The sequence below is a fragment of the Parvimonas sp. M20 genome (genome assembly GCF_035282425.1).
Classification (GTDB): domain Bacteria; phylum Bacillota; class Clostridia; order Tissierellales; family Peptoniphilaceae; genus Parvimonas.
In genome coordinates, this window is sequence record NZ_JAYKBQ010000005.1 from 1 (window position 1) to 57,671 (window position 57,671).

A 57,671-nucleotide genomic window follows, 5' to 3' on the forward strand; every position below is an offset into this window, starting at 1 on the left:
CTACGATGCTTCACATCGGGCGGGTACCCGGGAACCTTGTTGTTTCACAATAAGAACCCCACCCTTCTACGATGCTTTGCATCGGCTGGGTACCTGGGAACCTTGTTGTTTCACAATAAGGCTAATATTTTATTTAAAAAATTAGGTTCAGTAACTAAGGATGGGGAGTAAATTTTTAAAAATACTCCCTTTTTATTTTATTTTTAGAAATATTTTTTAAATTTTATCACGTCTTCGGAAATATTACTTTAAATGGTATATACAAAACTAGATAAATATGTTATACTAATAAAGTAATATTATTTATATTACATTTATTTATTTTTACGTTGAAGGAGGATTTTTCTATGAGGAAAAGATTTTTGACTCTGATATTAACGTTTTCATTGCTACTAAGTAGTACAAGTGGAATTTTTGCTAATGAAAAAGTTAATACAGCTCCAAAAATTACACAAGCTCAAAATAAGTTTAAAGGTGACGAAAACGAAGAAAAAACTTATATTGTAGTTTTGAAAGAGAATTCGAAAGTAAATTTTGAGAGCTTAAAGACGGAAGAAGGAAAGAAAGCGAGAGAAGCACAAACTAAGGCATTAGTTAATTCTTTTAAAGCTGAACTTTCTAAAGCAGGTATAAGCTATGAAACATATTATGAATATGACTTTTTATTTGCTGGAATTGCTTTAAAAACTAAGGTTAAAAATATTGAAAAAATTTCAAAAATGGCTTCTGTTGAGTCAGTTGAAGTTTCAAATGAATTTTTAAAACCTAAAGTTGATGAATCTCAAAAGGAATTCAATGCGAAGAGAAGGGAAAGAAGCTTAGATTCAAATAATCTAATGAAGGTTACAGACGAACTTAGAAAGAAATATAATGGACAAGGTAGAGTTGTAGCCGTATTAGATACAGGTGTTGATGTAAATCATGAAATTTTAAGAGTTTCTGATGTTTCAAAAGGAAAGTTTCCAACTAAGGATTCTATGAATCAAAAGATGAAAGAAGCCGGAATTAATTATGGTAGCTGGAGAACTGACAAAGTTGTTTATGCTCATAATTACAGTACAAATGGAAAGAATGTAAAGGAAGAAATGAGAGAAGAATCTCATGGAATGCATGTTTCCGGTATTTCAGTTGGAAATCCAGAAAAAGAATATGAATTTACTCAACCAGATGGAACAACTAAGAAAGAAAGAATAATAGGAACTGCTCCTGAAGCTCAACTTATTTTTATGGGAGTTTTCCAAGGACAATCAACATTTACTCACATTTATTCAAAAGCTGTTGAAGACTCTGTAAAACTTGGTGCTGATAGTATCAACTTGAGTTTAGGTGCTCCTAACGGTTCTATCGCATCTGTTGGTAAAGCTATGGAAAAAGCTATAGCTTTCGCTAGAAAAATGGGCGTTATCGTAGCAATTGCAGCTGGTAATGACGGTCATTTCGGTGCATTTAGTGATAAACCTCCTGTTACAAATCCTGACTATGGGACAGTTGGACAACCGGGGGTTGCAAAAGATGCTTTAACTGTTGCAGCTATGTATACAGATGTTGAAAGAGTAAGAACAATAAGTATTGAAGGCATTAAAGGTGTAATAAAAACAGGAGATTTCTTCCCAGGTTATGATAGTGAAGGAGATCCTAATCCTGAACAAAACTTTGTACCTTCTGGTCAAGATTCACAAAGCTATGATATAGTTGATGCAGGTCTTGGAAATGAAGATGCTGACTATAAAGGTCAAGATGTAAAGGGTAAAGTTGTAGCAGTTAGAAGAGGTGCTAAAACTTTTGCAGACAAAATTATTTTAGCTCAAAGTAAAGGTGCAAAAGGTGTTATAATTTACAACCACGAACAAGGTGGAGAAGAAATTATAAATATGGCATTTGGAGATCAAACTAAAGATGTTAGAATTCCATCTGTATTTATAGGAAATGCCGGCGGAAAACAAATTCTTGCAAATTTAGATAAAAAAGTTAAATTCGCTAGACAATTAACAGCTCTTCCTTACGCAAAAGGTGGACAATTAACAGACTTCTCATCTTATGGATGGGCATCTGACGGAACTTTCAAACCGGATATAACTGCTCCAGGTGGACTTATTTATTCTTCAATAAATAATAATAAATATGCAACTATGAGTGGGACTTCAATGGCAACTCCTCATATTGCAGGTGCTGTAGCTCTTGTAAGAGAAAGCTTAAGCCAAAGACATCCTGAAATTAAGGGAGAACAAGAATATGACATTCTAAAAGCAATAATGATGAGTACAGCCGATCCTGTTAAGGAAGCTGGAAGTGATGATTATGTTTCTCCTAGAAAACAAGGTGCTGGTGCTATCAATGTTGAAAAGGCTACAAGTACTGATCTTTACGTAATTGACAGCAATAATAATCCAAAAGTTTGGTTAAATGATGTTGATAGTAAATTTGAAATTAATTTAAAAGTTGTAAATATTGGAAATGAAGCAAAAACTTTAAAATATAAAACTGTTTTAGGTACTGATGCTACTGAAAAAGGAAAATTTGCTTTAAAGACAAGAACTCTTGATACAATTGAAGGAAAAGAAATCACTGTTCCTGCTAAGAGTTCAGTAAATGTAAAAATAACAGTTGACGCTAGCAAATTCGATAAAGAATTAAGCCAACAAATGCCTAATGGTTACTTCTTAGAAGGTTTTGTATTCTTTGAAGATGCTAAAGACGGTGGAAAAGAAGTTAGTATAGCATTTAGTGGATTTAAAGGAAAATGGGCTAATTTACCACTTTGGGAAAAACCTATTTATGACTATGATTTTAAGAAAGAATTACCAATGTATATGAGACAAGGAAATACTTTTACAGGAAACTTTACATCTCTTGTAACTGTTGAAAATAACCCATATGCATTATCAAAACAATGGACTAACAACAAAGGAGTACAATTCAATTTTGTTGGTAGTAAAGGCGAAATTCCTCTAGGTTTTGACTCGGGTAAATTATCATTCTCAAAGGATAATTTGGCAATTTCTCCAAATGGAGATAATAACAAAGACTTTGTTGCATTTAAAGGTGTATTCTTTAGAAATGCACAATATTTAAAAGCTAAAGTTTATGATGAAAGTGGAAATCTTGTTTATGAAAATGGATCAGGTTATGCTCAGAAAAATAGCAATAACTACAATCCAAATGCTGGAAGATCTAATCTTATAACTCAAACTTATTGGGATGGAACATCTAATGGCAAGACTCTTCCTGAAGGTAAGTACAAGTATGTAGTAACTGGAAATTCTGAAGTTGGTGGTTCTGGTTTTGCTGAACAAAAATTAGAATTTGAAGTAAAAATTGACATTACTGCTCCAAAGATTGCTAAACCTAAGGTTGAAGGTAATATTTACAAACCAGAAATTACAGATAACTTAAGTGGTATTGATAAAACATTCTTAAGATATCTTGACAAAGATGGAAAAGTTAAATGGATAAATCCTAAAGATGATGGTACTTTTGAAATTCCTCAAGGAATAGATCATAAAAATATCTATATTCATACTTTTGACCATGCTGGAAATATTTCATCACTTAATTTAGATGGCTCTGAATATTCTGCACCTCAAATAAAACCACAAGATTTAGGAGCAAATATTAAACCAGTATTTAGAGTAACAAATTATAAAGACTTTGAAGGAAATCATATTGAAGGTTCAGAAAAACTTAATATGTTCCCAATTGAAATTAATTGGAGAGAAAAAGTTTCATTAAACTCTAATAATCAAGGTTGGGTTCCAATGAGCACATTCAGATATGTTAATGGATTACTTAATGTTGCTCCAGGAAGTCATAAATTCAATATAGCTGAAATTCCTGATGTATATGAACCATTAAAAGAAAAAGAAAAAGTTGTTAAGGTTGAAAAAGGTAAAGAATCAGAAGTTGTTTTTGAAACTAAACAAAAAGAAGAAAAGATTCCAAAGGGACATGGAGAAGTTAATTTCAGATTACAAATAGGTAATTATCCTGAAAACTATATGGGAGTTGGTGGAACTTATGTAATCAAAGATAAAGATGGAAATGTAGTTAATAGAGATAATCTAAAAACTTACACTAAGTTATACGAATCTCCAATCAAAGACAAAAATGGAAAACTTACAGGAGTTAATTTCCACAGAGATTTAATGACTATTTTACCTGTTGGAGAATATACTGCTGAAATTGTAACAAAAGATGATTCTTTAAAATTTGAAACAACTTCAATTAAATTTAAAGTTGAAGAAAACAAACCAAAGAGAGTAGTCTTCAAAACACAAGAAACAATAAAAGATATAGTTAATATTGCTTTTGAAGGTTTGGATAAACTTCCTGAAGGAGTAAAAGTAACTCTTGAAAATCTTAATACTAAAGAAAAAACAGAACTTCAAGAAAGTAAGTTTAACAAGAAAGTATTCTATGGTGAAGTTGATCGTGGAAAATACAGAGTTAATATAGAAGTTCCTAAAGGATATAAAGTTGATAGACCTTCTTTCGATATTACAGTTGCAAATGATAAAGTTAAAGAAATTGTAAATATCAAGAAGATGGTAACATTGACAGATAAAAATAAGAAAGTTACAGTTTCAAGCTTTGATTTAAAAGACGATTGGACTTTAGTAGCTGATGTTAAAGATAAAAACTCAGTTGAAAAATTAAAAGGTTCTGAAGCTGATTTATACGACATCTATTTCCTTGATAAAAACAATACAAAAATCAAACTACCTAAGGGAGAATATAATGTTTCTATAGTAAAAGCTGAAGGAAAGACAGCAAAAGATGTTTATTATGTAAATGAAAAAGGCGAGCTTGACAAAGAAAAATTTGAAATTAAACAAGACGATAAAAATGTAACATTTACAACAACTCACTTCTCAGGTTATGCGGTGGATTATGGCAAGGCTGAAAATAATCCAGATAATCCGGATCCACAAAAACCAGATCCACAAGTTCCGGACCCACAAAAACCAGGAGAACCGGGCAAACCAGAACAACCGGGCAAACCAGGAAAGAACAAACCAGGACAAAAAGGTTCTAAAAATAGAAAAGGGCTTTCAAGGACAAATCTTAATTCAAATATTTTAGGACTTATTGGAGTAGCGGTTATTTCTTTAGGAATAGCAGTGGTCGTAAATAAAAAGAGAAGAAGTAAATAAGAAAAGATAATTTAAAAAGTGGTTACGATGTAGCCACTTTTTTGTAATAAGTTTTTTGGAAACTTTATTATTCATCAAAGCATCGAAATAGTAGTTTTTATTATGAAGACATTTTATTTTATATTGAAAATTTTATTGCAGAGCTTAAAAAGAAATGTTATAATTATAAAAACGAGATAGAATATCAATAAAGAGAGGTAGTATATGAAAATAAAAAAAGTTTTAAAAGAAGATTTAGAAAAACTTATTCCAAGTTTTAAAAAAGCATTTAATGAAAGTGAATGGAATCAAAAATGGACAGATGAAAGTGTTAGAATTTCTTTATCCAATATTTTTGATTTTCCACATTTTTATGGGCTTATTGCCATAAAAGAAGGTATTCCGGTTGGGGCTATATTAGGACATATACAAACTTTTAATGATGGAAAAACATATTATATTGATGAACTGTTTGTTGATCCGATTTTTCAAAAACAGGGAATAGCAAAAGCGTTATATAGTGATGTTTTGAAAGAATTGAAAAAAATGGGAGTTTCCGGAGCGTTTTTTACAACTTTAACAAATTCTTCAGCATACAATTTTTATAAATCTCAAGGAGCTATACATTTGGAGGATAGTGCTGTATTTTATCATCCTTTTTAATAAATAGTATTTAAGCGATTACAAAAAGTAGTCGCTTTTTATATGGTCTTTTATAAAAAAAGTGACCTTTCGGCCACTTATTAAATTATTTACTTCTGATTAATTATCCCAATTTTTTCTTGAAAAATAAGGAAGGATTAAACCTATCAGTATAAAAATTGCTCCCATTAGAGAAAATTCATTCATATTTTTGATATATACAACGAAAAATATAATCCCTAAAATTAAGAGTTCTCCGAATATAACATAGTTTTCATAGTATTTTTCAAAATATTTATTTCTAAATATTTTAAATTTTCCTATTTTGGTAAAAAACACTAAATAGGAACTTATACAAATACAAGTTACAGCTATAATAGTAATATAAAGTTTATCCACATTTAGTAAATGTAAAAATGCAATTATAAAACCGGAAAACAATACAACTAAAAATGATTTGTATAAATCTCCTGTACTCATTCTTTTCATTTTTTATTCCCCTAATTTTTAATTAATAAAATTATTATATAAATCTCTTAAAGCACTGTTTAGTAATAAGATTGCTTATTTTATGTATCTACGATACATTTACTTTTGATTGTTTACAATCAAAAGTATGAGATTTTCGCAGTCAATTGTACTCAAATCAAAGATTTGAACAATCTTTGCGTCAGACCTACTTTTGTTTACAAGTAAACAAAGTTAGGGCTAGATTCACTACACTCTACTTCGCTATGCTTCGTTCCGTTACGGTCGAAATGACGTATAAGAGAATAATCTTCATTTGATAGATTGACGTAAAAAGTAAATAAACTTCAAATAAATATAAATTAATAAAATTATTCGTCTTTATTTTCCTTCAAATATTTATCTAATGCTTTTGAGAGTTTAAGTAAAACTATTAAGCTCATAATGCCTAATACGACTTTGAATAAAACTCCCAATATAGAAATAAATTGTATCAATTCAATATAATTGTCTTCCATAATGTCCTCCTTAAAATAATTCTCATACATTTAAACTTTAATCTGCTATATATTATTTTATATCTATATAATAACATAAAGTTTAAAATCGTGCAATAGTTTAATTTATTAAATTTAAATAACTTTTATTTAATATTGTAATTTTTTTGTTGCTTATTTCTTGATTTTATATTAAAATATTGTTAATGAAAAGAGTTTTTAAGGAGTTGTTATGATTTATTTAGATAATGCCGCGACTACAAGAGTTCGCGATGAAGTTATAGATATTATGGTAAAATATTTAAGGGAAAATTATGGAAATCCGTCATCGCTTTATGATTTTGGATATTCCGTTTCTAAAGATATAAATTCTTGTAGAGAAGTTATTGCAAAATACATAAATTGCAAGGCTGAAGAGGTATTTTTCAACTCCTGTGCAACGGAGGGAAATAATACTGCAATTTTTGGAGGGGTTTCAACTGCAAAGGGAAAAAATATAGTTTCAACAGAGATAGAACACTCTTCCGTTTTTAATGTCTATAAATTTTTAAAAGAGAAAAAAGAGATTAGATTTTTAAAATTGGATGAATTAGGCTATATTGATATTGAGAGCGTAAAAAATCTCATTGATGAAAATACTGAAATAGTTTCAATAGCCTATGTTCATAGTGAGCTTGGCATTATTCAAGATGTTGAAAGCATTGGAAAAGCTATTAAAGAAAAGAATAAGAAATGTATTTTTCATGTTGACTCCGCACAGGCTTTCGGGAAAGTCAATATTGATGTAAAAAAATCCAAGATTGATATTTTAACTTTGAGTGGGCATAAAATTCATGCTCAAAAGGGAATAGGAGCAATCTATGTAAATAAAAATATAAATTTAAGGCCTTTTGTTTTGGGTGGAGGTCAGGAAAAAGACTTTAGATCAGGAACGGAAAATGTGGCGGGAATAATGGGTTTAAAGGTCGCTACCGAATTTATGTATGAAAATTTGGAAAATAGAAAAAAATATTTGGAAAATTTAAGAGATTTACTGATTTCAGGTATTTCAAAAATTGAAAATCATAAATTTTTAACTAATAAAGACGGAGTTCCGAATATTGTAACAGTCGCTTTTGAAAATATCAGAAGTGAGGTACTTTTACATTTCTTGGAGAGTGAAAAGATTTATATTTCAACAGGCTCTGCTTGTAGTAAGGGTAAAAAGAGCAGAACTTTTGACGGAATAGGTCTTGATAACAAATACAATGACGGAGTTGTAAGGATTTCTCTTTCCGAGTTTAATACAGAAGACGAAATTACAATTTTTATTGAAAAATTAGAAAAGTATGTAAATGAAATTAGAATGATTATGAAAAGAGGAAGATAATGGATTATTTAATTAGCGTCAGCTTTGGAGAGCTGACTTTAAAGGGCGATAATAGAAAAGATTTTGAAAATAGAATTATAAGAAAGATAAAAAAGGCGATAGCAGATTTTGAAGTAGAAGAATTTTACAAGGAACAGGGAAAAGTCTATATAAAGGCTGATAGAGATCTTTTTGATGAAATGATTGAACAAATCAAAAAAGTTTTTGGGATTTTCTATATCTGCGAAGTTTTAAGAACTGAAAAAAAACTTGAAAATATAAGAGAGGCGACAAGAGTTTTAGTAAATGATTTAGGAATAAATGAAGAAAAGACTTTTAAGGTCTTTGTAAATAGAGTTGACAAGAAATTTACTCCAAAATCTCCTGAGCTTTCAAGAGAGCTTGGAGGAGTTGTACTTAAAAATTTCGGAAATCTTTTAAAGGTTGACGTTCATAATCCACAAATGCCAATTTTCGTAGATGTTAAAGAATATGTTTATGTTTATGTAAAGAGATATAAGGGCTTTGGTGGGCTTCCAATAGGCTCAAGTGGAAGAGGACTTTTGCTTCTTTCAGGTGGAATCGACAGTCCCGTTGCTGGTTTTGTCATGGGTAAAAGAGGTATGGAAATTGGAGCAATACATTTTCATTCCTATCCTTTTACAAGTGAAAGAGGAGAGGAAAAAGTTAAAGACCTTGCAAAAATACTTTCAAATTATGTTGGAAAATTTACAATGACAAGCATAAACCTTTTACCTATTCAAAAGGAAATTGCAAGTAAATGCCCTGAAAAAGAAATTACTATTCTAGGCAGAATTTTTATGATGAAAATTGCAGAAAAACTTGCGATTAAACAAAATTATCACGCTTTAATTACAGGAGAAAGTCTTGGACAGGTTGCAAGTCAAACTATTCAAGGAATTACAGTTGTGGATAAATCTACTGAAATTTCAATTTTAAGACCTTTAATTGCAATGGATAAAACTGAAATCATTGACATTGCAAGAATGATTGACACTTATGAAACTAGTATCTTACCTTTTGAGGACTGTTGTACTGTGTTTTTACCAAAACATCCGGTAACAAAGCCGAAGATTGAAGATATAAATAATAGTTTATCTCTTTTAGAAGTCGATAAACTTATTGACGAAGCATTGGCTAATAAGAAAGTGTATGAAATAAATGAACAATAATACAAAAGGATTTTTATATACAATTTTAGGTGCAATTTGTTGGGGATTTTCGGGGTTTTGTAGTGATTATTTATTTTCTGTAAAGAAAATATCTCCCCTTTGGGTTTCTCCCATAAGACTTTTGACTGCATCTATAGTTCTATTTTTTATTTCACTTTTTGTGGTTGGTAAAAAAACTTTTGAGCCACTAAAAGATAAAAAAGATATTTTAAGGCTTGTTAATTTTGGAATATTTGGACTTGTAGGAGCTCAATTTACATATCTTATGGCAATTTCCTATTCAAATGCAGCAACAGCAACAGTTTTACAATATTTAGGAGTATCATATCTAGTTATATATGTATGTATAAGAAATTTAAGATTTCCAACAAAAGTTGAATTTGTATCTTTGTTATTTGCATTAGTCGGGACATTTTTAATTACAACACATGGAAATCTAAATTCTCTTTCAATAAATTCAAAGGCGTTATTTTGGGGATTGCTTGGGGGAATTGGACTTGCAGCCTATAGTTTAACCCCCGTTGAATTACTTAAAAAATTTAATTGCTTTTCAGTTTTAAGTTATTCAATGTTTATTGGGGGAGTTTTTTTGACTTTACTTTTAAAACCTTGGACAATATCTGTTGAATTGGAATTTTTAACAACTCTTGCATTTTTAGGACTTGTTGTAATTGGAACTGTAATCTCATTTTTCCTTTTTATGAGTGGAGTTAATTTGATAGGACCAGTAAATGCTAGTCTTTTAAATACATTTGAGCCGTTATCAGCAATATTTTTTAGCGTAGTTTTGCTTAATTTAAAATTACAATTTATTGATTTTATTGGATTTTTCTTTATAATTTCAACAGTATTTATACTAAAAATAGGAGTTAAGAAGAATATTGGAAAACAGATGAGGTAACACGGCTTTGCTTTTTATTGAAAAGCATTAAAATATAGTTATACATTTATTATGGAGGTATACTATGAAAAAATTACAAAAAATATTGATGCCCTTGCTATTTCTTCAATTTCTATTGGAGCAGTTGCTTGTTCATCTCATAAGGTTACTAATGAAGAGCTTGTTAAAAAGGTTAATGAAGCCACAAAATCAGCAAAAAGTTTAAAATCTAAAAATGTAAGTACAGTAAGTATAGATGTTAATGGTAGGAAAGTAACTACAAATTTTGATTTAGAAACTGAAATGACTAAAGAACCATCAGTTGTAAAAATTAGTAGAAAGTCTGAAACATCAGGACAAACTATTAATGGTAATATGTATATTACTGGAGAGGCTGTTTATTTCCAAAATAGTTATAGTAAAGAGTGGTTGAATATTCAAAATGAAAGTTATAAAAAATCATTTGAGGCTCAAAAACCATCAGCTGATTTTGGAAATATGGTTGAACTTTTGACAGCTTTGGAAAAGAATTTTAAAATAGAACAAAAAGATTCAAACTATGAAGTTACTTACTCAGGAACCGATGATGTAGTTAAAGAACCTTTAAAAAAGATTATAGTTGCTAGTCAACCTAATTCACAAAAAGTGATTCAAAACAATATCGAATTGGAACAATTTGATGCAAAATTCATAATTGATAAGAAGACATTTAACCTAACAGAAGTTAATATAAAAACTAAAATTAAAGCTTCTATTTCAAACCAACCATTAATCATAGAAATAGATTTTAATGTTAAATATTATGATATAAATGAATTAAAAGAAATAACAATTCCAGATGAAGTTAAAAATGCTAGGGAATGGAAGAAAAATTAAAGAAGAACCTCAACCTAGCACGACATATCAGGAGGTTGCCGGAGAGCCTTGTTGTTTCACAACAAAAACTTTAACGCAGATAAATTAGACATTTATCTGCATTTTTCTTTATAAATTTTGGAGGGCTTTACTTTTATTTAAAAATATATTACTATATAATTGTACTTTTATTTAGGAGGTTTAATATGAAAAAGTTACAAAAATTTTTGATGGCTTTAGCAATTTGTTCAATTTCTATAGTAGCAGTAGGTTGTTCATCTAAAGATAACAAGGATAATAAAGATAATACGACTACTACAAGTGAGAATAATACTACAGGCGAAGATTCAAAAAATAAAAATACTGGTAAATTAACAAATGAAGAGCTTGCTAAGAAGTTTGATGAAGCCACAAAGTCAATGAAAAGTTCAAAGGCAAAAGTAAAAAATAATACGTCTATGGATTTGGCAGGTAAAAAGACAAGTACAAATATGGATATGGATGTAACAATGACTTTAGATCCGTTCGTTTTTAAAGTTGGTGGAAAGATGACAACATTGGGACGATCCGTTGATATGGATATGTATATTACAAAAGAAGCTACTTACGTTAAGAATACATTGACTAAAACTTGGCTGAAGATTGCTGATCCAACAATGAAAAGTTCATTTGAATCACAAAAAAATGTTGGAAATCTTGAAGGAATGGTAGAACTTTTTAAGTCTATTGGGGATAAAGCAAAAGTAGAAGAAAAAGATTCAGGTTATGAAATTACTTATTCAGGAACAGATGATGCTGTTAAGGAAGCATTGAAAAAAATCATGAGTTCAAGTCAACCAAAAGCGAAGGGATTGCTTGATGGGATGGAAGTAAGTAAACTTAATATCAGATATGTAATTGATAAAAAGACATTTTTCCCAAAAGAATATGAAATGACAACAACTGTTAAACTAAAGCAAAATGATAAAGAATTATCTTTTGATATGGATTTAAAAGCAAGTTATTCAGAAATTAATGAAGTTAAAGAAATAACAATTCCAGATGAAGTTAAAAATGCTAAGGAATGGAACAAGAATTAAAGAAGAACCTTATTGTTTCACAATAAAATTTTTAATGCAGATAAATTCGACATTTATCTGCATTTTTTTATAAATTTTTTGATACTTTACTTTTGTTTGAAAATATATTACTATATAGTTGTACAACAAATTAGGAGGTTTTTTATATGAAAAAAGTACAAAGAATATTAATGGCTCTTGCTGTTTGTTCGCTTTCTATAGTGGCAGTAGGATGCTCTTCTGATGAAAAGAAAAATACAACAACAGATAATACAAAAGAAAATAGTAAATTATCAAATGAAGAATTATTAAAGAAGGTTAATGAAGCTTCTAAATCAATTAAGAATTCAAAGGCAAAAGTTACAAATAAAACTAGTTTAGATGTACTTGGAAAAAAGACTGAAACTATTTTTAATATGGACATAATAGTAGGTTCTGATCCCACTATTGTTAAAGTTACAGGTAATATGATAGCATTAGGAAGAACTATTAATATAAATACTTATATTACAGAAGACGCTGTCTATGCTTTAGATCCGGAAACTAATGAATGGTTTAATATTAAAGATGAAACAACTAAAAAAGCAATGCAATCACAAAAAAACGCTTCAAATCTAGATGGAATGTTAGAAATGATGAATGCTTTGGATAAGAATTTGACAGTAGAAGAAAAAGATTCAGAATATGAAATTACTTACTCAGGAAATGATGATGCTGTTAAGGAAGCTCTAAAAAAAGCTTTAAGTAATAATCAACAAGATTTAGGTCAAGTATTGGATAATATTAAATTGGATAAACTTGAATTGAAATATAAAGTTGATAAAAAGACATTTATGCCAAAAGAGTATGAAGTGAAAACAACCATAAAATATCCTAATAAAGATAAAGAGACTGTATTTCAAATGGAGCTAAAAGTAGAGTTTTCTGAAATCAATGAAGTTAAAGGATTAACAATACCTGATGAAGTTAAAAATGCAAAAGAATGGAAAAGAAGCAACTAATCATAAAAGCAAAAGCAGATGAATTTTAATTTATCTGCTTTTTTTCTTTAAAAATATTTTTAAGTCTTTACATTTTTAAAAAAATATATTAATATATACTTGAATATTTATTTAAGGGGGATATTATGAAAAAACTCAAAAAAATTCTAATGATGTTGGCAATTTGCTCTCTTTCTGTTGTGGCAGTTAGCTGTTCTTCTGAAGAGAAGAAAAATACTACAAATGAAACAACAGAAAAGAAAGAGGCAACAGAAAAGAAAGAGGTTAAATTATCAAATGAAGAAATTTTTAAGAAAGCTACTGAAGCTACAAAATCTATAAAAAGTTCAAGACAGTTAACTGATTATAAGGAATCTATTTCTTCTGATAGGGATATGATTCTTCAAAGTATAATTATGCAAGTAACAACAAGTGAGAATCCTACTGTTACTAAACTTTTAAGTAATTTGAAGGATGATATAAAAAGTAGAGATTTTAATATGTATTTTACTGAAGATGCTTCATATGCTCAAGATTCAGAAACAAAAAAATGGTATAATGTTAAGGATGCAGGTAGAAAAAAAACATTTGAGACACAAAAAAATTCTGTAAATATTGAGGCAATTATAAAAGTTCTGCAATCAATCGAAAAGAATTTGAAAATAGAAGAAAAAGGTTCAGAATATGAAATTTCTTATTCAGGAGCAGAAGTTAATCTTAAAGATTATTTAAAACAACTTTGTTTTGTCAATGCACCTCTTACTGATAAGCTTTTTGAACTTACAGATTTAGAAAAATGTGATATAGTTTACAGAGCTGATAAGAGTTCATTTATGCCAATAGAATATACAGTTAAGATTAAAATGAAATTTAAAAAAAGTAAAAAAGAGAGTTATTATGTATTTGATTTTAAATCACAATATTATGATATAAACAATGTTGATCCAATTACATTACCTGATGAAGTAAAAAATGCAGAGGAATGGAAAGGGAAATAATTTTATTACTACATATTTAATATTTATTTATGGGGGATATTATGAAAAAATCAAAAAAATATTTAATGGCATTAGCAATTTGCTCACTTTCTGTTGTTGCCATAGGCTGTTCTTCTAATGAAAAGAAAAATACTGCTAATGATACAAGTGAAACAACTGACAAGAAAGAAAACAAATCAAGTAAATCATCAAATGAAGAAATAGTAAAAAAAATTACTGAAGCTACAAAATCAATAAAGAGTTTAAAACAAAAAACTGAATTTAAAACTTCTTTTGATGTAAATGGTAGTAAAAGAGAAACTGCTATGATTGTGGATATAACAACAAGTGATAACCCTACTATTACTAAACTTGCAAGTACACCTATTAACTTCAAGGGGAAAAATAGTATGATGATGTATTTTACTGAAGATAATTTTTATGGCCATGATGCTATAACAAATGAATGGGCTAATATTAAAGATGAATACGGCAAAAAACTTATGCTATCACATAAAGAGGCTTCAAATATTGAATGGTTAATCGAACTTATAAATTCTGTAGAAAAGAATTTGAAAGTCGAAGAAAAAAATTCTGAATATGAAATTTCTTTTTCAGGAGCTGATGATTCTATTATAAATTATTTAAAAAAAGTAATGGTTATATTTATGAATGAAAATTCTATAAATCAATTTCTTAACGATGCGAATGTAGAAAAATTTGAGATTCTTTATAAAGTTGATAAAAAGACATTTATGCCAAAAGAATATACTGTTGAAATTTATACAAAATCTAGTAAAGTCAAAAAAGAAAGGTATTTTGTAGTTTCTGTAAACGGAGAATTTTCTGATATTAATAAAGTTAGCCCGATAAAAATACCTGATGAGGTTAAAAATGCAGAAGAATATACAGGAAATTAAATTTTTAAGCAGATAAACCAATGTTTGTCTGCTTTTTATGTAATATTTAAGTCTTTACTTTTTTAAAAAAATATATTACTATATAGTTAAATATTTATTTATGGGGGATATTATGAAAAAATCAAAAAAAATTTTAATGGCATTAGCAATTTGCTCACTTTCTGTTGTTGCCATAGGCTGTTCTTCTAATGAAAAGAAAAACACTTCAAATGAAACAACAGAAACAACTGAAAAGAAAGAAAATAAAGAAACAAAAGAAGATAAAACTGAAAAATTATCAAATGAAGAAATAGTTAAAAAACTAACTGAAGCTTTTAGTTCAATTAATAGTTCGAAGCAAAAAACTGAATTTAAAAATACTTTTAATTCATTTGGTCGTAAAGCGGAAACAACTTTAATTATGGATGTAATAACAAGTTCTAATCCTACTATTTCTAAAGTTTCAAGTACAATGATTGATTATGAAAGTAAAGATAGTACAACTATGTATTATACAGAAGATAAATTTTATGCTTATGAATCTAGAACAAAAGACTGGTATAATATTAAAGATGAAAAAAGTAAAAAACGAATGTTATTACATAAAGAAGCTTCAAATATTAAAGGAATTATAGATTTTATAAACTCTATAGAAAAGAATTTGAAAATAGAAGAAAAAGATTCGGAATATGAAATTTCTTATTCAGGAGCAGATGATTCTATTAAGGATTATCTAAAAAAAATAATGATTTTATTTTTGAAAGAAAAAACTCAAAATAAGGTTAATAATCTTCTAAATGTAGAAAAAATTGAATTATTTTATAAAATTGACAAAAATACATTTATGCCGAAAGAATATACTGTTGAAATTAATTTAAAAATTGTTAGAAACGGAGAAGAGAATGTTTTTAAAATAAATGTAAAGGGAGAAATTTCTGATATAAATAAAGTTGAACCGATAAAAATACCTGATGAAGTTAAAAATGCTAAAGACTATACGGGTAAATAAAATTTTAAGCAGATAAACTGATGTTTATCTGTTTTTTATTGTGAAATAACAAGGTTTCTAAGCACTACCCGATGTGGTATATTATGGGGTTCTTATCTAAAAAAGTATTAAAGTATTTACTTTTTTTAAAAAATATATTACTATATAATAGTACATTTATTAAGGAGGTTTAATATGAAGAAGGCACAAAAAATTTTAATGGCTCTTGCCTTTTGTTCTCTTTCTGTAGTGGTGGTAGCCTGTTCATCTAAAGATGATAAAAATAAAACTACTACGACAGATAATAAAGATAACTTAAAAAAAGAAGAAGAAAAAGGAACTAAAGTAGATAGTTCAGAGTTTCTTCAAAAATATACAGAAGCTATCAAAACAGTAAAAAGTTCAAAGGCAGTAGTTGAAAAAAAACAGACAGTAAATGGTGAAAATGGAACATCTGTTTCCACTGTAACTATGGATATGGCAATGTCTGATAATCCAACTATTATAAAAATTTATCGTACTAGTTTAAGTTCTGGAAATAAAAAGACAGAGAATGAACAATATATTACAGATAGTACAATTTATAGTCAACATTATAAAACTAAAGAATGGTCAAAAGCTACTTTTGAAGCTCTTAGAAAGCTAAATGATGGAAGAAGAGACCTTGTAAATTATAAAAATGCTTTAGAATTTTTGACAACTGTAAAAGATAATTTGACAGTAATACAAAAAGGTTCGACTTATGAAGTTACTTATTCAGGAAATGATTCTTCTCTTGGAGATTTAATTTCGAAAGTACTAATTTACATTGATAAGAGTGCAGAAAAGTTACTTAAACAAGTAAAACCTACTAATTTTGAATATAAATTTATAGTAGATGCAAAGACATTTTTACCAACAGAATTTTATATTAAGGCTAAATATGATTACTACGAAAAGGGACAAAAAGTTGATGGACTTGGTATGATTGAAGAAATATCAGCAAAGTATTCAGATGTAAATAAGGTTGAAGCTATAACAATTCCTGAAAATGTTCTAAATGCAAAAAATGCAGATCCAAATTTGCCTAGTTTACCTTAGGCAAATTCAAATCCAGAATAATAAATGACAAAAAAGCAGATTATATCTGCTTTTTTTATTGTGAAACAACAAGGTTCCCGGGAACCCACCCGATGCGAAGCATCGTGGAAGGGTGGGGTTCTTATTGTAAAGTATTCTTGCTGAGATTGATATTAAAACTTTACATTTTATTAAATATATATTACAATATAGTTATACATTTATTAAGGAGGTATGTTATGAAAAAAATACAAAAAATATTGATGGCTTTAGCTATCTGTTCAATTTCCATTATATCCGTAGGATGTTCATCTAATGATAAAAATAATGAAAATGGTACTACTAATAATACTAACGAAAATTCAAATGGTAAATTATCAAATAAAGAGCTTATTAAAAAGATAACTGAAGCTTTAAAAACTGTAAAGAGTTCAAAAGCAACCGTTCAAAGTACAGTAAATTTAAATATGGCAGGTCAAAAAGCAGAAGTATCTTCACAAATTGAAATGACATCAACTTATGAACCTTTTGTACTTAAAATCGTAGGAAAGGCTAAATCTTTTGGACTAGAACAAGAAAATAACATGTATATTACAAAAGAGGGTACTTATGTTCAAAATGCAATAACTAAAGAGTGGGTGAAAGCTAATAATGAAGTAGCAAAAAAGCAAACTGAATCACAAAAAGATCCTACAAGTTTTGATACAATGTTAGAAATAATGAATTCTGTTGAAAAAAATCTAACAGTAGAAGAAAAAGATTCATCTTATGAAATTTCTTACTCAGGAAATGACCAAGCTATTAAGGAAATTTTGGAAAAAATTTTATCTAAATCTGGGGTTAATAGACAACAAAGCTTAGCAAAATTCTTTACTAATATTAACCTAGAAAAATTTGAAGCAAAATTTGAAATCGATAAAAAAACACTTTTCCCAAAAAGCTATTCTATGAAAGTAAGTATGAAAGCTGGCGAAAATGAAAAGCAAATGAGTTTGGATATGGATTCAAAAACAGAATTTTCAGAAATCAATCAAATTAAAGAGATAGTTTTACCTGATGAAGTTAAAAACGCAAAAGAATGGAAAGGTAATAACTAAAAAGTAAAAACTAAAATGCAGACATTAAAGCTTGTCTGCATTTTTTATTGCGAAGCAACAAGGTTCCCGGGCACCCAGCCGATGCGAAGCATCGAGGAAGGGTGGGGTTCTTATTATAAAATAACAAGGCTATCGTATATCAAATAAAAATACTGCCCCCAAATTTAGAAAAATGATTTAGGAGATTTTGTATAAATCAATTATATTTTAAAAGTATTGATAAAAGAAAAAATATATGTTACTATGAAAATGATAATATATATCTTTATAGTTATCAAATGTTTTTGTGAGAGGTAAGAATTATGAATTATAAAAATTATCATAGATACAAAAATGGAGACAGCATTATAAAGTAATGGATATTCTTATTATTTAAATAGATAATTAAAGGAGAAAAAATGATAAAAACAAGAAAAAACATAGTTATTTTAGCTTTTAGTTTAGTGATTATTTCTGGATTGTTTCTATTTTGGAAATTACAAAAAAAAGATAAAATATCAAATCAAAATGCAAATGGGGCAAAAATAACACAAGAGCAAAGAAATAAACTTGTCTTTGGAGTTGTAAAGACTACTAATTTCACAAAAAAAACTACTATATTGGGTTATGATAAAGATTTGAATTTGATTGCAGATGTAGATTTTCCCTTTAAAAATGTAGGACATTTTGCTAATCATACTACCTTTAATAAAGAATCATATTTTGGACAGGTAATTGGGCATGAATATAATCATGAGGGAAAAGAAATTTTAGAAGTTAATTTAAAAGACTTTTCGTATAAAACTTATGAAGTTGAACGAGCCGGTCTTTATACTATTGCAGAAAATAAGAAAAATGTTTTTGGAACTACAAACTCAAATGGAGTTTCATATATTACGGCAACAAGTAAGGATGAAGGAAAGAAAAAAACGATAGAGCTAAAAGCTGAGTATATTTCTGCGAGTTTTGCAAATGAAAAACATTTATTTGTAATTTCCTCTAAAGATGATCTTACTAAAGAAAGTAAAATAGGAGAAACTTTTTTGTATATCTACAATAATGAATTAGAACTTGTAAAAAAAATTGAACTTGAACAATATGAATATTTTAGGATAAGTAAGATAGAAAATAAATATTATTTTGCTAATTCTGAGAATTCTGAAAATAAAAATTTTATGTATGTTTTTGATGAAAATACATTTGATTTGAAAAAAATTGATTTGCAAACTAAAAATGTTGTAGATGTTACAATTTCAGGAGATTATTATATTTTAGGAAGTGCTAATTCTGAATCTCCACATAAAGGAGGAATTACTTTTAAAAATATAAAGACGGGAGAGGAGATATTTCATAAATTAGAGCCTGGAGCAGATAGAATGTTTAAAGTTGATAATTATCTTTATGTTCTTCATGAATATGAGAATAAAAATCCTACTATAGCAAAGTATGAAATAAATGGAACAGAAATAAAAAAAATCAAAGAGGTGCCGTTAAAGATTGATGATGTACCTAATGATAATCAATTTGTAACAGGAATGTTTCTGTTTGACAAGTAAATTTTATAATTAATCTTTAATAAAAAATGCAGACATAAGTTTGCATTTTTTATTGTGAAATAATTTTTTTAATATTGTGATTTCCACAGTCAATTGTATTCAAATCTTTGATTTGAATAATTTTTCCGTCAGAAATACTTTATATTTACATTTTATACTAAATGTATTACAATTTAACTATATATATTTTGGAGGTTTATATGAAAATAATAAAAAAAATTCTACTAATTTTTTCAATTTGCTTATTTTTTACAGTAGCCGTTGGCTGTTCATCTAAGGTTGACAATACTAAAAATGAAGAATTAGTTAAGAAAGTAATAAAAGCCACAAAATCAGTAAAAAGTGCAAATGCAAAAATTGAAACTAAACAAAATTTTATAAATTCAGATCAAAATATGAACTCAACAATAACTCTTGAAACTTCGATGACCACTGATCCATCCATTGTAAAAGTAAGTCGTAATACACAAAGAAATGGGCAGAAGTTTGAGAGTATGTTGTACATTACAGATGACACTGTTTATATAGAAGATGTTAAGAATACAAGTTGGAAGAGGGCTACAAATGAAAAGCTTAGAGAAGGATACAATCTTAAACGAAAACTTACAAACTTTGAAATGGTAACTGAATTTTTAACTGTTATTCAAAATAAGATAAAAATAGAAGAAAAAAATTCAAATTATGAAGTAACTTATTCAGGAAGTGAAACTTCTGTTAATAAAATCTTTACAAAAATTCTGAATTCTGTCCAAACAGGTACAGAGGAATTAAGAAAGCAGTTGCTTATAGAAAATCTTGAAGTAAAATATATAATTGATAAAAAGACCTTTTTACCAATAGAATGTGAAATAAAAGCTAAATTTGCATATTTTAAAGATGGGCAAAGAGTTATTTCCGTTTCTTTAGATGAAGAATTTACAGCAAAATATTTTGACATAAACGAAGTTAAAGAAATAACAATACCTGAAGAAGCAAAAAATGGAAAACTAATTGAATCTGAAGTATCGTATAATAAGAACCCCACCTTTCCACGATGCTTTGCATCGGGAGGGTACCCGGGAACCTTGTTGCTTCGCAATAAATAAAAAATTATCGAAAAGGAGTTAAAATCTGATGTATATTCTGGAAGGTATTGCAAAAGCAATAGGATTAGTCGTTTTAATATCAATTTTAATGTTCTTTGCAAAGAAACCAACAAAAGAAAATAAATTTGAAGCAAAAAAATACATAAAATGGATTATTTTAATAGAAATTATCTTGATTTTTTATGTAATACTAATACGATTATATTTTGGATACAGCTTTCTTTCTTACACTTTTGTTATTGGAATAATCATATCAGCAACTACAGCTTATAGACTTATGGTTTATATTAGAGAAAAGGCTTGGATATGGTTTTTTAAAAAATATGGAGATTATAGTAAAGGAAAAGCTCCATTATACTACTTTAAATATCATCTTTACAGTCTCTTTTTTGGAGAAAAAAGAGGTCATTACCTTCTTTTTGGATTTGTTGAGATAATACTTATACTATTTCCAATGGTAATACTTTCTAACTTACTAGCTTTTCTAATTTCAAATTTGATTTTAGGAAATGGCTGGAGTATTGTTATATAAACAAGCAAAGTTGTGGCTAGATTAACTTCACTCAACTTCGCTTAATTTCGAAAGAAATGACATATAGACATAAAACTTTAATTAAATGTTTGACGTAAATATTAAAAAACTCTAAAAATTATTATAAATTGTATAAGAAGCAAAAAGCTCATTTAATATAACTTCGCAAATCTAAAATAGTATTATGTTGATAAATTTAACATCTTAGTTAATTCAAAAGATGTAAAATAAAAAATGAAACCGTAGTAAAAATTAGTGCTACAATACTCATCATTACACAACCTTTTAAAAATCCAATAAAGTGAAATTTGTAATTTTTATTTCCATTATAGTTCTCAGTTTTTGGTAGCACAAAATATTTGAATGATAAAAGACAAATAAATAGCCAATCAATAATTACTAAATCAACTATATTCCAAGTCATACAGATAATCCATAAGTGAATAAATATTTTTCTAAAAGATAATTCTTGTCCTCTATATTCCAATATTGCAAATACAATTAGTAATCCAAAAATTATGACAAAGCTAGTAGCTGCAAATATGATTCCTAGTTTTTTGTGTTTTTTTGATGGTTTTTGTATATTTGCAATTTCTCTTACATCTTTTGGGTAATCATGTTCAATAGTAAAAGGGAATACTCTAACAGATATAGATACCATAATTACCCAAATAATTGACCAAATAATTGACTCTACAAATATTATTTTTATATCCAATAATACTTACCTCCTATTATCTTGATTATACCATTTTTTTTTATTATTTTATAGATTTAACTGACGCATTATATATTGTTTTTGTAGTAATATTTCTATGAAAATACTAATTATTTGACTTCCTTATTTCATTTTATACAAACTAAAAAGCGACTAAGAGGGAAATCTTAATCGCTTATAATAATATAATTGTTTGGTAGCAACATTTTATATTATATTTTCTATTTTATATTTTAATAAAAAAAGACAAAAAGTCTTATTTTATTTCTTGTTTTTGGAAAATTAAAATACTTAAAGCTGAACAAACTATAATCCAAACAAACATTGCAATTATAAATGTTGTGGTATTTGCTGCAGATGCAGCACCGTCAGTGATTGATACTATATAACCAGGAAATACTTTTGATATATTTAGTTTGTCTTTAAAAATTAAAATTTGAAGTAACTTAACAATTATTGCTAAAAGTATATTTACACCTATTGAAACCGCAATAGCAATTCCTGAACCTCTCACTATAAAAGTAATTAGTGTATAGAGTGAAGCAAGGGCAAATAGAGAAAGACATGCGATAGCTGATAATTTAAATAATTCACTAAACTCTTTAGATGAGATTGAAGTTTTTGTTAATAAGGTAATTGCAATTAAACCCGAAAGCACTAAAACAGCTGTAAAAGTTATAGCTAAAACAAAATTCCAAATTAACTTTGAAAGTACTATTTCATATCTCTTAATTCCTTTAGATGCAATGTTTTTGATGGTTCCTGTTTTAAAATCATTTCCAACAAATATACATATCATTATTGCAAAGAGAAAATCTAAACTGGAAGGATTTGTTATAGTTCTAACTCTTTTAAAAGGTAGACTTCTTCCACTAACTGTTGAGAGTGCGAATATTGCAAAAAAAACTAAAATCATAGTAATCAATAAGCAAACCCACCAAAATTTTGATTTTTGCAATTTAAATCCATCATATTTAAAAACTCTATTCATGTTTACCTCCTATAAGTTCCATAAAGTAATCTTCTAAATCAACATTTTTAAAGCCATAAGAAGTTGGAATTACTCCCTTTGCAGTTATTTGTTTTAGAATATCATCTGAATTTTCTTCCTTGGAGATTGTAAATTTACATTTTTCGCTATCCAATGAGTAATTTACATTACTTTCTTTTAAGAATTCTTCTGTAGTTTGAACATCATCTTCTTTAACTCTTATTTCAAAGCCATCTTCTGTTTTTTCATCAAGCTCTTTAGCAGTAAATTCTTTAATAAGTCTACCTTTGTCTATAACGCCATATCTTGTAGCCAATTTATGAAGTTCTCCTAAAATATGGCTTGAAACTAAAACAGTAATACTCTTTTCTTTATTTAATTTTAAAATTAAATTTCTAATATCTCTAATTCCTTCTGGATCTAGTCCATTTGTAGGTTCATCAAGTACTAAAAATTCAGGATTTCCTACAAGTGCAAGAGCTATTGAAAGTCTTTGCTTCATACCAAGAGAAAAATTCTTAGCTTTTTTCTTACCTGTAGATTCAAGTCCAACAACCCTAAGCAAATCGTCAATTTCGGAATCGCTAAGTTTAACTCCTACAGCTTTAGACTGTGCAATTATATTATCTTTAGCAGTCATCTTAGGAAATAATGCGGGATTTTCTATAATACAACCCGTTTTATCTCTTCCCTCACTTAGATTGCTTGAACCAAAAAGTTCGATATCTCCACTTTGTCTTTCGCAAAGGCCTAGTAAAATTCTGATTAATGTAGTCTTACCAGCACCGTTTCTTCCAATAAATCCGTAGATATCTCCACGTTGGATACACATATCGACATTATCTACGGCTCTTGTTTGGCCAAAAGTTTTAGTAAGACCTTTTATTTTTAAAATATCGTCCATAAAAACCTCCTTATAAAGTTCCTGACTTTATTTTAACACAAAACAGTCTCAATATCAATATTATTTATTTATTAAATGCTGTACTTCTACTATCTTCTAAAAGTTTTGAACTCATTCTAGTATAGGAATTTCTCAACTAAGACTCAAGCTGTAAATATAATATTTATAATCAAAATTTATAATCAAATTTGTGAAAAGTGGTAAATTTACTGTATGAAAAATATGTTTGTTTGTTGATTTTATTTGTAATAAATGTTAGAATTAAAATTACAAAATAGGTCAAGGAGGTTTAAATGAAAAATAGAGATATTGATTTGAAAAAGTTACTAATTTTTTCTGATTTATTAAGTGAAGAGATTGATACTTTTAAAGACGAATTAAATATAATGAAATATAAAAAGAATACATTTTTATTTAAACCTGGAGATAAGGCTAATACCATGTATATTATAGCAAGTGGTAAAATAAAAGTATTTACCATAAGTAGCTCCGGAATAGAACAAATGCTTTATATATATCAAAAGGATGATTTTATCGGCGGACTTAATCTTATAAAAAATACTGCCTATATATACTATGGACAAGCCATCGAAGATACTTTTGTAATCTCTCTTTCTAAAGAAAGCTTTGACAAAATTATAAATAAATATCCAAAAGTTACAATAAAGATTTTGGAAGAATCCTTTTTGAGAATTCGTCATGCAGAAGATTTAGTAACAAGACTTATAGAAAACAGTGCAGATGTAAAAGTTGCATCACTTCTTTTGAGTTTAGCCAGAAATTTCGGAGTGAAAAAAACAGACGGAATTTTGTTGGAATTAAATATAAGTCGTGAAAATATGGGCTCATTCGCAGGACTTACAAGAGAAACCGTAACTCGTAAACTTGCAGAACTAAATGCAAAAGGAATAATAGAACTGATTGAAACAAAAAAGATACTAATAAAAGATGTAGATTATTTAAAAAAGATTATAGGATGATAAATCAATAAGAAGTCTTATATAAATTGACATAGGTATATTTTTATGATACCATTAAGAGGAGTAATTTAAAAAGGGGGATATTCATGAGAATTAGTAAGTTAACAAAAAGATTTTTTACATTTTTATTAACTCTAGCTGTTTCTGCGAGCATAGTTACTACAAATGTTAAAGCCGAAGGATTTTCAGCTCAAGAATTAACTAAAACAACATCTTTTACTGTTGGAAATAAAGCTGAAGATGTTAATATTGAAAATTCAATCAAAGTAAATAAGGCTAATTTAAACAAAGATGAAAGAGGAGTTTATATTGATTGGGAAATTGTTTCAAATGTTAATTCAGAAGGAGGGGGAATTTATGCACCTCTTATTTCACCAAAGGGATGGAATAATCATAATTGGCATTCAATTTTACTTCCAAATTCTTTAAAAGATCCTGAAAATTTAAAGATAAATGGAGAAAAGCCAAAAGGACCGACAACTGCTTTTTCATATGATATTAATTGGGAAAATGCTTATAAATTTAGAAAACAAGGTGAAAAAGATTTTGATAATGATATTGAAAGGTTCTTCACAAAAGGTTCAGGTTCTAGGTCAGGAGAATTGAATACATTAGCTAAAGATTCAAGATATATGATTTATGCAACTAACTTAGTGGGTAGAACAAAAGGTAAACCTGTTAAATGGACTTTTAGGACTTATATAGAAGAAAGTTTTTTAAAAGATGTTCAAAAAAATTCTGTAAAATTGGCTATTTCTTATGCAGAAAAAGCTGGAGGAGAACGTACAAGAGTTAAAGTTGTTGAAGTAAAAATTAAGAATGTTATTGATTTCAATAAAAATACTACAAAATTTGGAGATAAAGAACAACAACATGAAAAAATCAGTGTTCTTGCAGGACAATCAATAGCTAATTCAACTGAAACAAATGCTAAAATTCCAGATAAGAGTTTGAAAAATTATAATTTTGAAGGTTGGAATACAAATGCTGATGGCTCAGGTACTAAGTTTACAAAAGATACTAAAATAACAAAGGATATGGAAGTATTTGGAAAGTGGAAACCTCTTGATGTTTTTGAAATAGAAGATGGACAAGTTATTCCTAAAACTCATGCAAAAGTAACTTTTAAACTTGGAGAAGGTGTAAAAAAAGCAAAAGTTAAAACTTATGCTGTTAAGAAGGGAACAGTTTTAGATCAAAAATATTTCCCAAATGTTGAACTTGAAGAAGGATATAAGGATTTGAAATGGGCGCCGAAAAAAAATACTGTGATTGAAAGAGATACTGTATTTGTTGCAAGTGCTACTAAAAAGGAATCAAATTCAAATGATAAAAATGGAAGATTAAAACCGGGAATGGATAAAGAGAAAGGAAAAGCAAAATTACCAAAGACTGCAATAGCTAATAATTCATTATTAATGGCATTACTTAGCTTAGTTGGTTTAGGCTTAACAAAAAAGAGAAAATAGTTAATTTAAAAAGCAAGTTTTAATCTTGCTTTTTTTATTGCAAAAAATGTTCACATCACAATACCTTGAATAGAAAGTCTCCCAACATGTCATTTCGACTGTAGCGTTAGCGGAGTGAATCTAGACCTACTATTATTTGTTTACAAATAATAGTAAGTTCTGTAAAGGACTTAAAAAAACACACCTATAACGGTTATTTTTATAAACATCGTTCGTTTATTTTAGAAATAATTTAACCTTAGTAATTGACTTATTTCTCTTTAGATGTTAAAATTTATTTGACTGAAATAGGTCAAATAAATTTTAGGGAGTATTTTATGAAAAAATTTTTAAGAGTATTTTTAGTTTTAACTATGATTCTTGGATTTACTGCATGTTCTTCAAAACCTGCAGATAAGAAAGAAACTAAAGTAGAAAAGACAGAAAAGAAAAAACTATATGTTTATTGTGCAGCCTCAATGACTGAAACAATGGAACAAATCAAAAAAGTATATGAAGAAAAACATAAGAATATAGAATTAGTTTATACTTTTGATTCTTCAGGAACTTTAAAGAAACAAATTGAACAAGGAGCTGAAGTAGATATTTTCATTTCTGCTGCTCAAAAACAAATGAATGCTTTGGATAAGACAAAGACTCCGGAAGCTAATGTAGTTATTGACGAATCAACTAGATTTAATCTTTTAGAAAATAAGGTTGTTCTTGCTGTTGCAAAGGGAAATTCTTTAGGACTTAAGGATTTTACAGATTTAACAAAGGCAGAAATTTCTAAAATAGCACTTGGTAATTCTGATGTTCCTGTTGGACAATATTCAGAAGAACTTTTGAAAAACTTAAAAATCTGGGATGAAATTCAAAAGAAAGTTACTTTAGGAAGCAATGTTAAAGAGGTTACAACTTGGATTAAAGAAGGAGTTGCAAACTGTGGTATAATCTATGCAACTGATGCTTATTCAGCAGGACTTGAAGTTGTTGCAACTGCAAAAGAAGGAATGATTAAGACTCCTGTTTTATATCCAGCCGCAGTTATGAAAAATTCTAAAAATTCAAAAGAAGCTAAAGAATTTTTAGAATTCTTAAAAGGCGACGAATGTAAAGCAATTTTTGAAAAAGTTGGCTTTACAATGGCAAAATAATATAAAAAATAGTAGTATGAAAGGGAAGTGTTTATGGATCTTTATCCTCTTTTAAATTCGCTGAGAATTGCATTAATTTCATCTGTGATAACTTTTTTTATCGGGATATTCTTAGCATATTATATTTCAAAACTTAATAGATTTGTAAGGGGAATTTTGGATGTTATTCTAACACTTCCTTTAGTACTACCACCTACAGTTATCGGCTTTTTCATTTTGAGATTATTATCTCCAAAGAGTGCAATCGGAAGTTTTTTCTTTGAAAAATTTTCAATAAGACTTGTTATGAATTGGTATTCTGCAATCTTTGCAACTGTAGTCGTAACTTTTCCACTAATGTATAGAATAGCCAGAAGTTCTTTTCAAAATTTCGATATGAATTTAAAATATGTTGCTCAAACACTTGGAAAGAGCAATACTTGGATTTTTTGGAGAATAACTTTACCTAATTGCAAACAGGGAATTTTGGCGGGACTTGTTTTAAGTTTTGCAAGAGCCTTGGGCGAATACGGAGCTACAAGTATGGTTTCAGGTTACACTCCAAAAGATACGGCAACAATTTCAACAACCGTTTATCAGCTTTGGAGAACGGGAAATGATGCTTTGGCTTATAGATGGGTGCTTGTAAATATTGTAATTTCGTTTACAGTTCTTATCATTATAAATATGTTGGAAAAGAAAGCAGTTAAAGATTAAATAAAAATTGGAGTAATTTATGATTTATGTTGATATTGAAAAAAATTTTGGAAAATTTAATTTAAGGACAAAATTTGAATTTAACAATGAAATAATGGGACTTTTAGGGGCTTCAGGAAGCGGAAAAAGTCTTACTTTAAAATGTATTGCAGGAATTGAAAAACCCGATAAAGGAAGAATTATATTAAATGGTAGAGTTCTATTTGACTCTGAAAAAAAGATAAATATTTCTCCAAAGGATAGAAAAATAGGTTATTTATTTCAAGATTATGCCCTTTTTCCTAATATGAATGTCTATGAAAATATTAAAGTGGGTATAAGAGAAGGAGAAAATTTTGATAAATTAATTATGGAAAAACTTGAAGAAATGAGGATTTCTCATTTAAGAGATAAAAAAATATATGAAATTTCCGGTGGAGAGAAACAGAGAGTTGCCCTTGCGAGATTACTCATAAACAAGCCGGAAATTATCCTTTTAGATGAACCTTTTTCCGCCTTGGACGACTATTTAAAATGGAAAATAGAACTAGAAGTTGGGGAAGTTTTAAGAAAATACAAAACTCCTACAATTTTAGTTTCACATAGTAGAGAAGAAGTCTATAGACTTTGTAAGGAAATTTGTGTAATGTCTAAAGGTAAAAGTGAAGAGCTTATGAAAAAGAAAGAGCTTTTTAAAAACCCAAAAACTTTTTCATCCTGCCTTATTTCAGGCTGTAAAAACTTTTCTGAAATTGAAAAAATTTCAGATACAAAACTCTTTGCAAAAGATTGGGATGTTGAGCTTGAAACTTCAGATAAAATTTTAGAAACTCATAAAGTTTTAGGAATCCGTTCGCATTTTATTGAATTTGAAAAATCAGAAGAAAATTCATTTGAAGTTGAAGTTGATAAAGTTATTGAAGATGTCTTTACCTATATTATATTAGTTCGTAAAAAAGGTGCAATAAAATCCATAAGAGTTGAAGTAACAAAGGATATTTGGGAAAAGGTAGAAGGACAAGAACATCTTTTTATCACATTAAGAAAGGAAGATTTAATTTTGTTGGAGGAGGAAAATAATTAATATATCGAGATAGGAGATTATATGAAAGATAGATTTGGAAGAAATATCACCTACCTTAGAATTTCAGTTACTGATTTATGTAATCTAAGATGCAAATACTGTATGCCTGAAAGCGGGGTTGAAAGTCTTTGTCATAGTGATATTCTATCCATTGAAGAAATTGTTGAGATAGTTAAAATCGCATCAAAAAATGGAATAAAAAAAATTAGGTTGACAGGCGGGGAACCTTTGGTTCGTCGCGGTTTTATTAATTTGTGTAAAGAAATTTCTAAGATTGATGAAATTGAAGATATTGCAATAACAACAAATGGAGTTCATCTAAAAGAGATGGCAGATGAACTTTTTGAAAATAAAGTTAGAAGAATAAATTTCAGTCTTGACACTTTGGTAAAAGAAAAGTACAATGATATAACAAGAAGAAATGATTTTGATAAGACTATGGAGAGTCTTTTTTATGCAATAAAAAAAGGCTTTAAGGTCAAAATAAATGTAGTTCTAATCGGTGGCTTTAATGATGATGAAATAGAAGACTTTGTAAATTTAGCAAATAAATATGATTTGGAAGTTCGTTTTATCGAGCTTATGCAAATTGGAGAAACTGCAAATTGGAGTAAGGATAAATTTATTTCAAACAAAGTTGTTTTGGAAAAAGTTCCAGAACTGGAGTTTGACGGAGTTTCGGGAGTTGCGAAAATTTATAAAATAAAAGGACAAAAAGGTAGAATCGGACTTATAAGCCCGATAAGTTGCTCATTCTGTGAAGATTGCAATCGTATAAGATTAACAAGCGACGGGAAATTAAAACCTTGCCTACATTCAAGTGATGAAATAAATCTTAAAGGATTGAGTGGAGAAGAACTTGAAGAAGTTTTCAAGAGAGGAATTTATGAAAAACCTGAAAAACATCATCTTGAAGACGGAAAAAGTGAAAGTGCAAGAGATATGAATAAAATTGGAGGTTAAAATGGAAGAAAAAGTTTTAACTCATATTAATGATCAAGGCCGAGCAAAAATGGTCGATGTTGGAGAAAAAGAAAAAACTAAAAGAATTGCCAAGGCTTTTGCAAAAGTTAAATTAAATGAAGAAACTTTTAATATAGTTGTAAGCGGAAAAACAAAAAAAGGTGATGTTCTAGCCGTTTCTCAAATTGCAGGAATTATGGGAGCAAAAAAAACTTCCAATATAATTCCAATGTGCCACCCGATAAATTTAGTAGGCGTTGATATTGAATTTAATATGGACTATGAAAACTTTGAAATAGAAATAATTGCCACAACTAAATGTGTTGGAGAAACAGGAGTTGAAATGGAAGCACTGTCAGCAGTTTCAATAGCTGCTCTAACGATATATGATATGTGTAAAGCTGTTCAAAGGGACATTGAAATAACAGAAATAAAATTATTAGAAAAATCCGGCGGAAAAAGTGGAGATTTTGTAAGGGGAAAGTAATGAAAGTTTTAGCAGTAAGTATAAGTGAAAGAAAGGGAATTAAAAAACATCCCGTAGAGTACATAGAATTAATTGAAGATTACGGAATAGACGGCGACGCTCATGCTGGAAAATGGCATAGACAAGTAAGTTTGCTTGGGGTTGAAAGTATGGAAGCGATGAAAGAAAAACTTCCAGAACTTTCAGCGGGGGATTTTGCAGAAAACATCTTAACTGAAGGAATTGTCCTTTATAAATTGCCAATCGGAACAATCTTAAAAGTTGGAGAATGTACTCTTGAAGTTACACAAATAGGAAAAGAATGTCATCTAGGCTGTGAAATCAGACATATTGTTGGCGACTGTGTAATGCCAAGAGAGGGAATTTTCACTAAAGTAATAAAAGGCGGAAAGATAAAAGCAGAAGATAAAATTGAAATCGTAAAAAAATAGATTATATTTAAGACATTTAGACTTTGATGTGAACCCCTAAATCCGGACAAAGGATTTGGGGTTTTTTGTATGAAATTTTATAAGAATTTGAGAAAGTAATTTCACAAATTTTTTTAATTAGTTTAAAATTTCACAAAAAATTCTTTGATTAACTTTCTACAATCTGTAAAATTATTCAAAATTGCTTTTTCTTATGACATCTTAAATTAATATAAATTGTGTAACAATTAATGTAGTATATTACAAGAGTTAAGCAATATAAAATTGTAATTGATAGGTAAAAACGACAAAATTTTTTAAATAAATTTCAAAAAAAAGTATAATTATACATTTTTGAAATCAGCTATTATTAGGGACAATAAACTTTAAAAATGTTTTCAAGGTACTTGATTATTCATTTTAAATATTGTATAATTATAATTGAATTTATAACATAAATACAATTATTAATAAAAATTGATTTAACTTTAAGTTGATTTTTGTCTTATAAGGAATTATTTTATAAAATTTTTTTATTCCTTTTTTATTTTAGTTTTTTGAATAGAGAACAAAATGTATTTATGCTTTTATAGAGAATAATACCAAAACACAAAGTTAGGGGGAGAGAATCTATGGATCAAAAAGAATTACTTTTGGAAATTAAAGATCTACACACAAGTTTTAGAATCCGTGATGATTATTTTGACGCTGTAGATGGCGTTGATATGAAATTATTCTCTGATGAAATACTAGCTATAGTAGGAGAAAGTGGTTGTGGCAAATCGACTTTGGCTACTACTATTATGGGGTTACATAATCCAAACTTCACTCGTTCAACAGGAGAGATTTTGTTTGAAGGAAAAAATTTAGTAGGTTTGTCAGAAAAAGAATTTAATGAAATTAGAGGAGAAGGCATTGGAATGATTTTCCAAGATCCACTTTCAGCTTTAAATCCTTTACAAAGAATAGGAAAACAAATTGAGGAAGGTTTGATTTATCATACAAAAATGAATTCTGAAGAGAGAAAAGCTAGAGTTCTAGAATTGATTGAACAAGTAGGTATTCCTAATCCTCCTCGTGTTGCAAGACAATATCCACATGAATTATCAGGTGGTATGAGACAAAGAGTTATCATTGCGATTGCTCTTGCTTGTAAACCAAAGATTATTATAGCAGATGAACCAACAACTGCACTTGACGTAACAATTCAAGCACAAATCTTAGACCTTTTAGTTCAAATTCAAAAGGAAATTAATGCAGGAATTATTTTGATTACTCATGATTTAGGAGTTGTTGCTCAACTTGCAGATAGAGTTTGTGTAATGTATGCAGGACAAATTGTTGAAGAAGCACCTGTTTTAGAGTTATTTACAAATCCAAAGCATCCTTATACTAGGAGTTTGTTGAACAGTATTCCACAAATGGACGCGGATGATGAAGATTTGTACGTTATAAAAGGTATGGTTCCTTCACTTAAAAACTTACCAAGGCAAGGTTGTAGATTTAAAGCTAGAATTCCTTGGATAAGTGATGAAGAACATGAAGAAAATCCTACAATGCATGAGGTTGAACCTGGACATTTAGTAAGATGTACTTGCTATAAGAATTTTCATTTTGATGAAAAGGAGGGTAATTAATGAGCTTTTTAGAAATTAAAGACCTAAAGGTTCACTATCCGATAAGAGGTGGTTTTTTCAATAAGATAGTTGATTATGTTTATGCTGTTGACGGCGTAGATATAGTTATCGAAAAGGGAAAGACTTACGGACTTATCGGAGAAAGCGGTAGCGGTAAGAGTACTATCGGAAAAGCTATAATCGGTCTTGAAAAAATTACAAGTGGACAAGTTATTTTTGATGGAAAGACGCTTACTAAGAAAATGGTAAGAAAAGATAAAGAATTTACAAGAGATGTTCAAATGATTTTCCAAGATAATATGGCAAGTTTAGACCCTAAGAAAAGAGTTATAGACATCATTGCAGAACCTTTAAGAAACTTCGAAAAAATGACTGTAACAGAAGAAAGAAAAAGAGTTTTAGAACTTTTAGATATAGTTGGTATGCCGGAAGATGCACTTTATAAGTATTCATTCGAATTTTCCGGTGGTCAAAGACAAAGAATCGGAGTTGCCAGAGCTATAAGTTTAAATCCTAGACTTATCATAGCTGATGAACCTGTTTCAGCGCTTGACCTTTCAGTTCAAGCACAAGTTTTGAACTTTATGAAAAAAATTCAAAAAGATATGGGATTGTCTTACCTTTTCATTTCTCACGACCTTGGGGTTGTAAAACATATGTGTGATTACATAAACATTATGTACAGAGGAAGACTTGTAGAAAGAGGAACAAAGGAAGATATTTATAAAGATCCACAACATATCTATACTAAGAGATTGATTGCAGCTATTCCGGAAACAGATCCAAGATTAAAAGAACAATTAATCGCAAATAGACTGAGAGTAGAAGAAGAGTATAGAGAATTAGAAAAAGAATACTATGATGAAAAAGGTAAAGTATTTGATTTGATTAAACTTTCAGATACTCACTATGTAGCAAAAAAGGAGGTAAAATAATATGTGGAAAACCGTGTTAAGAAGATTTCTTCTAATGATACCTCAATTAATAATATTAAGTATTTTAGTTTTTATTTTGGCTAAGATGATGCCGGGGGATCCATTCTCTGGACAAATTACGCCAACAACTGATCCTAATCAAATAGAAGCTTTAAGAAGAAAATTTGGATTTTATGATCCTTGGTACAAACAATATTGGAGATGGATTACAAATATATTCCGTGGAGATTTTGGGACAAGTTATGGATATAAGATGCCGGTAGCTACACTTTTAGCACAGAGAGTTGGAAATACATTCTGGTTGTCATTACTTTGTGTAACATTTTTATATGCAATAGCATTACCACTTGGTATTTTCTCAGGTAGATATAGTGGAGGTAAATTTGATAAAGCTGTTACATTGTATAATTTCGTAACTTATGCAATTCCAGGTTTTATTTTCTACTTGCTTATGATTTTATTATTCGCTTATACATTGCGATTGTTCCCTGCATCAGGTTCTGTTGATCCGGGTGTTACAGGCTTTGCCTATGTTATAAGTAGATTAAGACATATGGTACTACCTGCAATGTGTTTTGCTATAATTGCTACAACAACGACAGTTCAATTCTTAAGAAATGAAATTATAGATGCTAAGAGTTCAGACTATGTAAGAACTGCAAGAAGTAAGGGAGTACCTATTGATAAAGTTTATACACATCATATCTTTAGAAATTCTCTTTTGCCAATAGCTGCATTCTTTGGGTTTACTTTAACAGGACTTATCTCAGGTTCAATATTTATGGAAACAATCTTTAGTTATCCTGGAATGGGAAAATTGTTCTTTGAAGCTATAGGATCAAGAGATTATTCAGTATTGACAGCATTGATTATGATTTTTGGATTTATGACTCTGCTTGGAAGTTTGTTATCAGACATCATTATGAGTCTAGTTGATCCAAGAATAAGAATAGAGTAATAGGGGGAGTGATAAAATGAGTAAGAAAAAAGAAATGGAAAAAGATGCTTCCCTACATAACCAAGAAATTACACCGAGTGCTTTCAAAGTAGTGGTTAGGGAATTTAAAAAAGATAAATTAGCAACATTTTCACTTGCAGTATTGACAATAATAATATTGACAGTGTTTATAGGTAGTTTATTCTTCGATGTAAAAGAAGTAATGAAAGTAAATCTTATGGACTCATTCCTAAGACCTGGGGAAGAAGGATATCTTTTAGGAACTGACCAAGCGGGTCGTTCTCTTTTAGGTCAACTTTTCCTTGGAACAAGAAATTCAATCCTTATTGGTGCCTCAGTAACATTTTTAACAACAACAATAGGAATAATTGTAGGTTTGATTATTGGATTTTACGGTGGTATAGTAGATAACATCATTATGAGAATTATAGACTTTATTCAAGTATTACCGATTCTTATGCTTATTATCGTATTCGTAACATTGGTTCCTTCATATAATATGGTTACATTTGTGTTTATAATGAGTGTATTCTATTGGGTGAGTATTGCGAGACTTGTAAGATCAAAGGCTCTTTCAGAAGGAAGACGTGATTATATAAGTGCATCTAAGACAATGGGAACACCTTCATGGAAGATAATGTTTGGAGGAATACTACCAAACATTAGCTCAATTCTTATTATTGATGCAATTTTAGGTTTAGCTGGAAATATGGGAATAGAAATAGGACTTACATTCCTTGGTTTTGGGTTACCACCAGGAGTGCCATCACTTGGAACACTAATCAACAAGGCATTAGATCCTATAATTTTAAGAGATAGAATGTATATTTGGTTCCCTGCCTCAATGTTGGTACTTGTACTAATGCTTTCAATTAACTATGCAGGACAAGCATTAAGAAGAGCATCAGATGCAAAACAAAGATTAGGTTAGAAATAGTATAATATAAAAAATTAAGCGTAGATTTTTTCTACGCTTTTTTGTTGAAATTTAACTATTTACTTTATGTAATTAAAAGATGGGTGCAAAAGCACTCATCTTTTTTAGGAAAGTTAAAATACATTATAAACAGCAATTGAAATTGTATTTGTAAAATTTGGGAGGATTAAAAAGGAACAAAGTCAATGCTGTAGTATGTAACGTGTGGTAGCGAAGAAAAGGAAAACTTATGGGAGGAGTTTATTATCTTTAAACACTACCACACACTCTATATATACCGTAAAAATGATATTTAAAACATAGAAAAAATCTTTTTAAACATTTTTAATTGTAAAATTAGAACTGTACTAGAATAAAATATAAAAAATGAAAATTGAGTAATTCAATTTTCTATGCAATTATTATAGATTTTTGAAGTTTATTTATTGATATGAGAAAATTATTTGTTTTTAACTTTTAGTTATTAAATAATTAGATACAATGACTCTGGAGATTTTCTAAAGCCTGTTAAGAATGAAACTTCCGTATTTAATATATTTTCGATACATTCCCACAAAAAAACTCCACTTTCGTAGAGCTTTCTAATTCTTATTTTTTACTGTCTTTATATAAATCTGGTAGGCATCTATAAGTTACATTGTCTTCTTCATCTAATATAGTATTTTCATCTACAACAACTAATTTATATTTAAAATCTTTGGCTACAATGTATTTTTTGCCATCTCTCTCTTCGATTTTTACACCGGAATATTCTTTTGGAATACTTTTTTCATATTGCTCCCTTTTTTCTTCCAGTTTTGCAGAATCTGTATTTGGTGTAATTGGACTTGGACCTTGAAAATTTAATTTTGGAGATTTAGAACTCTCCTTTGTTATTACTAATTGTCCTCCTTTATCTCCATCATAAACTTTGTTTTCTAATTTTTTTAGCATACCTGAAGATGCACAAGAACATAACATAATTGATACAACCAATATGCTGATAATTTTTTTAAACTTAGCCATAGAATCCTCCATTGTAAAATAACTATTAAATACCATTTACTTCATCATAAAACCGAAGTTAAACATTAATGCTTTTACATTTTTATTTTATCATATATTTTCGCTTTAGTCAAGCAATTGCATAAAAATATTTTTATAATATATATGTAATATTCGTCGTTTAATTGACTTTTTTTTGTGTATTTAGTATAATATTTGAATAGTATTGTAGATTTTTAAGGAGAGATATTATGGATGAAAAAGAGATATTTTTAACTGCTGAGGGTTTAAAAAAATTAGAATTAGAATTAGAAGAGTTAAAAACTGTTAAAAGACAAGAAATAGCAGAGAAAATAAAGGTTGCAAGAGATTTTGGAGATCTTTCTGAGAACTCCGAATATGATGAAGCTAAAAATGAACAAGCTCAGATAGAAGAAAAAATTGTTAAACTTGATAATATGATTGCGAATGCAAAGATAATAGATGAAGTTGAGCTAGATACAAAAACTGTTAATGTAGGAGCTACTGTTACTTTAGTTCAAGTTGAAAGTAAGAAAAAGGTTGAATATACAATCGTAGGCTCTGCTGAAAGTAATCCGCTTGAAGGCAAAATTTCAAATGAATCACCTATTGGTAAAGCTATTTTAGGAAAGAAAAAGGGAAATAAAGTTCAAGTACAATTACCGAACGGAAATGTTGTAGAATACAAAATACAAAATATAAAGATAAATTAAGGGGTGATATTGTGGAAGAACAAAATTTAAATGAAATGCTCTTAGTAAGAAGACAAAAATTACAAGAGTTAGTTGATGCAGGAAAAGACCCACATGAAATTGAGAAATTTGAAGGTACTATTTATTCAAAAGAGATAAAAGATAATTACGAAAATTATGAAGGGAAAGTTGTAAGACTTGCTGGTCGTATTAGAACTAAAAGAGGACATGGTAAAGTTTGTTTTATGGACTTGCAAGATTTTTCTGGAAAGATTCAACTTTTTAATAAACTTGATGTTTTAGGCGAAAGTTATGAAGAAGTTAAAACTTTGGATATTGGAGATATTGTAGGGGTTGAAGGTGAAGTTTTCACAACTCATGCAGGAGAAATTTCAATAAGAAGTTCAAAGGTTGTTTTACTTACAAAATCTTTACAACTTTTACCGGAAAAGTTTCACGGCTTAAAAGATGTTGATTTAAGATATAGACAAAGATATGTGGATTTGATTGTAAATCCTGAAATTAAAGATGTTTTTGTTATGAGAAGTAAAATTATTTCTTCTATCAGAAAATATCTTGACAGTAGAGGATTTTTGGAAGTTGAAACTCCGATTTTAAATACAATTGCTGGTGGAGCGAATGCAAGACCCTTTATAACTCATCACAATACTTTAGATATTGATATGTATCTTAGAATTGCAAATGAATTATATTTAAAGAGATTGATTGTAGGTGGTTTCGATAAAGTTTATGAAATGGGAAGAATGTTCAGAAATGAAGGTATGGATAAACTTCACAATCCTGAATATACTGCGATTGAATTATATCAAGCCTATGTTGACTATGAAGAAATGATGACACTTTGTGAAGAAATGGTTTATACTGTTTGTATGGAAGTTGTTGGAAAGTCTGAAGTTGAGTTACAAGGTAAAGTTATTGACTTTAAACCACCTTGGAGAAGAATTTCAATGGTTGACGCTGTAAAAGAATATGCAGGAGTTGATTTTGAAACAATTTTAACAGATGAAGAAGCAAGAAAGCTTGCTATTGAAAAGAAAATAGAAGTTACTGAACATACTACAAGAGGAGAAGTTATTTCTCTATTCTTTGAAGAATTTTGCGAAGAATATATGGTTCAACCTACTTTTGTTACTAAGCACCCTGTGGAAATCAGTCCACTTGCTAAGAGAGACCCTAAGGACAAGAGATATACTCAAAGATTTGAAGCTTTTGTAAATTGTGGAGAAATTGCAAATGCTTTTAGTGAATTAAATGATGCAATAGATCAAAAACAAAGATTTTTAAAACAAGTTGAAGCCAGAGAAAATGGTGATGACGAAGCTCAAATGATGGATTATGATTTTATCAATGCACTTGAGATAGGTCTTCCACCAACTGGTGGTATGGGAATAGGAATTGACAGACTTATTATGTACTTGACAAATCAAGATACTATAAGAGATGTACTACTTTTTCCAACAATGAAACCTATGGTTGAAAAGGATAGTGAATAGGAGTTCATTATGAAAAAAAGAAATTTAGTTGCAATTTGTTTGGTTTGTCTTTCTTTTGTTGGTTGTAATAGCTTCCATACAGGAAAAGTTGTTATAGACAATAAAAAGAAAGAAAATAAAGTTGAAAATGTTGAATATATTGTTGTTGATGAAGAAGATAAAGAATCTTTAATTAAGAATATTAAAGAAGGTAAAGGTGCTGTTATTGATAAGAAGAAAAATTCTAATTCTGAAAAAGATAATAACAGTAATAAAAACAATAAAAACAACAACAGTGGTGGTAGTGATAGATAGGACAGTGATTATATGAGAATAGAATTTTCTCCCCCGGATATTACCCAATTAGAGATTGATGAAGTTGTAGATGCTTTAAAATCAGGTTGGATAACAACAGGCCCAAAGACTAAAAGACTAGAACAAGAGCTTTCTGCTTTTACTAATACAGATAAGACAGTTTGTTTAAATTCTGCAACTGCTGCAATGGAACTTACTTTACGATTGCTTGGAGTGGGAGCAGGAGATGAAGTTATAACTTGTGCATATACTTATACTGCATCAGCAAGTGTTATTCATCATGTTGGAGCAAAAATTGTCTTAGTTGATTGTAATAAAGAAGATAAGTTTATGGACTTAAAAGCTTTAGAAAATGCTATTACAGAAAAGACAAAGGTAATTATTCCAGTCGATTTGGCAGGGAAACCTTGTAAATATGATGAAATTTTTGAAGTTGTAGAAAAAAAGAAATCTTTATTTAGACCAAATAATAAATTACAAGAAAAAATCGGTAGAGTTATTGTTATGGCTGATGGAGCTCATTCACTTGGAGCTGAATATAAGGGAAAACCAAGTGGAAGCATTGCTGATTTTACTTGTTTTTCTTTCCATGCAGTTAAAAACTTTACTGTTGCTGAGGGTGGATCAGTTACTTGGAATAGAAATTTAGGTTTAAACGATGATGAAATTTATAGAGAATTTCAACTTTTATCTTTACATGGACAATCAAAAGACGCACTTTCAAAGATGAAACTAGGTTCTTGGGAGTATGACATTGTTGCTCCTAATTACAAATGTAATTTAACTGATATCGCTTCAGGAATTGGTTTAGCTCAATTAAAGAGATATCCAAATCTTTTGAAAAGACGTTTTGAAATCGTAGAAAGATATAATAAAGGATTTGAAGGAACAAGAGTAAAGCCTTTTATTCACTTCGAGGAAGATAAAAAATCTTGTTGTCATCTTTATATTGTAAATATTGAGGGTGCAAGTGAAGAAGAGAGAAATGAAATAATTGTAAAAATGGCTGAAAGAGGAATTGCTACAAATGTTCACTATAAGCCATTGCCTATGTTTACTGCTTATAAGAATTTAGGCTTTGATATCAAAGATTATCCAAATGCTTTTAATAATTATAAGTCAGAAATTACTTTGCCACTTCATACTTTATTAACAGATGAGCAAGTTGATTATATAATTGAAAATTTAAAGGCATTGGTGTAATTATGAAGATAAAAAAAGTCGTGATTCCAACAGCTGGACTCGCAACTAGAATGTTTCCTGCAACAAAGGGTGTTCCAAAGGCGATGTTGCCGATTTTTGACAAACCGACTTTGCAATATGTAATTGAAGAAGTTGTAGAGGCAGGAATTGATGAGGTAATTCTCATTGTAAATGAAGATTATTTTACAATTGACAAACATTTTAACTCTGAAATTGATCCAAGAGTTAAAAATTCAAACAATGTTTCAAAAAGCGATATTGACGCTTTGGAAAATATTTTAAAATGTAAGATAAGTTTTATAATTCAAAAAGAACAAAAGGGATTGGGTCATGCGATTCTTTGTGCAAAAGAAGCTGTAGATGGCGAAGATTTTTGCGTTGTTTTGGGGGATGTTATAATTGACTGTAAAGACAGTTCATGTACAAAAGAGCTTGTCGATATTTATAACAGATATGGAAAAACAGTAGTGGGAGTTGAAACTGTGCCTGATGAAAAAAGGCATAATTACGGCATTTTGGAAGGAAAAGAAATCGAAAAAAATGTTTTTGATTCAACAAGACTTATAGAAAAACCGAATATTGATGAAACGAATTCAAATTTAGCAATGGTCGGAAGATATATTGTTAAAAATGAAATTTTTGAAATTCTTGAAAATCAAAAAGCGGGAAAAAATGGAGAAATACAATTTACAGACTCCTTAAATGAATTGACTTTAAAAGGAGATTTATTAGGCTATAAATTTGACGGTAAAACTTATGACGTCGGAAATAAACTTGGAGTTTTAATTGCAAGTATAGAATATGGTTTGAAAGATAAAACAAATCAAAATTCTATAAAAGAATACTTAAAAAAACTAGTTTCTTCAGATTTTAAAATGGGAGAATAATAATGATAAGAAAAATATTTTTAATAATATTGGATATTATAATTATAAATCTTTGTTACTATTTGGGTTTTCTATTAAAGTTTGATTGGAAAATTCCTGCACATTATTGGTATATGTATAGCAAATGGATAATTCCTATAGTTTTAATTAAAATTGTAGTTTTTGCCCTTTTTGGCTTATATAGAATAATGTGGAGATATGCAGATTTTAAAGAGTTGTTTAGAATTTTTATGGCAATAGTTGTCGCGAATGTTCTAACTGGAATCCTTTTAATAACAAGGAATGTAGGATTTCCAAGAAGTGTTATGGCACTTGTTTTCGTAATTGATATGTTTTTTGTTACAGGTACGAGATATCTTTCAAAGGCTAGAAAAAATTTAGTTTTTTCAATTCCTGTTGAAAAACTTAAAAGAGTTTTAATCATAGGGGCTGGAGACGCAGGTGTTTTAGTACTTAATGAACTTAGAAAACATAAGGAATTGGGATACAAGGTTGTTGCTTTTATCGACGATGATAAAAACAAGGTAGGAACAGAAATTTTAGGAATTCCCGTTCTTGGAGGAAAAGAAAAAATTATTTCAGCTATTAGTGAATTTAGAATAGATGAAGTTATTTTGGCAATGCCTTCAGCTAACAGAGAAATTCAACAAGACATTTCAGATATTTGCTCAAAATTATCTATGAAGATAAAAATAATTCCTGGAATGTATGAATTAATTGATGATCAAAAATTAAATATAAGAGATTTAAGAGATGTTGAAATTGGAGACTTGCTTGGACGTGATGAAGTTAAATTAGATCAGGAAGTACTAAATGATTTCTTGAAAAATAAAACTGTCTTGGTAACAGGTGGGGGCGGTTCAATCGGTTCTGAGCTTTGTAGACAAATAGCAAAATTTAGTCCAAAAAAATTGATAATTTTAGACATCTATGAAAATAATGCCTATGAAATTCAAATGGAACTTGTAAGACATTATAAAGATTTAGATTTGGTTGTAGAAATTGAATCAATAAGAGATGCTGAAAGAATGGATATAATATTTGGAAAATATAAACCTGATGTAGTATTTCACGCAGCAGCTCATAAACATGTTCCACTTATGGAAAACAGCTCAACTTCTGCAATTAAAAACAATGTTTTCGGAACATTAAATGTTATAAGAGCCTGTGATAAACACGAAGTTTCAAAATTTGTTTTGATTTCAACAGATAAGGCTGTAAATCCAACATCTGTAATGGGAACTACAAAGAGAATTTGCGAAATGTTAGTTCAAACGTATAATGAAAAATCTAAAACAGAATTTGTCGCTGTTAGATTTGGAAATGTTTTGGGTTCAAACGGATCTGTAATTCCGCTTTTCATAAATCAAATAAAAGAGGGTGGACCTGTTACAGTTACTCACGAAGATATAATAAGATACTTTATGACAATCCCTGAAGCTTGCCAACTTGTATTACAAGCGGGGGCAATTGCTAAAGGGGGAGAAATCTTTATACTTGATATGGGTGAGCCTGTTAAAATTCTTGACTTGGCAAAGAACCTTATTAGACTTTCAGGCTTTGAACCTTATAAAGACATAGACATTAAAATTACAGGACTTAGACCTGGAGAAAAACTTTATGAAGAATTACTATTAAATATGGAAAATTCAGTTGCAACTGACTACGAAAAAATATTTATAGAAAAACCGATAGTTCACAATGTAGAAGCTCTAAAAGATGGACTTGAAAGACTTGATAAAGTTAAAAATACTCTAGATAAAAAAGAAATTACAGACATCTTAAAAGATATGGTTCCGACATTTAAACCGGACTTGTTGAATAAGTAGAAATATTCCACTAATTTGTAGTCAAACTGAGAAGAAATTTATTAATTTCTTCTCTTTTTTGTATCTTTATTTATATATTAATGATATAATAAATGTATGTTAGTTTCAAAACTTAATTTAACTAATATGTTTACATAGTAAGTTGAAAAGGATTTTTAGTTTATGATAGATAGGGGGATATTGAAGTGGAATATAAAATTCATTTTGAAGATATAGCCAATGTTCAAAGAGAACTCTCCAATTCCATAGCAATTTGGAACAATTCAATAAATAATCTTTTAAAAGCAATTAAAAATTTTTCTGAGGATTCCTCTCTTAAGGGAGAGACAATGGATAGCATTAAAGTATATCTATATGAAGTTCATGGAACTTTGTTAGTTTCGATGCAAAATTTAATTCAGGATTATGCTTATTCTTACTTGTTATATAAAGATGGATACTATAATATAGATAGTGATTCTAAAGCAAAGCTCTCTGAACAAACTTTCGTAAACTTAAGGAATGAATTGTCCTATTCTAGAAGTAATTTTGCAAATCAGATAGATTTACTAGTAGCAACAAAAAATAAAGTTTCTGACTTAATAAGTTACAGTGGAAATAGCCATGATACTATGATTTCTAACTATAATTTTTTAATTAGTGGGTTAGACACTCTTAATAGCAGAATAGTTTCATATGAGAAATTGCATCAATCGCAAGATTTAAAACTTTTCAAGGAGTTATTGGTATCTACAAGAAATTTCATGGAAAACTATAGCAATAAAGCTCGTGATATAAGCACCTACCAATCAGGAGACTTAGCTAAAATAGACTTTGCAAAAGACTTGGCTGTTGCTTTAGATAATTCTAATAGATATCTTTCCAATAGGAAAAATATAATAGAAGAGGCAGACAAAAGAGATAAAGTTAGATGGGAACAAATTTTTGCAAAAGAGAGAAGAAATAAAGGTATAAAAAACTTAATTGTTGGAGGACTTACACTTTTAGTTGGAACAGCAGCAATAGTAGCAACAGGAGGATCAGCAATACCATTAGTAGTTTTTGCTGGGAAAATATGTGGAACAGGAACAGTAGCATATTCAGTATCTAATATGACAGAAGCTGGTCAGGATGTAATTTATGGTTCTTTAGGAGATAACAAAACAGGTGCTATTAATCCTATAAGAGATACTGTATTTTTAGGAAATGATAAATTATACCATGGATTAGGACAGATTTTTACAAAAGGTTCATCAATACTTATACCAATAGGGAAAACAAATAGTATTGTTAAAGGAGGTTTTCAATTTTTAGCAGGAAGTGCAGGAGCATGGGTAGGAGGAAAGGTTGGCTATTATGGACTGAAACAACTTGGATTTTCAGAAGAAAATGCAAGAATTGGACAGGTTTTATTTTCTATATATGCAGGATACAAAGCTTCACAAATTGCTGGCAGGTTTACTTTGAATAGTAAAGCTATTGAAAAACCAATAGAAGTAAAAGAAAACATTACTGATAATCCGAATGTAGCGAAAGGGAATATTCCTGAAAAGCCGGTAGAATTGAGTGATAACATTGTAGAAAAACCTATAGAAGTAAAAGATTTTAATAGCTGGGAAAAATTTAAATTAGATAATCCTGGAAAAGTTACAAAGTTTATATCTGATAATAAGCCAAAAAATGCCCCAATACCAAAAAATTGGTTTGAAAAGGGAGGAAGTTTAAAAATTGAAAAATTTAAAGATGGATCTCAGATATGGAAATATACTGATGCTAGTGGCAAGATTAAAGTGTATAAAAGTTTTACAGTAGACAATTCATTTTTAAAACTTAATACAACTGTAGAGAAAGTAAAATTAAGAGCAAGAATATGGCTAGAAGATAAATTTAAAAGAGGAAAAGAAATTGATAATATGAAAGAGAATAATAACTTAGGACCTAATTTTCCTGTTATTGATAGACTAGAAAATAGAACAATAACCAGTATAAAAAGTAGAGATTTATCCGCAAAATCTTATCTAAATGGGAAAAGATTGGAATATACCATTAAAAGTGATATTAAGAAGTTAATTGATTTTAAAGAAGTAATTAGAAGCGATTTTTCAATTACTCCTGAAAAGTATTCATATAAATGTTTAGAGATGTATGTTCCAAATGTAACTCTTAATGAAATTCAAATAAATTGTATTAATAACGCAATTGAATATGCGAATAAGAACAATATAATATTAAAAATAATAGTTGGAGGAAAATAAAAATGATAGCAAAGGCATGTGTATCAGTATATTTGGGTGATAATATATTAATAATCCCTTATATATCAGATGAAAGTGGTTTATGGATAGCTCAATATCAAGATAAAATTTATTCACATTCTATACTTAATACAGAATTTGGAAATGAGATATTAACTAAATTAGAATATTCAGAAAATCCAAAAGGTAAAAATTCTAAAAAACATTTTTGGACAATAACAGGAATTAAATCTTATTCTACATTTGGTAAAAAATATAAATTGATACATATTTCAAAATATGAAGATAGAGTTAAGTTTGTAGTTTGGTATTTTAATGGCAAATTTTATGAATCAAGTAAAAATCCCGAAGAAACTGTAGAGTTATTTTTACCAATCAATCCGGAAGTTTTAGGAGAAACTGTACGTAATTTAGCATTAAATTCTAAGGATATAGATTTTGAAAATAATTTTAAGAATGGTGGATTTGAAACTGCAGATGATTCAAAAGTTAGTTATAAACTTTTATCGGACGAATATATAGATATAGAAGATGGACATACAGACGCTTATCAAATATATATTCATGAAGACTATGAAAACAACTATATAGGATTTATGATAGATACTGCATATGAAAGTTTTTCAAGTGAAGATATAAAAAAAACATGGATAAGATGGCATGGGGATTTAAAATCTTTTAAGTATAAAGAGATTAACAACAAAGAATACTATGTAGAAGTTTCTGGAAAAAATAAAAAGATAGAAAAATATTCATACTTATATAAAGATGGAGAAGAAGTTTTAGAGCTTACATTTGAAATTGACTTAGTAAATACTCCATTAGATTTGCAAGAAAAAATAAAGAAAGATTTTAAGAAATTTGTTAAGTCAGTTAAAGTAGTTAATAAATAACAATAATAATGAAGTTTTTACATTCGCAAAATTAGTTTGTGATAAAATTGTTCTGAAAAAACAAATGTAAAGGCATATATTTTGAAATAATAAATTTAGTTACTGAACCATTAATTTCTTTTTTTGTGCAGACAAATTTTATACTTTGTCTATACCTTGACTCCATCAAATTGGTGGAGTTTTTTTGTGAAACTTTTAAAAAAGTATTGACTTTATATTTTTATTATTGTATAATAGTCAAAGAAAAATTGACGGAGGTAAATTTTATGACAAGTACAGTTAAAATGTCGGTTTTTAATATTGGTAAAAATTGTTTGATTGACTTTTCTGTTTTTGTTCTTAAATTTTCTCTTTTTAATAATTTTGGTAATTTAGCCGGTAATCCATTTTTTATAAAATGTATTTCCGGTTTTTGTTTTAAAAAGACAAAGTTTCCTAATATTCAAGTTGTAAAAGGCTTTTTAAAGGAGCTTTGTTTCCAATTTTATTCAATTTTTATCTTTAATAATTTTAAATTTTAGGAAATAACTTTTAGTTATTTCCTTTTTTTGTGATTATGACAAAATGACTTAATAGGAGGGATTGTATGAAAGAATTTAGAAATTTAGTTAGTAGTGAGGACTTTTCTTGTGAAGAGTTGCTTGAACTTATGGAGTTAGGAGTAGAGATTTATAATAATCCTGAAAAATTTTCAGAAAAATGTAGGGGAAAAGTTTTAGCTTCATTATTTTTTGAACCATCAACAAGAACAAGATTGAGTTTTGAAGCGGCTATGCTTAGACTTGGTGGAAGTTGTATAACTGTTCCGGATCCTAAAGTTTCATCAGCAACTAAGGGAGAAAGCCTACAAGATACAATAAAAACAGTGGGTTGTTATTCAGATATTATAGCTATGCGTCATCCTCATGAGGGTTCTGCAGAGCTTGCAAAAGAAGTAACCCTTGTTCCTTTTATTAATGCAGGAGATGGAGGACATCAACATCCAACTCAAACTCTTACAGATTTACTTACAATTTCTCAATATAAAAAAAGTTTGGAAAATATGACTATCGGTCTTTGTGGGGACTTAAAATTCGGAAGAACTGTTCATTCACTTGTTAAGACACTTTCAAAGTTTAAGGGAAATAAATTCATCTTTATTTCACCGGTTGAGCTCGTTATTCCAGAATATATCAAGATGTATCTAAATGATCATAATGTAGAGTTTATTGAAGTTAGAACAATTGAAGAAGTTATGGATAAACTTGATATTCTATATATGACAAGAGTTCAAAGGGAAAGATTTTTCAATGAGGCTGATTATGTAAGACTTAAAGATACTTACATTTTAGATAATAAGAAGATGAAAACAGCAAAGGATGATATGATAATTCTTCATCCATTGCCAAGAGTAAATGAAATTGCGACAGAAGTCGATTCAGACCCTAGAGCAAAGTATTTTAATCAAGTTAAATTCGGTATGATAATCAGAATGGCATTAATCTTAAAATTATTGGAGGTAAAATAATGTTAAATATAAATAGTATTTCAAACGGAATTGTAATAGACCATATTAAACCGGGTCTTGGATATGAAATTTTTAAACTTTTAGAATTGGATAAGGCCGACTACACAGTGGCACTTATAATGAATGCCGATTCTAAAAAATACGGCAAAAAAGATATGATAAAGATTGAAAATGTTATGGATGTTGACCTTGCGATTTTAGGTTTAATCGACAAAGATTTGACTGTAAATATCATAGAAAACGAAAAAATCAAGGAAAAACTTTCAATGATTTTACCGAAAAAGGTAGAGGGTTTTATAAAATGTAAAAATCCACGTTGCATAACTTGCCACGAAAATGTTCAAAATAAATTTATATTAGTTAATAGAGAAAAGGGAATTTATAGATGTAATTACTGTGATAATTTGTATTCTTGTGGAGGACATAGTGAAAAAAATAATTAAAAATGCAACCCTAGTGGATAAAGATATAAATAAAGTTGGGGAGATAAAGATTGAAGACGGAAAGATTGTAGAAATTGGTGAAAATTTAAGTTTTGATGATAGTTTTGAAATTATAGATGCGAAGGGAAAGACTGTTATGCCTGCATTTGTAGATTTACATGTGCATTTTAGAGATCCGGGTTTTACTTATAAGGAAGATTTAAGAACAGGTTCGCTTGCAGCTTTAAGAGGTGGATATACAACTGTAAATACAATGGCAAATACAAAACCGATTTGCAGTGATTTAGAAACTTATAATGATATAATGAAGAGAGCAAAGGAATTGGATTTAGTCGATATTAATCAAATAGTTGCAGTTACTGAAAATTTTGACGGAAAAAATTTGGTTGACTATTCTAAATTTGAAAATGCAAAATTTTTATCCGATGACGGTAAGGGTGTGCTTTCCGAAACTACAATGTATAGAGCGATTTTAGAGGCGAAAAAATACGATAAAATTATAATGATACATGCAGAAAGTGAACTTTCTACAATTGATTATAGAATAGCGGAAGACCTTATGACTTTAAGAGATGTTTATCTTGCAAAGAGATTGGATGGAAGAATTCATCTTTGCCACGTCAGTACAATCGACTCTTTGGAAGCTGTAAGACGTGGGAAAAAAGAGGGAGTAAAGGTTACTTGTGAAGTAACTCCACATCATATTGCACTTTGGGATAATTCCTACAGAGTAAATCCGCCGATAAGAGAAAAGGCAGATGTTGAGGCTTTAATAGATGGAATTTTGGACGGAACTGTTGATGCGATTGCAACAGATCATGCACCACATACCGCAGAGGATAAGGCGAATGGAAGTCCGGGACTTGTTGGACTTGAAACTGCCTTTGCGATTTGTAATACAAAATTAGTTAAAGAGAAAAATATCGACATAAGAACTTTGTCAAAAGTAATGTCCTATGGTGGAGCTAATTTAATGGGAATAAAAAAAGGTCTTTTAAAAGAGGGATATTTTGCAGATTTGGTTATAGTTGATACTGATAAAAAAATTGTTGTAGATTCAAGTAAATTTGCATCAAAAGCAAAAAATACACCTTTTGATAAAATGGAACTTTACGGAGAAGTGCTTATGACAATTAAAGCAGGAGAAATTAAATATAAAGGAGAATTTTAATGATAGTAGATAGATTATATGAAGCAGTAAAAGAAAAAGGATTTGTTTGTGTTGGACTTGACAGCCATTTAGATTATATTCCAAATTATATTAAAGAAAAACACGAAAAAATTTCAGACATAATTTTTGAATATAATAAGACAATAATTGATGCGACAAGTGATATTGTAGCAATCTATAAACCACAAATAGCATATTATGAAGCTAACGGACTTGAAGGCCTTATTGCTTATCAAAGAACTTTAAGATATCTTAAAGAAAAGGGACTTTTAAGCATTGGAGATGTTAAAAGAGGAGATATTGCAAGTACTGCAAAGGAATATGCAAAGGCACATTTTAAAGGAGAGTTTGAAGCGGACTTTATAACTCTTAATCCATATATGGGAATGGACAGTATCACACCTTATTTAGATTATTTGAAAACAGGAGAAAAGGGAGTTTTCGTATTGCTTAGAACTTCAAATGAGGGAGCGAAGGATATTGAATGTCTTGACTACAACGGAGAGGCTCTTTACTTCAAAGTTGGAGATGAACTTAAAAAATTTGCTGATGAATTGACTTCTGAATGTGGATATTCTCCTTTGGGATTTGTCGTAGGGGCAACTCATAGCGAAGAAGCTAAAAAAATAAGAGAAAGATATAAAAATATTTTCTTCTTATTACCGGGATATGGAGCACAGGGTGCAAAAGCAGAAGACATCAGAACTTACTTGAATGACTTTAACGGTGGAGTTGTAAACTCTTCAAGAGGAATTATAAAATACTATCAAAAATTTGAAGACGGCGAAGAAAGATTTGCTCATTATACTAGAGAAGCAGTTTTGAATATGAGGAAGGATATTTATGGAGAATAAATCATACGAAAAAGTTGAAATAATTTTAAATGAAAAAATTTCCGAAGGCATTTACAAAATGGATGTCAAGGGGGAATTTAAAGCTAAAGTTGGTCAATTTTATATGGTTAAATGCTTTGAGGACGGGACTATGCTTCCCCGTCCGATAAGCATCTGCGATATGGAGGACAATAAATTAACTTTTCTTTATGCAGTTGTGGGAAAAGGAACAAAGATTATGTCTGAAAAGAAAGCAGGAGACAACATAGAAATTTTAGGACCACTTGGTAACGGATTTCCGATTGATGAATGTAAGGGTAAAAAAGTCGCACTTGTTGCAGGGGGAATTGGAATTGCACCAATGCTATATCTTGCAAAGAAATTGGAAGCTGATGTCGATTTATATGCAGGCTTTAGAGATGAAATATATTTTACTGAAGAGTTTAAGGATTTTACAAAAAATACATATATCGCAACAAATACAGGAAGTGTAGGACATAAGGGATTCATAACTGAGATAATAAAAGATGATTATGATGTAATTTATTGTTGTGGTCCAAATCCTATGATGAATTCAGTAAAAAATTTAGGATTTGACATACCTGTCTATGTTTCTTTAGAGAGTAGAATGGGTTGTGGAATTGGGGCTTGTCTAGCTTGTAGTTGTAAAACTAAAAATGGAATGAAAAGAATTTGTAAGGAAGGGCCTGTATTTGAAGTTAAGGAGGTGAATTTTTAATGTTGGAAGTAGATATTTGTGGAGTTAAATTTAAAAACCCCGTTATCGGAGCGTCAGGAACTTTCGGTTTCGGTAGAGAATATGCTGAATATATCGACTTAAATAGACTTGGCGGTATTTCTACAAAGGGACTTACTTTTGCAGGTAAAGACGGAAATACGGGAATTAGAATTTACGAAACACCTGCAGGGATAATGAACAGTATCGGACTTCAAAATCCGTCAGTACCGACTTTCATTGAAGAAGATTTACCTTTTATGGAAAGTTTTGATACACAGATTTTAGCAAACATTGGAGGTTCACAATTAGAGGATTATTTAAAATCCATTGAACTTATCAATAAGACAAATATAAAAATAATTGAATTAAATATATCCTGCCCGAATGTAAAATCAGGCGGAATGGCTTTTGGAATAAAATGTGATATTGCAGAGGGGATCGTAAGAAAAGTTAGAGAAAATACGGATAAAGTCCTTATGGTAAAATTATCTCCAAATGCTGAAAATATAAAAGAAATGGCAAAAACTTGTGTTGAAGCGGGAGCGGATTGTCTTTCACTTGTAAATACATTTAATGCTTTGGCGATAGATATTTATAATAGAAAAGCAGTTTTCGACAATGTAACGGCAGGACTTTCAGGAGCTTGTATAAAACCTATTGCTTTAAGAATGGTAAGAGATGTCGCTTCAGTTGTAGATGTTCCAATTATTGGAATGGGCGGAATAATGAATTGGCAAGATGCAATTGAGTTTATTATGGCAGGATCAACCGCAATTCAAGTTGGAACGGCAAACTTTATCAATCCGAGAGTAATGATTGAGATAATTGAAGGAATGGAAAGATTCTGTAAAGAACAAAATATAAAAAATTTAGAAGAAATTAGAGGAATTATTTAGGAGGGAATTATGGAACAAAGAGTATTGGAATTATTAAAAGAAAGTGAAGCGTTATTAGAAGGACATTTCTTATTATCATCAGGAAAACATAGCGACAAATATGTTCAATGTGCAAAACTTTTGATGTATCCAGAAAAAGCTGAAGAAGTTTGTAAGGTAATTAAGAAAAAACTTGAAGATGCAAATGTAAAAGTTGATGCAGTAGTTGGACCTGCAATGGGTGGAATTGTAATTGCTTACGAATTGGGAAGAGCCTTGGGAGTAAGAGCAATGTTCACAGAAAGAGAAAATGAAATGATGACTCTAAGAAGAGGCTTTTTCATAAATGAGGGAGAAAATGTGCTTGTAGTTGAAGACGTTGTTACAACGGGGAAATCTTCATTAGAAACAATAAAAGTTCTAAAAGAACATGGTGCAAATGTAGTTGGAATCGCTTCAATTGTTGATAGAACAAATGGAAAATCAAATATCGGATATCAACTTTTCCCTGCAATTTCCTTAAATGTTCAAGCATTTGACAAGGAGGATTGTCCACTTTGTAGAGAAGGAAAAATTGAACTAGTAAAACCGGGAAGCAGAAAAAAATTCTAAGCTAAAAATAAACTCTTGTAAAAAAGAGTATGTTTTTTGAAAATTTCGTAGATGTGATTTTTTCGATATTTAATCGCGATTACTTTTATAATTTTAAGCTATGATGAGTTATAATTATATTTAACACATATTGACTATAAATTGCAAAAGTGCTATGATAATTATAACTATTAGAAATTGTTTCATCCGTTTTTTGTAGTTTATTTAAGTTAAGTTATTAGTTTTGTTATTTCTAATAACTAAAAAATTTTTGAAAATAAGTGATGTGTTATTTTTAAAAATAGGTATAATATCAAAAACATTCTATGAGGAGGTGCACAATGAAAAAAAGATTTTGTTGTATTATGTTGAGTGTACTTATGGTATTAGGTACTTTGTTACCTATTTTCAGAATTTCAGCTGAAACTGGTAGAAATATTTCACCTAATGTGAATATTACGAAATTTACAATTACCAACGGAGAAGGAAAAGAGTTAAATAAAATTTCCCGTTGGAGTAGATTTAAACTTAATTTAGATTGGAATGCAGAAAAGTATAAAAATACCCTAAAAAAAGGTGATTACTTTGAAGTTAAATTACCAGATACTTTTAGATTTATAGAAGACTCATCAGCTGTTGATTTTCCAATATATGGAACAGACGGAAAAACTGTTTATGGAAAAGGCAAAATTGCTGTAAAAAAAGAAGGTGGAGGAGTTTTAAGAGTTACTTTAAATGAAAAAGTTGAAAACCTCTACAATGTTAAGGGAAAAATTTCTATGGAATCTTCATTTAATCAAGATAAAATAAAGATTGGACAAGACAATCTTTTAGAAATTGAGATGAATGGTAAAAAATTAAATAAAAAAATTCATATAGAAAAGCCTGGATTAGTACCAGATGAAATTTTAGAAAAATGGCCTAACAGAGTTAACGAGAATGCCAACGAAGTAGCGTGGACTGTTCGTTTTAATGTAAAGGGTAAAAATTTTAAAAATGTTGTATTTGAGGATAAATTGACCGTTTCAAATGGAAAATCTAGTGGACTTCACTATATTAAAGATAGTTTTGAACTAGAAAGAGTAAAACTTGATAAATATGGAAATGCAACTGAAAGTATATCAAAGGAAAAAATTGGAAATAAAGTTCAAATTTCTGAAAATGGAACAAAATTTAGATTTGAGCTTGGGGACATAAACAAGGGAGAACAATATTTCTTAAGATATAAATCAACTTACAAACCTAATCTTGTTGTAAAAAACAAGGTAAAATTATTAGCACAAGGCGAAAGTCATGAAGCAACAAGTACCTATAGAAGTGCAATTTCTAATGGAAGTATTGAGGGAAATTTGCTTGGAAAAATAAAGATTATTAAAGTTGATGCTGACAATAATAAAATGCCTTTACAAGGTGCAAAATTTCAAATTACTAACAAAGAAACTAATGAAACTTTTGAATTAGTGACTGATAAAAAAGGAGAAGCGGTTTCTGAAAAATTAGTTCAAGGTAAGTATGAAATTAAAGAAATTCAAGCTCCTTCAGGTTGGATAAAAAGCGATGAAATAATTAATGTTGAAGTAAAAGATAATGTTGCTGTAGTAAAAACTATAACTAATAAGAGAGAAAAAACGGAAGTAAAAGTTAATAAAGCTTGGGTTGGAAAGAAGACATCGTCTGTTGTAGTAAACTTATTAGCAGATGGTAAAAAAATCGATAAAGTCACTCTAAGTGATGAAAATAATTGGCAACATACATTTAAAAACTTAAATAAATTTAAAGATGATGGAAAAACTGAAATTAAATATACTGTTGAAGAAGAAAAAATTGACGGATATAAAACAGAAATAAGAGAAAATTCAAAGAATGATTTTACAATAACAAACAAGAATATAGAAAAATCAGAAATTTCAGTTGAAAAGAAATGGATAGGAACTCCATTGAAAGAAGTAGAAGTACAACTTTTAGCAAATGGAAAAGAAGTTCAAAGAGTAAAATTAAATGACTCAAACTCTTGGAAACATACTTTCAAAGACTTGCCAAAATTTGATGAAAATGACAAAGAGATAGTCTATACACTCAAAGAAACAGAAGTGGAAGGTTATGAAAGTAAAATAGAAGGAAATGTAAAAGACGGTTTTGTAATTACTAACAAGAAAATTCCAAAAAATTCTAAAATTCCAAAAACAGGAGTTGGTACTCAAATACTTACTTATGTTACAATGGGGACATTAAGTCTTGGACTTCTACAAATTTCAAGAAAGAAAAGAAATAAATAGATAGTTAAAAAACAAAAGAGAGCACAAGCTCTCTTTTTTGTATTATAATTCAATTTTTAAAATTCGCCGATATCTTCTCTGTAGAAGAAAGAGTCAGTTTTTAATTTTTCGACATCTCTATAAGCTAATTCTCTTGCCTTTTCAAAATCTTCTGCCATCGTTGTTACAATTAAATTTCTTCCACCCTTTGCGTAGAGTTCGTTATTTTTTTCTTCAACTCCCATAAAGCAAATATCACTTTCTACAGGAACGAGATTAATTTTATCTTGGCATTTTTCTTTTGAAGGGTAGCCGTTTGATGCAAGAACTACACCGATACAAACTTCGTCAGTCCATTTGATTTCAGGCTCTTTATCGTCCATTACATCCAGAATATTTTGAACAAAGTCAGACTCTAAACGTGGCAATAGAACTTCGGCTTCGGGATCTCCAAGTCTAGCATTAAAACTTAAAACTTTTATTCCATCTTTTGTTACAACAATTTCTCCATATAAAAATCCTTCAAATCCATAACCGTCTTCAAACATTGATTTTGCCATCGGTTTTAAGATTTTATCGACAACTTGTTCAATTTCATTATCTGTAATTTTTGCAACAGGGCTACAAGCTCCCATACCACCGGTATGTTCAGCATCGTCGCTATCTGATGTCCTCTTGTAATCCTTAACAATTTGTAGTGGATAAACTTTGCTATTTTTTACCAATGCAAAGATTGAGAATTCCTTACCTATGATAAATTCTTCAACTAAAATTTTTGAATTTTCATTTTCATCAAAAATTTCATTTACTATATCCATTGCCATTTTATTGCTTCTTGCAATGAAAATTCCCATATTTTTAGGAATGGAGTCAATTTTTATAGTTGTGGGAAATTTTTCAATTTCTGAAACGAATTTTAGAGCTTGATCTCTATCAGTAAATACAACATATTTAGTTGTAGGTATTTTTAATTTTTCCATAAGTTGCTTAGTAAAATATCTGCTGGATTCAATTCTTGTTGCAGATTTTGTAGGGCCGAAAAGTCGTAATCCATTTTTGTTGAACTCGTCTTTTATTCCTAGTGCTAAAACATCAGCAGGACCTACTAAAGTCAAGTCGATATTTTCTTTTATTGCAAAGTCTTTAATTTGTTCAATATCATACATATCTATATCTACTTTTGTAGCACCATCCATTTTGCAATTTCCAGGTAAAACGTAAATCTTTTCCACTAATTTGCTTTTTTGACATGCCTTTAGCATTGCATGTTCACGTCCACCTTTTCCAATAATTAGTATTTTCATAAAATCACCTCTTTGTCTATTTTTGGTATTATATATAAATTATAAAATATTTATTAGATTTAATTCATATTATTTTCTATTTTTGATAATTTAGTCAAAATTATTATATCGTGTTTTCATTTTGATAAATTTTTTAAGGAAAACACGATGAAATTAATATAATTTAACAAAGTTAAATTATATTAATTATATCATTACAAAGAAATTTTTTCAATTTTATTTTTTCGTATTAATAAGAAATGATAAAATTTTGTACAAATTTTGAGTTGAAAGTTGGTAATTTTATTGTATTTATTTAATTTTTTAGATAGAGGGGTATATTAGATTTAGATTAGAAATTCTATATTAGTAAAGGAGGACGGGAATGTTACAGCTAAAGAATATCAGTAAAAGTTATAAAACAGGAGATTTGTTTCAAAAAGCATTAGATAATGTATCTCTTAATTTTAGAGATAATGAATTCGTATCTATTCTTGGTCCGAGTGGTAGTGGAAAATCTACTCTATTAAATATAATAGGGGGATTGGATAAATATGAACAAGGTGAGCTTTTAATTGATGGAATATCAACTAAAAAATATAAAAATGAAGATTGGGATAGCTATAGAAATCATACAATAGGTTTTGTTTTTCAAAGTTATAATTTAATTTCTCACCAGACTATTTTATCAAATGTAGAATTGGCTTTAACTATTTCTGGAATATCTAAGGCTGAAAGAGAACAAATGGCTATAGATGTACTGGATAAGGTTGGGCTTAAAAGTCAAATTCATAAAAAACCTAATCAATTATCTGGTGGGCAAATGCAAAGAGTTGCCATAGCAAGGGCACTTGTAAATAATCCTAGCATTGTACTTGCGGATGAACCTACAGGTGCGCTCGATTCGGAAACAAGTGTTCAAGTTATGGAGTTACTTAAAGAAGTTGCAAAAGATAGACTTGTAATAATGGTTACTCATAATCCTAAGTTGGCAAATGCATATTCAACTAGAATTGTTGAATTAAATGACGGACGAATTGTCTCTGACACCAACCCTTTTATTTTAGAAAATGAGAGTGAAGGAGTTCATAAAAATTTTGGGAAGTCTTCAATGTCCTATCTTACAAGCATAGCTTTAAGTTTTAATAACTTAAAAACGAAATTTAAGAGAACTCTTATGGTTGCAATCGCAGGTTCAATTGGAATAATCGGTATAGCTTTAATTTTAGGATTATCCAATGGGGTAAATCAGTTTATTAAAGATACGGAAGAGGAAACAATGATTTCTTATCCGATAGAGATTGATAAAAGTAGCTTTTCAATGGGTAGAATGTTTGAAAATTCGAGTGATGAAAATAATGATGGAGATATAGCAGAAGTTAAAACTATTCAAAAGATGCTATCTGCAATTAATAAAAATGATTTATCTTCTTTAAAAGAATATTTTGAAAATGACGGAAAATCAATCAATAATTATGCTAAGACAATAGAATACAAATATGATATTACACCTATGATTTATACTTTAAATAAAGAAAAATATGTTAAAGTAAATCCTAATGAGGCAATGAAATCAATGGGTTTTTCTTCAAATAATTTTCTTTTTTCAAGTAATTCTATGAAAGCATTTAATAAATTACCTAAGAATGATAGTCTGTATAAGGATAAATATACTTTAAAATATGGCTCTTGGCCAAGTAACGAAAATGAAGCGATAGTAATAACTAACTCAAAGGGTTCTCTATCTGATTTTATTTTTTATTCACTGGGGCTTCGTGATAATGACGAGCTTTCAAAAATGGTAAAAAAATTTGTAAATAGAGAAAAAACAGATGTTGAAGAGGATAACATCTCTTGGAAGTACGAAGATATTGTGGGTAGAGAATTTAAAGTTTTAAGTAGTTCACAGCTTTATTC

General features: G+C 29.2%; 53 protein-coding genes (1 of these 53 running past the window's edge). 46 read left to right on the forward strand and 7 right to left on the reverse strand.

Going from position 1 to position 57,671, the window contains the following annotated elements; all coding sequences use genetic code 11:
* The first annotated feature begins 347 nt into the window (after positions 1-347).
* The gene (locus VJI93_RS03615) at positions 348-5,150 is read left to right on the forward strand and encodes a S8 family serine peptidase (protein ID WP_323999376.1); all 4,803 of its coding nucleotides are present in this window, start codon (positions 348-350) and stop codon (positions 5,148-5,150) included.
* A 204-nt stretch (positions 5,151-5,354) separates the two neighbouring features.
* Positions 5,355-5,792 (forward strand): GNAT family N-acetyltransferase, encoded by a 438-nt coding sequence (locus tag VJI93_RS03620; RefSeq protein WP_323999377.1) that lies wholly within the window; start codon positions 5,355-5,357, stop codon positions 5,790-5,792.
* A 99-nt stretch (positions 5,793-5,891) separates the two neighbouring features.
* Here VJI93_RS03620 and VJI93_RS03625 read toward each other — a convergent pair whose 3' ends face one another.
* A complete protein-coding gene (locus VJI93_RS03625; RefSeq protein WP_323999379.1) occupies positions 5,892-6,260 on the reverse strand; it encodes a hypothetical protein in 369 nt (122 codons plus the stop codon).
* A gap of 350 nt (positions 6,261-6,610) precedes the next feature.
* The gene (locus VJI93_RS03630; protein WP_323999383.1) at positions 6,611-6,757 is read right to left on the reverse strand and encodes a hypothetical protein; all 147 of its coding nucleotides are present in this window, start codon (positions 6,755-6,757) and stop codon (positions 6,611-6,613) included.
* 211 nt (positions 6,758-6,968) lie between these two features.
* On the opposite strand from VJI93_RS03630, the gene VJI93_RS03635 reads away from it, so the two are divergent.
* The 14 genes from VJI93_RS03635 (at position 6,969) to VJI93_RS03700 (ending at position 21,222) form a co-directional block, all read left to right on the forward strand.
* Positions 6,969-8,105, forward strand: a complete 1,137-nt coding sequence (locus VJI93_RS03635; RefSeq protein WP_323999385.1) for a cysteine desulfurase family protein — start codon at positions 6,969-6,971, stop codon at positions 8,103-8,105.
* Positions 8,105-9,277: a tRNA uracil 4-sulfurtransferase ThiI gene (gene thiI / locus VJI93_RS03640; protein ID WP_323999387.1), complete on the forward strand. Its 1,173-nt coding sequence runs from the start codon at positions 8,105-8,107 to the stop codon at positions 9,275-9,277. The genes VJI93_RS03635 and thiI overlap by 1 nt, the downstream gene beginning before the upstream one ends.
* Positions 9,267-10,178, forward strand: coding sequence for a DMT family transporter (locus VJI93_RS03645; RefSeq protein WP_323999389.1), 912 nt, complete (start codon positions 9,267-9,269; stop codon positions 10,176-10,178). The genes thiI and VJI93_RS03645 overlap by 11 nt, the downstream gene beginning before the upstream one ends.
* A gap of 51 nt (positions 10,179-10,229) precedes the next feature.
* Complete coding sequence (locus VJI93_RS03650) at positions 10,230-11,033, forward strand: DUF6612 family protein (RefSeq protein ID WP_323999391.1); 804 nt, start codon at positions 10,230-10,232, stop codon at positions 11,031-11,033.
* 185 nt (positions 11,034-11,218) lie between these two features.
* A complete protein-coding gene (locus tag VJI93_RS03655; RefSeq protein WP_323999393.1) occupies positions 11,219-12,091 on the forward strand; it encodes a DUF6612 family protein in 873 nt (290 codons plus the stop codon).
* A gap of 146 nt (positions 12,092-12,237) precedes the next feature.
* Complete coding sequence (locus VJI93_RS03660; RefSeq protein WP_323999395.1) at positions 12,238-13,071, forward strand: DUF6612 family protein; 834 nt, start codon at positions 12,238-12,240, stop codon at positions 13,069-13,071.
* 125 nt (positions 13,072-13,196) lie between these two features.
* On the forward strand, positions 13,197-14,048 hold the full coding sequence (locus tag VJI93_RS03665) for a DUF6612 family protein (RefSeq protein ID WP_323999396.1): 852 nt from the start codon (positions 13,197-13,199) through the stop codon (positions 14,046-14,048).
* Between the two features lie 41 nt (positions 14,049-14,089).
* Positions 14,090-14,947 (forward strand): DUF6612 family protein, encoded by an 858-nt coding sequence (locus VJI93_RS03670; RefSeq protein ID WP_323999400.1) that lies wholly within the window; start codon positions 14,090-14,092, stop codon positions 14,945-14,947.
* A gap of 112 nt (positions 14,948-15,059) precedes the next feature.
* Positions 15,060-15,935, forward strand: a complete 876-nt coding sequence (locus VJI93_RS03675) for a DUF6612 family protein (protein ID WP_323999403.1) — start codon at positions 15,060-15,062, stop codon at positions 15,933-15,935.
* Positions 15,936-16,109: 174 nt separating this feature from the next.
* Positions 16,110-16,994, forward strand: a complete 885-nt coding sequence (locus VJI93_RS03680; RefSeq protein ID WP_323999404.1) for a DUF6612 family protein — start codon at positions 16,110-16,112, stop codon at positions 16,992-16,994.
* A 218-nt stretch (positions 16,995-17,212) separates the two neighbouring features.
* Positions 17,213-18,070 carry a DUF6612 family protein gene (locus tag VJI93_RS03685; RefSeq protein ID WP_323999405.1) on the forward strand — a complete coding sequence of 286 codons (858 nt, stop codon included), beginning with the start codon at positions 17,213-17,215 and terminating at the stop codon, positions 18,068-18,070.
* Between the two features lie 398 nt (positions 18,071-18,468).
* Positions 18,469-19,605, forward strand: coding sequence for a hypothetical protein (locus VJI93_RS03690; protein WP_323999406.1), 1,137 nt, complete (start codon positions 18,469-18,471; stop codon positions 19,603-19,605).
* Positions 19,606-19,805: 200 nt separating this feature from the next.
* Positions 19,806-20,690: a DUF6612 family protein gene (locus VJI93_RS03695; protein ID WP_323999409.1), complete on the forward strand. Its 885-nt coding sequence runs from the start codon at positions 19,806-19,808 to the stop codon at positions 20,688-20,690.
* 28 nt (positions 20,691-20,718) lie between these two features.
* Positions 20,719-21,222, forward strand: a complete 504-nt coding sequence (locus VJI93_RS03700; RefSeq protein WP_323999411.1) for a hypothetical protein — start codon at positions 20,719-20,721, stop codon at positions 21,220-21,222.
* Between the two features lie 208 nt (positions 21,223-21,430).
* Here VJI93_RS03700 and VJI93_RS03705 read toward each other — a convergent pair whose 3' ends face one another.
* The 3 genes from VJI93_RS03705 to VJI93_RS03715 form a co-directional block, all read right to left on the reverse strand.
* Positions 21,431-21,940, reverse strand: a complete 510-nt coding sequence (locus VJI93_RS03705) for a hypothetical protein (RefSeq protein ID WP_323999413.1) — start codon at positions 21,938-21,940, stop codon at positions 21,431-21,433.
* 256 nt (positions 21,941-22,196) lie between these two features.
* Positions 22,197-22,931: an ABC transporter permease gene (locus tag VJI93_RS03710; protein WP_323999415.1), complete on the reverse strand. Its 735-nt coding sequence runs from the start codon at positions 22,929-22,931 to the stop codon at positions 22,197-22,199.
* Complete coding sequence (locus tag VJI93_RS03715) at positions 22,924-23,835, reverse strand: ATP-binding cassette domain-containing protein (RefSeq protein WP_323999417.1); 912 nt, start codon at positions 23,833-23,835, stop codon at positions 22,924-22,926. Before VJI93_RS03715 ends, VJI93_RS03710 begins: the two co-directional genes overlap by 8 nt.
* Positions 23,836-24,128: 293 nt before the next feature.
* Between VJI93_RS03715 and VJI93_RS03720 the strand changes: the two genes are divergently transcribed.
* The 12 genes from VJI93_RS03720 to VJI93_RS03775 all read left to right on the forward strand — a co-directional run bounded on the left by VJI93_RS03720 (position 24,129) and on the right by VJI93_RS03775 (position 35,500).
* Positions 24,129-24,815 carry a Crp/Fnr family transcriptional regulator gene (locus tag VJI93_RS03720; protein WP_323999418.1) on the forward strand — a complete coding sequence of 229 codons (687 nt, stop codon included), beginning with the start codon at positions 24,129-24,131 and terminating at the stop codon, positions 24,813-24,815.
* An 86-nt stretch (positions 24,816-24,901) separates the two neighbouring features.
* Positions 24,902-26,284, forward strand: coding sequence for a hypothetical protein (locus VJI93_RS03725; RefSeq protein WP_323999419.1), 1,383 nt, complete (start codon positions 24,902-24,904; stop codon positions 26,282-26,284).
* Positions 26,285-26,601: 317 nt separating this feature from the next.
* The gene (gene modA, locus VJI93_RS03730; protein ID WP_323999420.1) at positions 26,602-27,420 is read left to right on the forward strand and encodes a molybdate ABC transporter substrate-binding protein; all 819 of its coding nucleotides are present in this window, start codon (positions 26,602-26,604) and stop codon (positions 27,418-27,420) included.
* Between the two features lie 33 nt (positions 27,421-27,453).
* Positions 27,454-28,116 carry a molybdate ABC transporter permease subunit gene (gene modB / locus VJI93_RS03735; RefSeq protein ID WP_323999421.1) on the forward strand — a complete coding sequence of 221 codons (663 nt, stop codon included), beginning with the start codon at positions 27,454-27,456 and terminating at the stop codon, positions 28,114-28,116.
* 19 nt (positions 28,117-28,135) lie between these two features.
* On the forward strand, positions 28,136-29,179 hold the full coding sequence (locus tag VJI93_RS03740; RefSeq protein WP_323999422.1) for a sulfate/molybdate ABC transporter ATP-binding protein: 1,044 nt from the start codon (positions 28,136-28,138) through the stop codon (positions 29,177-29,179).
* A gap of 21 nt (positions 29,180-29,200) precedes the next feature.
* Complete coding sequence (gene moaA / locus VJI93_RS03745) at positions 29,201-30,142, forward strand: GTP 3',8-cyclase MoaA (RefSeq protein ID WP_323999423.1); 942 nt, start codon at positions 29,201-29,203, stop codon at positions 30,140-30,142.
* 1 nt (position 30,143) lies between these two features.
* Positions 30,144-30,629 (forward strand): cyclic pyranopterin monophosphate synthase MoaC, encoded by a 486-nt coding sequence (gene moaC, locus VJI93_RS03750; RefSeq protein ID WP_323999424.1) that lies wholly within the window; start codon positions 30,144-30,146, stop codon positions 30,627-30,629.
* The gene (locus tag VJI93_RS03755; RefSeq protein ID WP_323999425.1) at positions 30,629-31,060 is read left to right on the forward strand and encodes an MOSC domain-containing protein; all 432 of its coding nucleotides are present in this window, start codon (positions 30,629-30,631) and stop codon (positions 31,058-31,060) included. Before moaC ends, VJI93_RS03755 begins: the two co-directional genes overlap by 1 nt.
* A 611-nt stretch (positions 31,061-31,671) precedes the next feature.
* On the forward strand, positions 31,672-32,676 hold the full coding sequence (locus VJI93_RS03760; RefSeq protein WP_323999426.1) for an ABC transporter ATP-binding protein: 1,005 nt from the start codon (positions 31,672-31,674) through the stop codon (positions 32,674-32,676).
* Positions 32,676-33,611: an ATP-binding cassette domain-containing protein gene (locus VJI93_RS03765; RefSeq protein ID WP_323999428.1), complete on the forward strand. Its 936-nt coding sequence runs from the start codon at positions 32,676-32,678 to the stop codon at positions 33,609-33,611. Before VJI93_RS03760 ends, VJI93_RS03765 begins: the two co-directional genes overlap by 1 nt.
* Before the next feature lies 1 nt (position 33,612).
* On the forward strand, positions 33,613-34,569 hold the full coding sequence (gene opp4B, locus VJI93_RS03770) for an oligopeptide ABC transporter permease (RefSeq protein ID WP_323999430.1): 957 nt from the start codon (positions 33,613-33,615) through the stop codon (positions 34,567-34,569).
* 16 nt (positions 34,570-34,585) lie between these two features.
* Positions 34,586-35,500 carry an ABC transporter permease gene (locus VJI93_RS03775; RefSeq protein WP_323999431.1) on the forward strand — a complete coding sequence of 305 codons (915 nt, stop codon included), beginning with the start codon at positions 34,586-34,588 and terminating at the stop codon, positions 35,498-35,500.
* Positions 35,501-36,094: 594 nt separating this feature from the next.
* Here the strand turns inward: VJI93_RS03775 and VJI93_RS03780 are convergent.
* Positions 36,095-36,511, reverse strand: coding sequence for a hypothetical protein (locus VJI93_RS03780; protein ID WP_323999432.1), 417 nt, complete (start codon positions 36,509-36,511; stop codon positions 36,095-36,097).
* 230 nt (positions 36,512-36,741) lie between these two features.
* On the opposite strand from VJI93_RS03780, the gene greA reads away from it, so the two are divergent.
* The 17 genes from greA to VJI93_RS03865 all read left to right on the forward strand — a co-directional run bounded on the left by greA (position 36,742) and on the right by VJI93_RS03865 (position 54,492).
* A complete protein-coding gene (greA, locus tag VJI93_RS03785; RefSeq protein WP_323999435.1) occupies positions 36,742-37,224 on the forward strand; it encodes a transcription elongation factor GreA in 483 nt (160 codons plus the stop codon).
* Positions 37,225-37,259: 35 nt separating this feature from the next.
* Positions 37,260-38,717, forward strand: coding sequence for a lysine--tRNA ligase (gene lysS, locus VJI93_RS03790; RefSeq protein WP_323999494.1), 1,458 nt, complete (start codon positions 37,260-37,262; stop codon positions 38,715-38,717).
* 9 nt (positions 38,718-38,726) lie between these two features.
* Positions 38,727-39,011, forward strand: coding sequence for a hypothetical protein (locus tag VJI93_RS03795; RefSeq protein WP_323999437.1), 285 nt, complete (start codon positions 38,727-38,729; stop codon positions 39,009-39,011).
* Between the two features lie 12 nt (positions 39,012-39,023).
* A complete protein-coding gene (locus VJI93_RS03800) occupies positions 39,024-40,214 on the forward strand; it encodes a DegT/DnrJ/EryC1/StrS family aminotransferase (RefSeq protein WP_323999439.1) in 1,191 nt (396 codons plus the stop codon).
* 2 nt (positions 40,215-40,216) lie between these two features.
* Positions 40,217-41,101, forward strand: a complete 885-nt coding sequence (locus VJI93_RS03805) for a UTP--glucose-1-phosphate uridylyltransferase (protein WP_323999441.1) — start codon at positions 40,217-40,219, stop codon at positions 41,099-41,101.
* Positions 41,102-41,103: 2 nt separating this feature from the next.
* Positions 41,104-42,930: a polysaccharide biosynthesis protein gene (locus tag VJI93_RS03810; RefSeq protein ID WP_323999443.1), complete on the forward strand. Its 1,827-nt coding sequence runs from the start codon at positions 41,104-41,106 to the stop codon at positions 42,928-42,930.
* Positions 42,931-43,115: 185 nt separating this feature from the next.
* Positions 43,116-45,164 (forward strand): T7SS effector LXG polymorphic toxin, encoded by a 2,049-nt coding sequence (locus VJI93_RS03815; RefSeq protein ID WP_323999444.1) that lies wholly within the window; start codon positions 43,116-43,118, stop codon positions 45,162-45,164.
* Between the two features lie 2 nt (positions 45,165-45,166).
* Positions 45,167-46,057: a hypothetical protein gene (locus tag VJI93_RS03820; RefSeq protein WP_323999446.1), complete on the forward strand. Its 891-nt coding sequence runs from the start codon at positions 45,167-45,169 to the stop codon at positions 46,055-46,057.
* A 266-nt stretch (positions 46,058-46,323) separates the two neighbouring features.
* Positions 46,324-46,578, forward strand: a complete 255-nt coding sequence (locus tag VJI93_RS03825) for a hypothetical protein (RefSeq protein WP_323999448.1) — start codon at positions 46,324-46,326, stop codon at positions 46,576-46,578.
* Between the two features lie 65 nt (positions 46,579-46,643).
* On the forward strand, positions 46,644-47,564 hold the full coding sequence (gene pyrB, locus VJI93_RS03830) for an aspartate carbamoyltransferase (RefSeq protein ID WP_323999450.1): 921 nt from the start codon (positions 46,644-46,646) through the stop codon (positions 47,562-47,564).
* Positions 47,564-48,007 (forward strand): aspartate carbamoyltransferase regulatory subunit, encoded by a 444-nt coding sequence (locus tag VJI93_RS03835; RefSeq protein ID WP_323999451.1) that lies wholly within the window; start codon positions 47,564-47,566, stop codon positions 48,005-48,007. The genes pyrB and VJI93_RS03835 overlap by 1 nt, the downstream gene beginning before the upstream one ends.
* On the forward strand, positions 47,991-49,178 hold the full coding sequence (locus tag VJI93_RS03840; RefSeq protein WP_323999453.1) for a dihydroorotase: 1,188 nt from the start codon (positions 47,991-47,993) through the stop codon (positions 49,176-49,178). The genes VJI93_RS03835 and VJI93_RS03840 overlap by 17 nt, the downstream gene beginning before the upstream one ends.
* Positions 49,178-50,032 (forward strand): orotidine-5'-phosphate decarboxylase, encoded by an 855-nt coding sequence (gene pyrF, locus VJI93_RS03845; RefSeq protein WP_293439823.1) that lies wholly within the window; start codon positions 49,178-49,180, stop codon positions 50,030-50,032. The genes VJI93_RS03840 and pyrF overlap by 1 nt, the downstream gene beginning before the upstream one ends.
* Entirely contained in the window at positions 50,022-50,750 is a 729-nt protein-coding gene (locus VJI93_RS03850; protein ID WP_323999455.1) for a dihydroorotate dehydrogenase electron transfer subunit, read from the forward strand. The genes pyrF and VJI93_RS03850 overlap by 11 nt, the downstream gene beginning before the upstream one ends.
* On the forward strand, positions 50,750-51,646 hold the full coding sequence (locus VJI93_RS03855; RefSeq protein WP_323999457.1) for a dihydroorotate dehydrogenase: 897 nt from the start codon (positions 50,750-50,752) through the stop codon (positions 51,644-51,646). The genes VJI93_RS03850 and VJI93_RS03855 overlap by 1 nt, the downstream gene beginning before the upstream one ends.
* Before the next feature lie 9 nt (positions 51,647-51,655).
* Positions 51,656-52,237: an orotate phosphoribosyltransferase gene (pyrE, locus tag VJI93_RS03860; protein ID WP_323999458.1), complete on the forward strand. Its 582-nt coding sequence runs from the start codon at positions 51,656-51,658 to the stop codon at positions 52,235-52,237.
* 320 nt (positions 52,238-52,557) lie between these two features.
* The gene (locus tag VJI93_RS03865) at positions 52,558-54,492 is read left to right on the forward strand and encodes a Cna B-type domain-containing protein (RefSeq protein ID WP_323999461.1); all 1,935 of its coding nucleotides are present in this window, start codon (positions 52,558-52,560) and stop codon (positions 54,490-54,492) included.
* 56 nt (positions 54,493-54,548) lie between these two features.
* On the opposite strand, the gene purD is transcribed toward VJI93_RS03865, so the two are convergent.
* Positions 54,549-55,775 (reverse strand): phosphoribosylamine--glycine ligase, encoded by a 1,227-nt coding sequence (gene purD, locus VJI93_RS03870; RefSeq protein WP_323999463.1) that lies wholly within the window; start codon positions 55,773-55,775, stop codon positions 54,549-54,551.
* Positions 55,776-56,139: 364 nt separating this feature from the next.
* On the opposite strand from purD, the gene VJI93_RS03875 reads away from it, so the two are divergent.
* A protein-coding gene (locus VJI93_RS03875) for an ABC transporter ATP-binding protein/permease (RefSeq protein ID WP_323999466.1) crosses the window boundary here: on the forward strand, positions 56,140-57,671 show its 5' end (the start). It continues 1,867 nt past the right edge of the window; only the first 1,532 of its 3,399 coding nucleotides appear in the window; the start codon lies at positions 56,140-56,142; its stop codon lies beyond the right edge, outside the window.

Coding starts and splice junctions, on each gene's coding strand:
- VJI93_RS03615 (WP_323999376.1), top strand. CDS start 348: ATGAGGAAAAGATTTTTGACTCTGATATTAACGTTTTCATTGCTACTA.
- VJI93_RS03620 (WP_323999377.1), top strand. CDS start 5,355: ATGAAAATAAAAAAAGTTTTAAAAGAAGATTTAGAAAAACTTATTCCA.
- VJI93_RS03625 (WP_323999379.1), bottom strand. CDS start 6,260: ATGAAAAGAATGAGTACAGGAGATTTATACAAATCATTTTTAGTTGTA.
- VJI93_RS03630 (WP_323999383.1), bottom strand. CDS start 6,757: ATGGAAGACAATTATATTGAATTGATACAATTTATTTCTATATTGGGA.
- VJI93_RS03635 (WP_323999385.1), top strand. CDS start 6,969: ATGATTTATTTAGATAATGCCGCGACTACAAGAGTTCGCGATGAAGTT.
- thiI (WP_323999387.1), top strand. CDS start 8,105: ATGGATTATTTAATTAGCGTCAGCTTTGGAGAGCTGACTTTAAAGGGC.
- VJI93_RS03645 (WP_323999389.1), top strand. CDS start 9,267: ATGAACAATAATACAAAAGGATTTTTATATACAATTTTAGGTGCAATT.
- VJI93_RS03650 (WP_323999391.1), top strand. CDS start 10,230: ATGGAGGTATACTATGAAAAAATTACAAAAAATATTGATGCCCTTGCT.
- VJI93_RS03655 (WP_323999393.1), top strand. CDS start 11,219: ATGAAAAAGTTACAAAAATTTTTGATGGCTTTAGCAATTTGTTCAATT.
- VJI93_RS03660 (WP_323999395.1), top strand. CDS start 12,238: ATGAAAAAAGTACAAAGAATATTAATGGCTCTTGCTGTTTGTTCGCTT.
- VJI93_RS03665 (WP_323999396.1), top strand. CDS start 13,197: ATGAAAAAACTCAAAAAAATTCTAATGATGTTGGCAATTTGCTCTCTT.
- VJI93_RS03670 (WP_323999400.1), top strand. CDS start 14,090: ATGAAAAAATCAAAAAAATATTTAATGGCATTAGCAATTTGCTCACTT.
- VJI93_RS03675 (WP_323999403.1), top strand. CDS start 15,060: ATGAAAAAATCAAAAAAAATTTTAATGGCATTAGCAATTTGCTCACTT.
- VJI93_RS03680 (WP_323999404.1), top strand. CDS start 16,110: ATGAAGAAGGCACAAAAAATTTTAATGGCTCTTGCCTTTTGTTCTCTT.
- VJI93_RS03685 (WP_323999405.1), top strand. CDS start 17,213: ATGAAAAAAATACAAAAAATATTGATGGCTTTAGCTATCTGTTCAATT.
- VJI93_RS03690 (WP_323999406.1), top strand. CDS start 18,469: ATGATAAAAACAAGAAAAAACATAGTTATTTTAGCTTTTAGTTTAGTG.
- VJI93_RS03695 (WP_323999409.1), top strand. CDS start 19,806: ATGAAAATAATAAAAAAAATTCTACTAATTTTTTCAATTTGCTTATTT.
- VJI93_RS03700 (WP_323999411.1), top strand. CDS start 20,719: ATGTATATTCTGGAAGGTATTGCAAAAGCAATAGGATTAGTCGTTTTA.
- VJI93_RS03710 (WP_323999415.1), bottom strand. CDS start 22,931: ATGAATAGAGTTTTTAAATATGATGGATTTAAATTGCAAAAATCAAAA.
- VJI93_RS03715 (WP_323999417.1), bottom strand. CDS start 23,835: ATGGACGATATTTTAAAAATAAAAGGTCTTACTAAAACTTTTGGCCAA.
- VJI93_RS03720 (WP_323999418.1), top strand. CDS start 24,129: ATGAAAAATAGAGATATTGATTTGAAAAAGTTACTAATTTTTTCTGAT.
- VJI93_RS03725 (WP_323999419.1), top strand. CDS start 24,902: ATGAGAATTAGTAAGTTAACAAAAAGATTTTTTACATTTTTATTAACT.
- modA (WP_323999420.1), top strand. CDS start 26,602: ATGAAAAAATTTTTAAGAGTATTTTTAGTTTTAACTATGATTCTTGGA.
- modB (WP_323999421.1), top strand. CDS start 27,454: ATGGATCTTTATCCTCTTTTAAATTCGCTGAGAATTGCATTAATTTCA.
- VJI93_RS03740 (WP_323999422.1), top strand. CDS start 28,136: ATGATTTATGTTGATATTGAAAAAAATTTTGGAAAATTTAATTTAAGG.
- moaA (WP_323999423.1), top strand. CDS start 29,201: ATGAAAGATAGATTTGGAAGAAATATCACCTACCTTAGAATTTCAGTT.
- moaC (WP_323999424.1), top strand. CDS start 30,144: ATGGAAGAAAAAGTTTTAACTCATATTAATGATCAAGGCCGAGCAAAA.
- VJI93_RS03755 (WP_323999425.1), top strand. CDS start 30,629: ATGAAAGTTTTAGCAGTAAGTATAAGTGAAAGAAAGGGAATTAAAAAA.
- VJI93_RS03760 (WP_323999426.1), top strand. CDS start 31,672: ATGGATCAAAAAGAATTACTTTTGGAAATTAAAGATCTACACACAAGT.
- VJI93_RS03765 (WP_323999428.1), top strand. CDS start 32,676: ATGAGCTTTTTAGAAATTAAAGACCTAAAGGTTCACTATCCGATAAGA.
- opp4B (WP_323999430.1), top strand. CDS start 33,613: ATGTGGAAAACCGTGTTAAGAAGATTTCTTCTAATGATACCTCAATTA.
- VJI93_RS03775 (WP_323999431.1), top strand. CDS start 34,586: ATGAGTAAGAAAAAAGAAATGGAAAAAGATGCTTCCCTACATAACCAA.
- VJI93_RS03780 (WP_323999432.1), bottom strand. CDS start 36,511: ATGGCTAAGTTTAAAAAAATTATCAGCATATTGGTTGTATCAATTATG.
- greA (WP_323999435.1), top strand. CDS start 36,742: ATGGATGAAAAAGAGATATTTTTAACTGCTGAGGGTTTAAAAAAATTA.
- lysS (WP_323999494.1), top strand. CDS start 37,260: ATGCTCTTAGTAAGAAGACAAAAATTACAAGAGTTAGTTGATGCAGGA.
- VJI93_RS03795 (WP_323999437.1), top strand. CDS start 38,727: ATGAAAAAAAGAAATTTAGTTGCAATTTGTTTGGTTTGTCTTTCTTTT.
- VJI93_RS03800 (WP_323999439.1), top strand. CDS start 39,024: ATGAGAATAGAATTTTCTCCCCCGGATATTACCCAATTAGAGATTGAT.
- VJI93_RS03805 (WP_323999441.1), top strand. CDS start 40,217: ATGAAGATAAAAAAAGTCGTGATTCCAACAGCTGGACTCGCAACTAGA.
- VJI93_RS03810 (WP_323999443.1), top strand. CDS start 41,104: ATGATAAGAAAAATATTTTTAATAATATTGGATATTATAATTATAAAT.
- VJI93_RS03820 (WP_323999446.1), top strand. CDS start 45,167: ATGATAGCAAAGGCATGTGTATCAGTATATTTGGGTGATAATATATTA.
- VJI93_RS03825 (WP_323999448.1), top strand. CDS start 46,324: ATGACAAGTACAGTTAAAATGTCGGTTTTTAATATTGGTAAAAATTGT.
- pyrB (WP_323999450.1), top strand. CDS start 46,644: ATGAAAGAATTTAGAAATTTAGTTAGTAGTGAGGACTTTTCTTGTGAA.
- VJI93_RS03835 (WP_323999451.1), top strand. CDS start 47,564: ATGTTAAATATAAATAGTATTTCAAACGGAATTGTAATAGACCATATT.
- pyrF (WP_293439823.1), top strand. CDS start 49,178: ATGATAGTAGATAGATTATATGAAGCAGTAAAAGAAAAAGGATTTGTT.
- VJI93_RS03850 (WP_323999455.1), top strand. CDS start 50,022: ATGGAGAATAAATCATACGAAAAAGTTGAAATAATTTTAAATGAAAAA.
- VJI93_RS03855 (WP_323999457.1), top strand. CDS start 50,750: ATGTTGGAAGTAGATATTTGTGGAGTTAAATTTAAAAACCCCGTTATC.
- pyrE (WP_323999458.1), top strand. CDS start 51,656: ATGGAACAAAGAGTATTGGAATTATTAAAAGAAAGTGAAGCGTTATTA.
- VJI93_RS03865 (WP_323999461.1), top strand. CDS start 52,558: ATGAAAAAAAGATTTTGTTGTATTATGTTGAGTGTACTTATGGTATTA.
- purD (WP_323999463.1), bottom strand. CDS start 55,775: ATGAAAATACTAATTATTGGAAAAGGTGGACGTGAACATGCAATGCTA.